49 protein-coding genes and 9 pseudogenes (2 of these 58 cut by a window edge) are annotated in these 57,066 nt (G+C 70.0%); 36 read left to right on the top strand and 22 right to left on the bottom strand.

What is annotated here, in order from left to right; all coding sequences use genetic code 11:
- A protein-coding gene (locus KIV56_RS05940) for a hypothetical protein (protein WP_281535514.1) crosses the window boundary here: on the top strand, positions 1 to 583 show its 3' portion. 290 nt of this gene lie to the left of the window's left edge; only the last 583 of its 873 coding nucleotides appear in the window; its start codon lies beyond the left edge, outside the window; it ends in the stop codon at positions 581 to 583.
- 68 nt (positions 584 to 651) lie between these two features.
- A pseudogene (locus KIV56_RS05935) lies at positions 652 to 2,004 on the top strand (ABC-F family ATP-binding cassette domain-containing protein); the annotation flags it as partial.
- 251 nt (positions 2,005 to 2,255) lie between these two features.
- Here KIV56_RS05935 and KIV56_RS05930 read toward each other — a convergent pair.
- Together KIV56_RS05930 and KIV56_RS05925 are read right to left on the bottom strand one after the other, a co-directional pair.
- Complete coding sequence (locus KIV56_RS05930) at positions 2,256 to 4,382, bottom strand: acyltransferase family protein (protein WP_281535513.1); 2,127 nt, start codon at positions 4,380 to 4,382, stop codon at positions 2,256 to 2,258.
- A gap of 70 nt (positions 4,383 to 4,452) precedes the next feature.
- Positions 4,453 to 6,604: pseudogene (locus tag KIV56_RS05925) on the bottom strand (DEAD/DEAH box helicase).
- 405 nt (positions 6,605 to 7,009) lie between these two features.
- Between KIV56_RS05925 and KIV56_RS05920 the strand changes: the two are divergent.
- Positions 7,010 to 7,387, top strand: coding sequence for a hypothetical protein (locus KIV56_RS05920; RefSeq protein ID WP_281535512.1), 378 nt, complete (start codon positions 7,010 to 7,012; stop codon positions 7,385 to 7,387).
- Between the two features lie 36 nt (positions 7,388 to 7,423).
- Here the strand turns inward: KIV56_RS05920 and KIV56_RS05915 are convergent, their stop codons facing one another.
- The 3 genes and pseudogenes from KIV56_RS05915 to KIV56_RS05910 all read right to left on the bottom strand — a co-directional run bounded on the left by KIV56_RS05915 (position 7,424) and on the right by KIV56_RS05910 (position 10,628).
- On the bottom strand, positions 7,424 to 7,729 hold the full coding sequence (locus KIV56_RS05915) for a hypothetical protein (RefSeq protein ID WP_281535511.1): 306 nt from the start codon (positions 7,727 to 7,729) through the stop codon (positions 7,424 to 7,426).
- A 196-nt stretch (positions 7,730 to 7,925) separates the two neighbouring features.
- Positions 7,926 to 8,057: pseudogene (locus tag KIV56_RS20245) on the bottom strand (DUF2510 domain-containing protein); the annotation flags it as partial.
- 30 nt (positions 8,058 to 8,087) lie between these two features.
- Positions 8,088 to 10,628: a glycoside hydrolase family 65 protein gene (locus tag KIV56_RS05910; RefSeq protein WP_281535510.1), complete on the bottom strand. Its 2,541-nt coding sequence runs from the start codon at positions 10,626 to 10,628 to the stop codon at positions 8,088 to 8,090.
- A gap of 77 nt (positions 10,629 to 10,705) precedes the next feature.
- Between KIV56_RS05910 and KIV56_RS05905 the strand changes: the two genes are divergently transcribed.
- The 3 genes from KIV56_RS05905 (at position 10,706) to KIV56_RS05895 (ending at position 13,850) form a co-directional block, all read left to right on the top strand.
- Positions 10,706 to 12,061, top strand: a complete 1,356-nt coding sequence (locus tag KIV56_RS05905) for a M18 family aminopeptidase (RefSeq protein WP_281535509.1) — start codon at positions 10,706 to 10,708, stop codon at positions 12,059 to 12,061.
- A gap of 191 nt (positions 12,062 to 12,252) precedes the next feature.
- Positions 12,253 to 13,212 carry an NAD-dependent epimerase/dehydratase family protein gene (locus KIV56_RS05900; RefSeq protein WP_281535508.1) on the top strand — a complete coding sequence of 320 codons (960 nt, stop codon included), beginning with the start codon at positions 12,253 to 12,255 and terminating at the stop codon, positions 13,210 to 13,212.
- On the top strand, positions 13,209 to 13,850 hold the full coding sequence (locus tag KIV56_RS05895) for a MerR family transcriptional regulator (RefSeq protein WP_281535507.1): 642 nt from the start codon (positions 13,209 to 13,211) through the stop codon (positions 13,848 to 13,850). Before KIV56_RS05900 ends, KIV56_RS05895 begins: the two co-directional genes overlap by 4 nt.
- A gap of 329 nt (positions 13,851 to 14,179) precedes the next feature.
- Here the strand turns inward: KIV56_RS05895 and KIV56_RS05890 are convergent, their stop codons facing one another.
- The 3 genes from KIV56_RS05890 to KIV56_RS05880 all read right to left on the bottom strand — a co-directional run bounded on the left by KIV56_RS05890 (position 14,180) and on the right by KIV56_RS05880 (position 15,749).
- Positions 14,180 to 14,434 carry a hypothetical protein gene (locus tag KIV56_RS05890; protein ID WP_281535506.1) on the bottom strand — a complete coding sequence of 85 codons (255 nt, stop codon included), beginning with the start codon at positions 14,432 to 14,434 and terminating at the stop codon, positions 14,180 to 14,182.
- Positions 14,435 to 14,456: 22 nt separating this feature from the next.
- Positions 14,457 to 14,669 carry a hypothetical protein gene (locus KIV56_RS05885; protein WP_281535505.1) on the bottom strand — a complete coding sequence of 71 codons (213 nt, stop codon included), beginning with the start codon at positions 14,667 to 14,669 and terminating at the stop codon, positions 14,457 to 14,459.
- 318 nt (positions 14,670 to 14,987) lie between these two features.
- Positions 14,988 to 15,749 carry an oxygenase MpaB family protein gene (locus KIV56_RS05880; protein ID WP_348648543.1) on the bottom strand — a complete coding sequence of 254 codons (762 nt, stop codon included), beginning with the start codon at positions 15,747 to 15,749 and terminating at the stop codon, positions 14,988 to 14,990.
- 546 nt (positions 15,750 to 16,295) lie between these two features.
- Between KIV56_RS05880 and KIV56_RS05875 the strand changes: the two genes are divergently transcribed.
- From KIV56_RS05875 to KIV56_RS05855, 5 genes are all read left to right on the top strand, one after another.
- Positions 16,296 to 17,492 carry a cryptochrome/photolyase family protein gene (locus KIV56_RS05875; RefSeq protein ID WP_281535503.1) on the top strand — a complete coding sequence of 399 codons (1,197 nt, stop codon included), beginning with the start codon at positions 16,296 to 16,298 and terminating at the stop codon, positions 17,490 to 17,492.
- A 76-nt stretch (positions 17,493 to 17,568) separates the two neighbouring features.
- On the top strand, positions 17,569 to 18,678 hold the full coding sequence (menC, locus tag KIV56_RS05870; RefSeq protein ID WP_281535502.1) for an o-succinylbenzoate synthase: 1,110 nt from the start codon (positions 17,569 to 17,571) through the stop codon (positions 18,676 to 18,678).
- Positions 18,679 to 18,769: 91 nt separating this feature from the next.
- Positions 18,770 to 19,126 (top strand): hypothetical protein, encoded by a 357-nt coding sequence (locus KIV56_RS05865; protein WP_281535501.1) that lies wholly within the window; start codon positions 18,770 to 18,772, stop codon positions 19,124 to 19,126.
- Complete coding sequence (locus tag KIV56_RS05860; protein WP_281536085.1) at positions 19,029 to 19,697, top strand: hypothetical protein; 669 nt, start codon at positions 19,029 to 19,031, stop codon at positions 19,695 to 19,697. Before KIV56_RS05865 ends, KIV56_RS05860 begins: the two co-directional genes overlap by 98 nt.
- Positions 19,698 to 19,739: 42 nt before the next feature.
- Positions 19,740 to 20,009, top strand: a complete 270-nt coding sequence (locus KIV56_RS05855) for a hypothetical protein (protein ID WP_281535500.1) — start codon at positions 19,740 to 19,742, stop codon at positions 20,007 to 20,009.
- A 9-nt stretch (positions 20,010 to 20,018) separates the two neighbouring features.
- On the opposite strand, the gene KIV56_RS05850 is transcribed toward KIV56_RS05855, so the two are convergent.
- The 4 genes and pseudogenes from KIV56_RS05850 to KIV56_RS05835 all read right to left on the bottom strand — a co-directional run.
- Complete coding sequence (locus tag KIV56_RS05850) at positions 20,019 to 20,186, bottom strand: hypothetical protein (protein WP_281536269.1); 168 nt, start codon at positions 20,184 to 20,186, stop codon at positions 20,019 to 20,021.
- Positions 20,170 to 20,764, bottom strand: a pseudogene (locus tag KIV56_RS05845) (RNase H family protein); the annotation flags it as partial. The gene KIV56_RS05850 and the pseudogene KIV56_RS05845, both read right to left, overlap by 17 nt.
- 70 nt (positions 20,765 to 20,834) lie before the next feature.
- Complete coding sequence (locus KIV56_RS05840) at positions 20,835 to 21,533, bottom strand: trypsin-like peptidase domain-containing protein (RefSeq protein WP_281535499.1); 699 nt, start codon at positions 21,531 to 21,533, stop codon at positions 20,835 to 20,837.
- 97 nt (positions 21,534 to 21,630) lie between these two features.
- A pseudogene (locus tag KIV56_RS05835) lies at positions 21,631 to 22,017 on the bottom strand (CvpA family protein); the annotation flags it as partial.
- Positions 22,018 to 22,198: 181 nt separating this feature from the next.
- On the opposite strand from KIV56_RS05835, the pseudogene KIV56_RS05830 reads away from it, so the two are divergent.
- Both KIV56_RS05830 and KIV56_RS19500 read left to right on the top strand, forming a co-directional pair.
- Positions 22,199 to 22,867 (top strand): annotated as a pseudogene (locus tag KIV56_RS05830) (DUF4192 family protein); the annotation flags it as partial.
- A 6-nt stretch (positions 22,868 to 22,873) separates the two neighbouring features.
- Entirely contained in the window at positions 22,874 to 23,326 is a 453-nt protein-coding gene (locus tag KIV56_RS19500) for a DUF4192 family protein (RefSeq protein ID WP_348648542.1), read from the top strand.
- A 14-nt stretch (positions 23,327 to 23,340) separates the two neighbouring features.
- On the opposite strand, the gene KIV56_RS05820 is transcribed toward KIV56_RS19500, so the two are convergent.
- The 3 genes from KIV56_RS05820 to KIV56_RS05810 all read right to left on the bottom strand — a co-directional run bounded on the left by KIV56_RS05820 (position 23,341) and on the right by KIV56_RS05810 (position 26,663).
- On the bottom strand, positions 23,341 to 24,549 hold the full coding sequence (locus KIV56_RS05820) for a low temperature requirement protein A (protein ID WP_281535498.1): 1,209 nt from the start codon (positions 24,547 to 24,549) through the stop codon (positions 23,341 to 23,343).
- A gap of 123 nt (positions 24,550 to 24,672) precedes the next feature.
- Positions 24,673 to 26,175, bottom strand: coding sequence for an aspartate aminotransferase family protein (locus tag KIV56_RS05815; RefSeq protein WP_281535497.1), 1,503 nt, complete (start codon positions 26,173 to 26,175; stop codon positions 24,673 to 24,675).
- 5 nt (positions 26,176 to 26,180) lie between these two features.
- Positions 26,181 to 26,663: an Lrp/AsnC family transcriptional regulator gene (locus KIV56_RS05810; protein WP_281535496.1), complete on the bottom strand. Its 483-nt coding sequence runs from the start codon at positions 26,661 to 26,663 to the stop codon at positions 26,181 to 26,183.
- A gap of 177 nt (positions 26,664 to 26,840) precedes the next feature.
- Between KIV56_RS05810 and KIV56_RS05805 the strand changes: the two genes are divergently transcribed.
- The 5 genes from KIV56_RS05805 to KIV56_RS05790 all read left to right on the top strand — a co-directional run bounded on the left by KIV56_RS05805 (position 26,841) and on the right by KIV56_RS05790 (position 30,518).
- Positions 26,841 to 27,941 (top strand): FHA domain-containing protein, encoded by a 1,101-nt coding sequence (locus KIV56_RS05805; RefSeq protein ID WP_281535495.1) that lies wholly within the window; start codon positions 26,841 to 26,843, stop codon positions 27,939 to 27,941.
- Positions 27,938 to 28,561 (top strand): PP2C family protein-serine/threonine phosphatase, encoded by a 624-nt coding sequence (locus KIV56_RS19495; protein ID WP_348648478.1) that lies wholly within the window; start codon positions 27,938 to 27,940, stop codon positions 28,559 to 28,561. Before KIV56_RS05805 ends, KIV56_RS19495 begins: the two co-directional genes overlap by 4 nt.
- On the top strand, positions 28,539 to 28,811 hold the full coding sequence (locus KIV56_RS19490; RefSeq protein ID WP_348648477.1) for a PP2C family protein-serine/threonine phosphatase: 273 nt from the start codon (positions 28,539 to 28,541) through the stop codon (positions 28,809 to 28,811). The genes KIV56_RS19495 and KIV56_RS19490 overlap by 23 nt, the downstream gene beginning before the upstream one ends.
- 166 nt (positions 28,812 to 28,977) lie before the next feature.
- Entirely contained in the window at positions 28,978 to 29,847 is an 870-nt protein-coding gene (locus KIV56_RS05795; RefSeq protein ID WP_281535494.1) for a serine/threonine-protein kinase, read from the top strand.
- Positions 29,848 to 29,915: 68 nt separating this feature from the next.
- Entirely contained in the window at positions 29,916 to 30,518 is a 603-nt protein-coding gene (locus KIV56_RS05790) for a hypothetical protein (protein WP_281535493.1), read from the top strand.
- Positions 30,519 to 30,630: 112 nt separating this feature from the next.
- Here KIV56_RS05790 and KIV56_RS05785 read toward each other — a convergent pair whose 3' ends face one another.
- Both KIV56_RS05785 and KIV56_RS05780 read right to left on the bottom strand, forming a co-directional pair.
- On the bottom strand, positions 30,631 to 31,050 hold the full coding sequence (locus KIV56_RS05785) for a hypothetical protein (RefSeq protein WP_281535492.1): 420 nt from the start codon (positions 31,048 to 31,050) through the stop codon (positions 30,631 to 30,633).
- Positions 31,051 to 31,410: 360 nt separating this feature from the next.
- The gene (locus tag KIV56_RS05780; RefSeq protein ID WP_281535491.1) at positions 31,411 to 31,713 is read right to left on the bottom strand and encodes a hypothetical protein; all 303 of its coding nucleotides are present in this window, start codon (positions 31,711 to 31,713) and stop codon (positions 31,411 to 31,413) included.
- Here KIV56_RS05780 and KIV56_RS20240 point away from each other — a divergent pair.
- A pseudogene (locus KIV56_RS20240) lies at positions 31,622 to 32,227 on the top strand (Ig-like domain-containing protein); the annotation flags it as partial. The gene KIV56_RS05780 and the pseudogene KIV56_RS20240 sit on opposite strands and share 92 nt — an antisense overlap.
- A gap of 158 nt (positions 32,228 to 32,385) precedes the next feature.
- Here the strand turns inward: KIV56_RS20240 and KIV56_RS05775 are convergent.
- The gene (locus KIV56_RS05775; protein ID WP_281535490.1) at positions 32,386 to 32,949 is read right to left on the bottom strand and encodes a hypothetical protein; all 564 of its coding nucleotides are present in this window, start codon (positions 32,947 to 32,949) and stop codon (positions 32,386 to 32,388) included.
- On the opposite strand from KIV56_RS05775, the pseudogene KIV56_RS20235 reads away from it, so the two are divergent.
- The 14 genes and pseudogenes from KIV56_RS20235 to KIV56_RS05705 all read left to right on the top strand — a co-directional run.
- A pseudogene (locus tag KIV56_RS20235) lies at positions 32,855 to 33,391 on the top strand (Ig-like domain-containing protein); the annotation flags it as partial. The gene KIV56_RS05775 and the pseudogene KIV56_RS20235 overlap by 95 nt on opposite strands.
- Positions 33,392 to 33,512: 121 nt before the next feature.
- On the top strand, positions 33,513 to 36,518 hold the full coding sequence (locus KIV56_RS05765; RefSeq protein ID WP_281535488.1) for a fibronectin type III domain-containing protein: 3,006 nt from the start codon (positions 33,513 to 33,515) through the stop codon (positions 36,516 to 36,518).
- A 69-nt stretch (positions 36,519 to 36,587) separates the two neighbouring features.
- Complete coding sequence (locus KIV56_RS05760; RefSeq protein ID WP_281535487.1) at positions 36,588 to 37,598, top strand: AAA family ATPase; 1,011 nt, start codon at positions 36,588 to 36,590, stop codon at positions 37,596 to 37,598.
- Between the two features lie 440 nt (positions 37,599 to 38,038).
- A pseudogene (locus tag KIV56_RS19485) lies at positions 38,039 to 38,476 on the top strand (DUF58 domain-containing protein); the annotation flags it as partial.
- 493 nt (positions 38,477 to 38,969) lie between these two features.
- A complete protein-coding gene (locus KIV56_RS05750; protein ID WP_281536083.1) occupies positions 38,970 to 40,349 on the top strand; it encodes a transglutaminaseTgpA domain-containing protein in 1,380 nt (459 codons plus the stop codon).
- Complete coding sequence (locus KIV56_RS05745; protein ID WP_281536082.1) at positions 40,331 to 41,359, top strand: transglutaminase-like domain-containing protein; 1,029 nt, start codon at positions 40,331 to 40,333, stop codon at positions 41,357 to 41,359. Before KIV56_RS05750 ends, KIV56_RS05745 begins: the two co-directional genes overlap by 19 nt.
- Positions 41,356 to 42,093: an FHA domain-containing protein gene (locus KIV56_RS05740; protein ID WP_281535486.1), complete on the top strand. Its 738-nt coding sequence runs from the start codon at positions 41,356 to 41,358 to the stop codon at positions 42,091 to 42,093. The genes KIV56_RS05745 and KIV56_RS05740 overlap by 4 nt, the downstream gene beginning before the upstream one ends.
- 143 nt (positions 42,094 to 42,236) lie before the next feature.
- The gene (locus tag KIV56_RS05735; RefSeq protein WP_281535485.1) at positions 42,237 to 42,638 is read left to right on the top strand and encodes a hypothetical protein; all 402 of its coding nucleotides are present in this window, start codon (positions 42,237 to 42,239) and stop codon (positions 42,636 to 42,638) included.
- A 150-nt stretch (positions 42,639 to 42,788) separates the two neighbouring features.
- The gene (locus tag KIV56_RS05730) at positions 42,789 to 45,008 is read left to right on the top strand and encodes an FtsK/SpoIIIE domain-containing protein (RefSeq protein ID WP_281535484.1); all 2,220 of its coding nucleotides are present in this window, start codon (positions 42,789 to 42,791) and stop codon (positions 45,006 to 45,008) included.
- Between the two features lie 168 nt (positions 45,009 to 45,176).
- A complete protein-coding gene (locus KIV56_RS05725) occupies positions 45,177 to 45,485 on the top strand; it encodes a hypothetical protein (protein ID WP_281535483.1) in 309 nt (102 codons plus the stop codon).
- Positions 45,486 to 45,711: 226 nt separating this feature from the next.
- Positions 45,712 to 46,923, top strand: a complete 1,212-nt coding sequence (locus tag KIV56_RS05720) for an ABC transporter substrate-binding protein (protein WP_281535482.1) — start codon at positions 45,712 to 45,714, stop codon at positions 46,921 to 46,923.
- A 1-nt stretch (position 46,924) separates the two neighbouring features.
- Positions 46,925 to 48,133 carry an ABC transporter ATP-binding protein gene (locus KIV56_RS05715; protein ID WP_281535481.1) on the top strand — a complete coding sequence of 403 codons (1,209 nt, stop codon included), beginning with the start codon at positions 46,925 to 46,927 and terminating at the stop codon, positions 48,131 to 48,133.
- Complete coding sequence (locus KIV56_RS05710; protein ID WP_281535480.1) at positions 48,133 to 49,047, top strand: ABC transporter permease; 915 nt, start codon at positions 48,133 to 48,135, stop codon at positions 49,045 to 49,047. The genes KIV56_RS05715 and KIV56_RS05710 overlap by 1 nt, the downstream gene beginning before the upstream one ends.
- Positions 49,044 to 49,850, top strand: coding sequence for an ABC transporter permease (locus KIV56_RS05705; protein WP_281535479.1), 807 nt, complete (start codon positions 49,044 to 49,046; stop codon positions 49,848 to 49,850). The genes KIV56_RS05710 and KIV56_RS05705 overlap by 4 nt, the downstream gene beginning before the upstream one ends.
- A gap of 110 nt (positions 49,851 to 49,960) precedes the next feature.
- On the opposite strand, the gene KIV56_RS05700 is transcribed toward KIV56_RS05705, so the two are convergent.
- A complete protein-coding gene (locus tag KIV56_RS05700) occupies positions 49,961 to 50,995 on the bottom strand; it encodes an asparaginase (protein ID WP_281535478.1) in 1,035 nt (344 codons plus the stop codon).
- Positions 50,995 to 52,365 (bottom strand): 4-aminobutyrate--2-oxoglutarate transaminase, encoded by a 1,371-nt coding sequence (gabT, locus tag KIV56_RS05695; RefSeq protein ID WP_281535477.1) that lies wholly within the window; start codon positions 52,363 to 52,365, stop codon positions 50,995 to 50,997. Before gabT ends, KIV56_RS05700 begins: the two co-directional genes overlap by 1 nt.
- 62 nt (positions 52,366 to 52,427) lie before the next feature.
- Here gabT and KIV56_RS05690 point away from each other — a divergent pair, with 62 nt between their 5' ends.
- Entirely contained in the window at positions 52,428 to 52,901 is a 474-nt protein-coding gene (locus KIV56_RS05690; protein ID WP_281535476.1) for an OsmC family protein, read from the top strand.
- A 100-nt stretch (positions 52,902 to 53,001) separates the two neighbouring features.
- Here the strand turns inward: KIV56_RS05690 and KIV56_RS05685 are convergent, their stop codons facing one another.
- Together KIV56_RS05685 and KIV56_RS05680 are read right to left on the bottom strand one after the other, a co-directional pair.
- A complete protein-coding gene (locus KIV56_RS05685) occupies positions 53,002 to 54,339 on the bottom strand; it encodes an aminotransferase class III-fold pyridoxal phosphate-dependent enzyme (protein WP_281535475.1) in 1,338 nt (445 codons plus the stop codon).
- A gap of 64 nt (positions 54,340 to 54,403) precedes the next feature.
- Entirely contained in the window at positions 54,404 to 55,210 is an 807-nt protein-coding gene (locus KIV56_RS05680; protein ID WP_432432607.1) for a lysophospholipid acyltransferase family protein, read from the bottom strand.
- Positions 55,211 to 55,262: 52 nt separating this feature from the next.
- Here KIV56_RS05680 and KIV56_RS05675 point away from each other — a divergent pair, with 52 nt between their 5' ends.
- Both KIV56_RS05675 and KIV56_RS05670 read left to right on the top strand, forming a co-directional pair.
- Complete coding sequence (locus tag KIV56_RS05675; RefSeq protein WP_281535474.1) at positions 55,263 to 56,345, top strand: 1-deoxy-D-xylulose-5-phosphate reductoisomerase; 1,083 nt, start codon at positions 55,263 to 55,265, stop codon at positions 56,343 to 56,345.
- 91 nt (positions 56,346 to 56,436) lie between these two features.
- On the top strand, positions 56,437 to 57,066 hold the 5' portion of the coding sequence (locus KIV56_RS05670) for a hypothetical protein (protein ID WP_281535473.1). 102 nt of this gene lie beyond the right edge of the window; 630 of the gene's 732 nt are visible here — the first part of the coding sequence; the start codon lies at positions 56,437 to 56,439; its stop codon lies off the right edge, out of view.

The following is a 57,066-nucleotide window of genomic DNA, read 5'->3' as shown; positions in this document are numbered from 1 at the left end:
GGCGCTCGCCGAAGCCGCACGGCTGGTGTGTTCCGGGCGCGGCACCGCACTCACCGACTCCGAGCGCAGCGACCCCTCCACCGATCGAGGTGCCGGCGATGCGGCTGTTCTCTTCGGGCTCTCGCTTCGCGTGGCCGTCCTCGAGGGCCGCCTCGATGCCCTGGCCGGACTCGCGGCCCTGCCGACCGAGGTGCGGGCGATCTGGGAGGCCCAGCTCACCGCGGCCGGGCAGGGCCGGGCGGTCGACGTGCGGCGGAGGGGCACGGTCGGTGGGCTCCTGCAGGGAGCGTGGGCGATCCTCGGCGACGAGGGTGCAGCGGATGCCTCCCGCGTCGAACGGGTGATCTCCCGCGCTGCGCAAAGCGGCGCGGATCCCGCGAGCGTGGCCGCCGCCGGTGCCCTGCTCGCCGGCCGGTGGGGACTCGAGGCCGTGCCGGTCGCCTGGCGCCGTCTTCTGCATGGTCGCCTGCACGGACGGCCGGACCTGGTCGGCGTCGACCTCGTGCGTCTCGGAATGCTGTCCGCCCGGAGCGGGGTGCCGCACGATCCCGACGACCCGGCCCGGATGGACGTGCTGCGCTGAGGGTTTTGTAGACTCGACTGGGCTCCGCTCGCCGAATTCCCTGGGCGTCCCTCGAGAGGACAGCAGCAATGAGCCTGATCAGGCTGAACGACGTCAGTGTTCGATTCGAGAAGACGCAGATCCTGCGCGACGCCTTCTTCCGGCTGGAGCCGGGCGACCGGGTGGGCCTGATCGGGAAGAACGGGTCCGGGAAGACCACGATTCTCAAGCTCATCCTCGACCACGTGGCGCCGGACTCCGGCACCGTCACGCTCGAGAGCGGCGTCTCGATCGGATACTTCTCGCAGTTCTCCGAACTGGACGGCTCCTCGACCATCACCGAGGTCCTGCACGGCCTCTTCGCCCCGATCAAGGCGATCGAAGCCGAACTCGCATCGATCGACGCGGCCATCGCCGTAGCCACGGACTTCGACGCACTCCTGCACCGCCAGGCCGAACTCTTCGAGGACATGGACCGTCTCGGCGGCTGGGACTACCCGCGCCGGATCGACACGGCACTCAGCACCCTCGGCTTCAACGAGGCCCACCGCATCTGCGCGATCGACGAACTCTCCGGCGGCTGGCGCAACCGGGCCGCGCTCGCCAAGATCCTGCTCGAGGACCCCGACGTCCTGCTCCTCGACGAGCCCACCAACTACCTCGACGTCGCCGGCGTCGAGTGGCTCGAGGCCTGGTTCCGCGACTTCCACGGTGCGGCGATCATCGTCTCGCACGACCGGAAGTTCCTCGACGCCGTCGTCACCCGGATCATCGAGGTCGAGAACTTCCACCTGCACGAGTACCCCGGCAACTTCGGCGAGTACGTCATCCAGAAGCAGTTCCGGCTCAAGACGCTCGAGCAGCAGTTCGTGCACGAATCCGAACTCCTCGCGTTCGAGTCAGAGGGGATCTCCGACCGCAGGGAGGCGGCGAAGGCCGCGAGCCGCACCCTCGACGGCCAGCTGGCCCAGATCAAGAAGGCGCGGGCTCCGCGCCCGGTCGACCAGATCATCACCGAGATCTACCGCGGCCTGCACGTCAAGGACGTGCTCTGCCGGGTCGAGGGCCTGAGCAAGTCCTACGGCGACAAGGCCCTGTTCTCCGACCTGAGCTTCGAGGTCCGGCGCGGGAACCGCATCGTGGTGCTCGGCGCCAACGGCAGCGGCAAGACGACCCTGCTCCGGGTCCTCGACGGCGAGGAGAAGGCCGACTCCGGGTCCGTGACCTGGGCGGGCGGCATCGCACCGGTCTCCTACAACGAGGTCCTCGCCGAACTCGACGAGAAGGACACGGTCACCCACGCGGTCAACGCCATGCCCGGCAGCCTCGCGTTCACCGCGACGCGCAAGTCGGTGAACCGGTTCCTCGCGATGTTCCAGTTCTCCGAGGCCGACCTCAAGCAGACGATCGGCAACCTGTCCGGCGGTCAGAAGGCGCGCGTCGCCATGGCGCAGTGCCTGCTCTCCGGGGCCTCCGTGCTGCTGCTCGACGAACCGACCAACCACCTCGACCTGTCGAGCACCCAGGTGATGGAGCGCGCCCTCGTGCACTTCCCCGGAGCCTGTCGTCGTGGTCAGCCACGACCGGTTCTTCACCGACAAGATCGCCAACCGGTTCCTGGTCTTCGGCAGCGAGGCCGCCGAACCGGGGGAGATCGAGGTCAGAGTCGCCTGACCCCGCCGGAACGAGTCGCCTACATCAGGCCGAGCGCCCCGAGGGCGAAGCGGATGGCCGGCGCGATGTGGGCCGAATACGCTGCGGTCATGTGCACGGTGTCGTACTTGGTCGGGATCGTTCCTGCGAAAGCGGGGCAGGCGCCGTTGTAGCAGCTGAACGGCAGCGAGGACACGAAGAAGCTGCCGGTACCGTTCAGCGCGGCGGTCGCCGCCGCGAAGTCCTGCCAGGCCTGGTCGATGCCGGCGTTGCAGTTCTGCGGGCTCGACACCGGTGAATAGCACTGGCCGAGGTTCGCCCCGAGGGGCGGCGGTGCGAGGTAAACGATCCGGCCGGCGGCGTTGTACGTTGCCGCCTCCGCGGCCGTCGAGGCGACCAGGGTCTCGGCGGAGAGGGCGGTGCGGTCGGGCGTCTTGCCGAGGGCGTATGCGTTCGAGATCACGACGAGCCGGGTGTTGTCTGCCACGATGCGCTGAGCCACGTCCTGCTTGCGTTGCGGGCAGGCATCCATCACGCCGGCACCGTCGTTCTGCACGGGCACGGCGGTGAAGCGGCAGCCGTACAGGCCGATCGTGGTGATCTTCCACTGCCCGTTGCTGCCCTCCGCGATCGCCTTGAACGCGGGGGCATAGGCCAGGGCCGTCGAGTCGCCCACGAGGTACATGTGATTCGGGGCGTCCGAGTTGCCCCAGGTGCAGCCGTCGAAGCTCGGCGTGCTTCCGACCTCGAAGCAACCCCTGGCCGGGTTGTTGTTCGACGTCGTCGCGATCGCGTCGTCGAGGGAGGGTGAGAGGTTGCCCGGCCACTCGGTCGAGGAGGCAGCCGCGCCGAGGTCGGCCTGCAGCTGCGCCGTCGGGTCCTCCACCGGGCCGGGCGCCGCGATCGGCGCGGCCGGGGAGCTCGTGCCGTGCAGGGTGACCTGGGCGCTGACGCCGATCACGGTCGCGATGACGAACAGGCTCAGCCCGGCGAGGATGAACTGCGAGCCGAACTTCTCCCGCCAGGTGCGCCAGGCGAGGCGGCTGGATTCCGCGGAGCCGCCGAACGGGTGCAGCCACGGCGACCGGTGGACGGGCTGTTCGATGAGGTAGTACGACACGGTCGAGAGCGCGAGGATCATCCCGAGGACGACCTGGACGCTGAGCGTGGGGTCTGCCATCAGCAGGAATACCATCACCGGGAAGTGCCAGAGGTACAGCGAGTACGAGATATCGCCGATCCAGACGCTGAGCGGGTTCGTGAGCGGGAACAGGTAGTGCTGCGGGCCGGTGATGCCGCTGATGATCACGAGCGCGGTCGCCGCGACGGGGGCGGCCGCCCAGGGACCGGGAAACGCCAGGCTGTCGTCGATCAGGAAGAAGCCGGCCAGGATTCCGAGCAGGCCCGCCCAGCCGAGGAGCCCGCGCAGCACGACAGGGATCCTCGGGAAGAGTGGGGCGGCTGCGGCGAGGAGGGCGCCGACGCCGAGCTCCCAGACCCGGGAGAACGTGGACAGGTAGGCGGTGGCGGGCGTGGTCGCGCTCTCACCGAGGGCATAGAAGAAAGACGCGACGATGACGACGACCGCCACCAGGCCGAGGACTGCCCTGCCGCGGCGGGCGCTGCGCAGGTGTTTCGCGCCCACGGAGAGCACGAGGAGGACCGCGACCGGCCAGACGAGATAGAACTGCTCCTCCACGGAGAGCGACCAGTACGGCTGCAGCGGCGAGGCCGGGTCCGTCGCGTGGAAGTAGTCGGTGCCGATGGCCGTGAAGTGCCAGTTCGCCGCGAAGACGAAGGACCAGGCGGCGTCCCAGAGGGTGGAGAGCGCCCGCGTGGTGTTGAACAGGAAGTGGGCGAGGACCGCCGTGACGACCAGCACGGTCACCGCGGCCGGTGCGATGCGCCGGATGCGCCTGGCGTAGAAGCGCCGGAGCGAAATGGTCCCCGTGGACTCGTGGTCGCGGAGCAGGATCCCGGTGATCAGGAACCCCGAGATGACGAAGAAGATGTCGACGCCGATGAAACCGCCGGTCGGCCACAAGATCACGTGGTTGAGGACGACAGCGACGATGGCGACGGCCCGTAGTCCCTGGATGTCCCGCCGCACGGCGGTTTCGCGCGGCGGTGCCGGAGCAGGTCGCTCGGTCTTGAGTGTCGATGTCACGGGTCTCCCAGGTTCTGAATGCCCGGAGAGCTTATCGGAACGACGTGCCGTCGAGGTTTCGCTCGCGGTGTCAGGAGCGCAGGGCCAGGGCGAACGGGAGCACAGCCGAGGTGCCCGCCCGGCGCAGCAGCCGCCCGGCGACGGTGAGGGTCCACCGGCTGTCGGCGAGGTCGTCGATCAGCAGGACCGGCTTTCCGGCGAAGGGTGCCAATGACGCGGCGAGTTCCGGCCCGACCGCGAAGCGGTTCCAGACCGCGGCGAGGCGGTAGGCGCTGTTGCCGCCGCTGCTTCCGTCTGGGCCGCCTCCGACCAGGTCGAGGGAGCCGAGCCAGGGCAGGCGCCCTGCTTCCGAGAGGGCGCGGGCGACCGAGGCCACGAGAAGCGGATGCCGCCGCGACGGCATGCTGAGCACCGCGGCCGGTCGTTCGTCCCAGTTCCAGTCGGCGAGCACCCGCACGCAGGCGCTCGTCATCGCGGCGCTCGCCGGGGCATCCGCCGTCTGGACCGCGAACGTGTCGCGGAGGGCTCCGCCCCAGCCGAGGTCGGTGAGCCGGGCGAGGGCACGACCCGCGGCGAGGCGCTCGCCCACCGGGATGTTGCCGCGGACGTCGACCCCGAGGCTCGCGACCCCGGTCGGCCACTGCGCGCGGGGTTCGAGCTCGACGCCGACCCTGTCCAGTGAGGCCGCGGCTGCCGAGGCCGCCGCCACCGCGACGTCGGACGGGTACCAGGCCGCCGTGCAGTTGTCGCAACGGCCGCAGGGCACCGCCGTGTCGTCGTCGAGGGCGCGCTGCAGGAACTCCATCCGGCAGCCGGTCGTCCGTTCGTAGTCGATCATCGACTGCTGTTCGGCGAGCCGGGCTGCCGCGATGCGCTCGTAGCGCACCTGGTCGTAGACCCAGGGCTGCCCGGTCGACACCCAGCCGCCGGTGACCCTGCGCACGGCGCCGTCGACGTCGAGGACCTTGAGCAGCAGGCTCGAGGGGGGACCGCTTGAGGTCGACGCGCGCCTCGAGCGCCGGCGTCGAGAGCGGGCGACCGCCCGCGTCGCCGAGGGCGCCGAGCACGGCCTCGGCCTTGTGCTCGCTCGGCATCGACGAGGTCGCGAAATACTGCCAGATCGCCTCGTCCTCGATGCCGGGGAGGAGGAGCACGTCGGCGTTCTCGGTCGCGCGCCCGGCGCGGCCGACCTGCTGGTAGTACGCGACGGGGGAGGAGGGGGCGCCCAGGTGCAGCACGAAGCCGAGGTCCGGCTTGTCGAAGCCCATGCCGAGGGCGCTCGTGGCGACGAGGGCCTTGACCTCGTTGCGCTTGAGCATGCCCTCCGACTCCTCGCGTTCCGCGGTGTCGGTCTGGCCGGTGTACGCGCGCACGGCATGGCCGGCCTCGCGCAGCAGGCGTGCGGTGTCCTCGGCCGCCGAGACGGTGAGGGTGTAGATGATGCCGCTGCCGGGCAGCTCGTCGATGTGGCTGAGCAGCCAGGCGAGCCGGGCGCGCGAGTCGGGCAGTCGCAGCACGCCGAGCCGCAGGGAGGCGCGGGCGAGCGGACCACGGATGGTGACGACGCCGGGCCCCGCTGCCTGACCTGGTGCCGCCACCGCCGGCGCGAGCTGCTCCGCGACATCCGTCACGACGCGGCTGTTCGCCGTCGCGGTCGTCGCGAGCACCGGTACTCCGGCAGGCATCGTCGCGATGAGGTCGCGCAGCCGGCGGTAGTCCGGGCGGAAGTCGTGGCCCCAGTCGGAAATGCAGTGCGCTTCGTCGACGACGAGCAGGCCGACGCGACTGATGAGCGCGGGCAACTGCTCGTCGCGGAACGACGGGTTGTTCAGCCGTTCGGGGGAGACCAGGAGCACGTCGACCTCATCCCTCCGCAACTGCTCGAGCACACCGGCCCACTCGTGCGCGTTCGAGGAGTTGATCGACACCGCACGCACGCCCGCGCGCGCCGCCGCGGCGACCTGGTCGCGCATCAGGGCGAGCAACGGCGAGACGAGGATGGTGGGACCCGCGCCCTGGCGGCGCAACAGCAGGGTCGCGACGAAGTACACGGCCGACTTCCCCCAGCCGGTGCGCTGCACGACGAGCGCGCGGCGGCGGTCGTCGACGAGGGTGGAGATGGCCTCGAACTGCCCATCGTGGAAGTCGGCGTCGTCACGACCCACGAGGGTGCGCAGAATCTCACGGGCGGATGCGCGGGTGTCGGTCCGGGTGTCGGTCATCGTCCCAGCTTCGCAGGTACCGCTGACAGTTCTGCAGGGACGCTCGGTAGGCTCGCAGCGTGAAGGTCACCCAGGAACTCGAATCCCGCATGCACCCCGACGCGATCGCCGGCTTCCGGCTCGTGCTCGCCGAGGCGCGTGTCAACGACACGATCCTGCTTCCCGAGCGGGCGATGCACCGGATGGTGGGACACGTTCAGTGGATCCTGCGCCGGGTCGGTGCCGACGGCATCCGCCTCACCGATGCCGGTTATCTGCCGCCTGTCGATGTGCTCGCGGCGACGACCGAGCTCGACTGGGGCTGGCCCGTGACGGTCAACCGTGAGGTCAACATGCTTCCGCTGCAGGAGCCTGCGCGACCACCTCCGCCGGGTCGGGTTGCTGCGGGTGAGCAAGGGACGGCTCATGCTCACGAGCAGGGGTCGCGCCCTCGCCGAAAACCCGCGCGAGCTGTGGTGGCACCTCGCGCGGACCATCCGCACGAGTCGCTCGCCCGTCGAGGCGGACGCCACCAGCCTTCTCCTGGTGCTCATCGCCCGGCGGGGGTTCACCGAGGCCGCCCTGTTCCAGCAGGCTCTCGCGCTCGGCCTCGAGACCGTCGGCTGGGGGCAGAAGAACGGCGAGCGTTTGTCGCCGGGTGCGGCGTCTCAGATCGTCCTCGTCAAGTGGCGCCTGTTGAACCACCTCGGCGTGTTCAACACCACCATCCGGGATCACCTGAACTGGACGATCACCCCCGGCGGGGCCGCGTTCGCCCGCGCCGCACTGCAGAGCGAGGTCTAGGCGCGCTCGAGCCATTCCGCGCTCGCCGGCTGCCGCTCAGGCCGCGATGCCCGAGCCGATCGTCGTGAGGAAGAGCGGCACGAGGGCCGCGAACTTGGCGAAGGTGACCAGCGTCGTGAGGACGACGATGCCGGTCCAGACCCAGATCGGGGTCAGGCCGCGGCCCGCCTGGTTGCGAACGACGATCGAGCGGCCGATCACGTAGACACCGGAGGAGAGGAAGGTCCAGGCCCAGTGGAACGGGCGGGTGAACCCGTCGGCGAGCAGCCGGCGCCGGTCGAAGTAGGCGAGGGTGACCGATGCCGCGTAGAAGGCGATGCTGAGGAGCCTGGCTGAGGACATCCGTCGCCGACGTCGTCGTGCCGGTGGAGCCCTCCGACAGCCCCCGGTTGAAGTCCGCGGTGAGGTCGGTCGACGCCACGTTGATGAGCGACAGGAGCGGCAGCAGCGTGATGATCCAGATGGCCGCGGTGTAGGCGGGCGTGTCGGGTGCGAGGACCCTGGTCGGAGCGAGGCGCCCGTAGACGGGAGGCTCGGGATAGTGCAGGTCCATGGTCCAGGCCGCGCCGTTCCACCAGCGCTGGCGAGGGGAGCCTGCGGGGTCCGGATACCAGCCCGCCGCGGGAGCCGCCGCAGGCAGCGGAAAGTAATTGCCTGATCCGTCGGTCATTGTGCCCCCACCTAGTCGATTGCGGTCAGTCTAGGGCCTCTGCTCCGGGACCAGTGGGAAATCGCGGACCTGGCCCGGGGAGAGCCAGGCGTCCTGGCCATCCACCCGTACCCGGATCGGCGGGGCACCGCCGGTGCTGAGTGTCACGCGCAGGTTCGTCGGCGTGAGCTCGAGCCGGATCGGGTGGTCCCGGTAGTTGATGCTGAAGGAGAACGCACCGAGCTCCGCGGGGAGCACGGGGTGCAGCCAGAGGATGTCGTCGCGGATCTCGAGGCCGCTGTAACACCGCACCATCATGTCCACGGACCCCGCCATCGCGCCGAGGTGGATGCCCTCGTGGGTGGTGCCGCCCTGAATGTCGGCGAGGTCGCTGTCCAGGGCCCTGGTCAGGAACTGCCAGGAGCGCTCCCGGTCGCGACGGGCCTCCACCCAGGAATGCACGACGTTGCTCAGGGTCGACCCGTGCGTGGACCGGGACCCGTAGAAGTCCACCGTGGCGACGACGGCCTCCGGCGGCAGCGGGTACCCCAGCCCGTGCAGCAGCCTCCGCAGTTCCTCGGCCGAGAACAGGTAGAGCAGCATCAGCACGTCGGCCTGCTTGGACACCCGGTAGTTGTTCGTGCTGTCGCCCTCCGCGTTGAGGATCAGGTCGAGTCGGCCGAGGTCGCCGTAGCGGGCGCGATACCCCGCCCAGTCGAACTCGGGGAGTGCCTCGTATCCGTCGAACTGGCTGGGCACCCCTCCGGGCAGGAACGACAGCCGGAGCCGGCTGCCGATGTGCCGCCAGCGGTCGACCTCGCCCGGGCGCAGGCCGAGCCGGTTCCAGAGCGGCCGGCAGCTGCGCCCGTTCAGCACGGCGACCGTGTCGACGGCCCGCGCCATCAGCCAGGCGGTCATCACGTTGGTATAGGTGTTGTTGCGCAGCCCCGTTCCCGGCGCTCCGGGGGCTCCATCGTGGAATTCGTCCGGTCCCATGACGCCACTGATGTCGAAGCGATCGGCGCTCTCGTCGTACGTGGCCAGGGCCGCGAAGAACCGCGTGACCTCCAGCAGCAGTTCGGCACCCTGGTGGATGAGGAAGTCGACGTCCCCCGTGGCCTGGTAGTACGTCCACACGCTGTACGCGACGGCCAGCCCGACGTGGCGCTGGTTGTGGGAATGATCGGGCATCCACTCATTGGTGCGCGGGTTGAACAGTTCGGCCGGGGTCACTTCCCGCCCGTCGATGCCGCTCTGCCAGGGGAACATCGCGCCCTCGAGGCCGGCGGCCGTCGCGGCCGCCCTGGCCTGGGCGAGGCGCCGGTACCGGTAGCCGATGAGCGCCCGGCTCAGGTCGGGGCGGCGCAGGGTGAGCACCGGGTAGACGAAGACTTCGTCCCAGAACACGTGCCCCCGGTAGCCCTCCCCGGTGAGCCCACGGGCGGGGACGCCGGCGTCGAGGTCGGCGTCGACGCCGGCGAGGGTCTGCAAGACATGGAAGGTGTTGAGGTTGAGCGCGAGGGACTGGTGCTCGTTGTCGTCGAGGTTCACCGCGAACTCGTCCCAGAGCCCGCGCCATTCACGCTCGTGCGCGACGAGAAGGTCCGCCGGGTCGGCGACCCGGCGCATCCACGCGGTCACGGCGAACGGCGCCGACACGACGGCGCGGTCCCTCGATGTGCCGACGATGACGGTCTTCTCCACCCGGACCGGTCGCCCAGGCTCGAGGAGCAGCTCGAACTCGTGCGCGACGAAGCCGGGTTCGCTCAGGAATCGCCGGGCCACCGTGATCTCGCGGGGTGGGCCTGGCCGATCCGCGCCCGCAGGGTCGGCCTCGAAGACCCGGGTGCGCGCGGCCATCGCGATGTGCACTCCCGAGACGGTGGTTTCCATTTCGAGGAGCACGGTGCGGTCGTCGACCTCGGTGCGGGTGCGTGGCATCAGGTGCCTGTTCGTGAGCGCGGCATCGGCCGCCACATTGCGGTTCGCGACGCGGCCGTCGACGGCCGAGCGCACCGTCACCGGGCCCGACCAGCCCTGAGCCTCAAAGGTCGTCTCGAGCACGGCGACGTGCGGGTCGGATTGGGACACGAAACGCCGCGAGGTGACCGTTGTCGTGTGCCGGTCGGCGTCCCGAAAGCGGATGACCCTGGTCAGCAGGCCGCGCCGGAGGTCGAGTTCCTGCCGGTAGTCCAGGACTCCGGGGTCCTCTGGCCGGAACCAGTCCGCGGTGCCGATGCGGAACGACAGGGCGAGCCAATTGGGGGCATTGACCATGTGTTCATCGTCGCGGGAATGGCTGCCGAGCTCGGTGTGCACCGGGTTGTAGACGCCGGCGAGGTAGGTGCCCGGGTAGTGCACGGCATCCGCCGACGCCTCTGGGGAAGCGCCCCGGGTGCCCCAGTATCCGTTGCCGAGGGCGCAGAGCGCTTCGCGGACGCCTTCGGTGGCCGGGTCGAAGCCCTCGAAGCGCAGCACCCAGGCGTCGGCAGCCGCGTCGTCGCCCGCGACGGCATCCGCGACGGTGCTCGGCGGGCGCCTCGGAACGGTGCTCGCACCGGCGGTGTTGCTCGGCCGGACGGTCGGGACCATGGCACACCCTTCTGCGGTCATCCGTCCGGCGAAAGCCCTCGTGCATGCCCGTCGCCGGCCGGTGCTTGGATAGGGGGATGACCTTCGCACCGGATTCGCACCCAGAGTACATCGACGACCTCGCCGGCTTCATCGCAGCGTCGCCGTCCTCGTACCACGCCGCCGCGGAACTCGCGCGCCGGCTCGAGGCCGGTGGATTCACCCGGCTCGACGAACGCGATGAGTGGCCGGGCAGCGCGGTCGGCAGCGGCACGGACAGCGGCGCGGGCGTGGCCAGGCGGCACTTCATCGTGCGCGACGGCGCGGTCGTGGCCTGGGTGCAGCCGGCCGGTGTCGGCCCGGCGTCGCCGTTCCGCATCCTCGGAGCGCACACAGACTCGCCCGGCTTCAAGCTCAAGCCGAAGCCGACCATCGGCAGCAGAGGCTGGCTGCAGGCCGGCGTCGAGGTCTACGGTGGCCCGCTGCTCAACTCCTGGCTCGACCGCGAGCTCGAACTCGCCGGACGCCTCGTCACCCGCGACGGCACGGAGCACCTCGTGCGCACCGGCCCGTTCCTGCGCATCCCGCAGCTCGCCATCCACCTCGACCGTGACGCCAACAACGGCCTCACCCTCGACCGGCAGCGCCACCTGAACCCGGTCTACGGGGTCGGCGACCTCGCCGCTGCCGACCTGCTCGCCCACCTCGCCGGCCTGGCCGGGCTCGAAGCGGCGGATGTGGCCGGTTACGACCTCCTGACCGCCGACACCGCGGCCCCCGCACGTTTCGGCCTCGACAACGCGCTTTTCGCCGCCGGACGCCTCGACAACCTGTCGTCGGTGCACGCGGGCCTGGTCGCGCTCCTCGCCGTGGCGGACGACGGCACAGCCGGTGTCGATGCCGCCGCCGGAGTGGTCCAGGGCACGAGTGTCCTTGCCGCCTTCGACCACGAGGAACTCGGTTCCCAGACCCGGTCGGGGGCGAGCGGACCGCTTCTCGACGATGTCCTGACCCGGATCGGGTCCGGACTCGGGGCATCCGCCTCCGACAAGCTGCGCGCATACGCCGGCTCGTGGTGCCTCTCGGCCGACGCCGGGCACCTCGTGCACCCGAACTACCCCGAGAAGCACGACCCGGCGAACCTGCCGGTGCCGGGGGCCGGCCCGCTGCTCAAGATCAACGCGACGCAGCGCTACGCCACGGATGCCGCCGGTGCCGCCCTCTGGGCCCGCACCTGCGCGCAGGCCGGCGTGGCCTACCAGGAGTTCGTCTCGAACAACACGGTCCCGTGCGGCTCGACGATCGGCCCGCTCACCGCGACCCGGCTCGGCATCCACACGGTCGACGTCGGCATCGGGCTCCTGTCGATGCACTCGGCCCGCGAACTCTGCCACGTGGCCGACCCGGTCGCGCTCAGTGCGGCGATCGGCGCCTTCTTCGCCCCCGAGGCGTAGCCGCCGCTGAGGTTCCGCGAGGTGTCGCGAATCGAGGTTCCGTCGGCTCAGGAAGGTCGATGTGCGACACCTCAGCGACGTTGGCCGGGCACATCTGGATAGTGCCACTATCGGATAGCGTTTGTATCAGCTACTCTGAGCATCAGATAGTTCAGGTATCTGAAGGGGCGAGCCCCACTCAAGGAGGACTCATGACTGACCAACTCGTTGTCGGCGCCGGGTACATCGGCAGGGCGCTCGCCGCAGCGCTTGTCGAACGTGGTGACAGCGTCACCCTGGGCACCCGCAGCGGCACGGTCGTCCCCGGCGCCCGTGCCCTCGTCGTCGACGCCTCGGACGTGGACGCCCTCGCTGCGGCTGCCGAGGGCGCCGCCACGATCTTCCTCGTCACCGGCCCCAGCCAGTACCACCGCTGGCCAGAACTCTGGCCGCCAATGTTCCGGGCCGCGATCGAGACCGCCCGCCGGTCCGGGGCCCGGCTCGTGCTGATGGGCAACCTCTACGGGTACGGAGAGGGCAGCCCGATGCCGATGACCGAGGCGACTCCGCAGCATCCGACAGAGCCGAAGGGCCGGGTGCGCACCGAGGGCTGGGAACTCGCCCTCGCCGCCGCCAAGCGCGGCGAAATCCAGGTCGTGGAGGTGCGCGCGAGCGACTACTTCGGCCCCGGAGCCGGCAAGACCTCCCAGCTCGGGAGCGCCTTCTTCGGTCCGCTTGTCGCCGGAAAGACCGCGCGCGTCTTCGGGAGCCCCGACGCGCCGCACAGCTGGTGCTACCTGGCCGACATCGTCGCGACCCTCCTCGCGGCGGCGGACCACCGCGGACCATGGGGTCGCGTCTGGCACGTGCCGGCGGCCGAACCGCTCTCCCGCACCGAGCTCGCAGCCCGGGTCGACGCGCTCACGGGCAAGCGGGGGAGCCTGGCCAGGCTCAGCCCCGCCCTGCTGCGCGTGCTCGGGATGTTCGTCCCGTTCATCCGTGCCGCCAACGACTCCGCCTACCAGTTCACCGCCCCCTTCGTCGTCGACGCCGCCGAGACCGAACGACTGCTCGGTGTGTCGGCGACCCCCTGGGAGCAGTCCCTTCCCGAGGTCATCGCGAGCTACCGTGCCCTCGAGGTTGCCGGCCTGCCGGCCCAGGACAAGCGATGAGAATGGCAGAACTGAGCACCCGGAGCGGGACCCCCGTTGCGACGATCAAGTACTACCAGCGGGAGACCCTCCTCGCCGGCGGGGAGCGCTCCGGGCCGAACCAGGCGCTGTACGCGGAGTCGCACCTCGAGCGCATCCGACTGATCCGCGGCCTCACCGAGGTCGGCGGGCTGAGCGTCGCGGCCGTCCGGCGGGTACTCGAGGCCATCGACTCCGAGCGGTCGCTTCCGGAGACGTTCGAGATCGCCCAGCACTCGGTGTCTGCCACGATCGACGAGTCCACGGTGAGCGCGGAAGCGCTGGCCAGGGTGGACGCCCTCACCGCCGGCTGGCATGTCTCGGCGGCGAACCCCGGTCGACTGGCCGCGGCGCGGGTCGTCGACACCTTCGCCGAGGTCGGCCAGATCGACGTCCGCGGCTGGTTCGACCGGTACGCCGCCGCCGCCCTGCTGGCCGCGGAGGCCGACATCGACGAGCTGGATGCCCGGGTCGACCGGGCAGCGAAGGGCGAGACCGTCGTCGTCGGCACCGTTCTCGGCGACAAGCTCTTCTCCGGACTCCGCCGCGCTGCACAGGAACACATCGCCGCCCTCCGCTACGGACAGCCGCCCGAGGCGGCACCCGACCATACCCCCTGAACATCGCACGACAGCACGACAGCACGACCTACCGCACCGCCACCACTCGACCGACAGAACAGGGAGCGACCCATGAACACCCCCGAGTTTCCAGAGCGCCCGGCGTCCGGCCGCGCGACATCGCCGGCATCCGTCGACGCCGGCCAACGACCGGCCACCGACTGGCCCGCCCTGCGCACACTCGCCTGGCATCGACCGCTGCTCGCGGCCTCAGCCGCCATGGCGGTGCTCGTGGTGGTCTGCCTGGTCGGGCTGCTGGTCGACCAGCGCAGCCTCACCGGCGCGCCGGTCTGGGCCAAGCCGCTCAAGTTCTCGCTCAGCGTGCTCATCTACGCCGCGAGCCTCGCCTGGCTGCTCGGCATCCTCTCCGCGCGTCGTCGTCGACTGGCCTGGTGGATCGGCACGGTGTCGACGATCGGGCTCGTCATCGAAATGGTGATCATCGTCGGTGCAGCCTCCCTCGGCGTCACGAGCCACTTCAATGTGTCCACCCCGATGTCGGCGACGCTGTGGTCGGTGATGGCCGTCTCCATCGTGGTCGTCTGGATGGCCGCCCTCCTCACGGCGGTGCTGTTGTTCCGCACGGACCTCGGCGATCCCGCCAGGTCACTCGCGATCCGGGCCGGCAGCGTGATCGCCGTGATCGGGATGGGCCTCGCGTTCCTGATGACCGGGCCGACCGCCGCACAACTCGACGCCTTCCAGGGCATCGTCGGTGCGCACACCGTCGGCGTCCCTGACGGCGGCCCGGGGCTCCCGCTCCTCGGCTGGAGCACCGTCGCCGGCGACCTGCGGATTCCGCACTTCGTCGGAATGCACGCCCTCCAGGTGATCCCGCTCACGGCCCTGCTGCTCGAGGTGCTCGCTTCCCGGCTGGTCATGCTGCGTGCACCGGTGGTGCGGTTGCGGCTGGTCCGGCTCGTGATCGGGCTCTATCTCGGTGTCCTCGCGATCCTCACCGGGCAGGCGCTCGCCGGACAGTCGATCGTGCGCCCGGACGCGCTCGTGACGACCCTCTCCATCGCGCTCATCGCTGTCGGCGCGGTGGCGGCGACGCTCGTGCTGGCCGCAGCCTCCCGCGCCGCCCTGTCACCGACGGATGCTGCGGCAGGCTCCGTGAAGTGTCGCAGATCGACGTTAAGTCGGCTCGGGAACGTCGATCTGCGACACCTCAGCGTCGGGCTCGGGCGCGAGGCGGGCACGGGCGATGCGGGCGATGCGGGTCCGGGCGGCGTCCTCGGACGTCGAGGAGGCGCCGAGCAGCATCCGCACGATGCGGAGAACGGCCCCGGTCGCCCAGACGACCGGGAACATCGAGCGGCGCAGGCCGAGCAGCTGTCGATACTGGCGCGGGAGCGAGGCGACCGCCCCGGCGAACATCACCCGGTAGAACGGCAGCATCCCGCGTCGCAGCGGCGGATTGCGGATGAAGCGCACCGCCTCGGCGACGCGCTCGTCGCTCTTCAGCGTCCCGGTTTCGGTGAAGGCGGCGAGTTGGGCGGCGAGCTCCGCCGCCGACCGCGGCGGGTCCTGCACTCCCACCAGTTCGCCGGCCTTCGCCCATTCGCGCACGTAACCGTCGGCGCCGCCCGGGATGCCGCCGCCCCAGAGCTTGTGCGACTCGAGGAAGGCATCCGTGAAGACGATGTGCACCCAGGAGAGCAGTTCGGGGTCCCCGGCGGCGTAGGGTCGCGAGACTCCCGCCGCATCGAGGTAGGTGCCCGTCACCCGGTCGTGGAAGCGGCCGACCCGCGTCGATTCCTCGGTCGCGACGGTCGTGTCGGCGAAGGTCACGGTCACGAGCCACTGGATCGTCCCGGAGAGGCGCCCGAGCGGATCCTCCTTGTATCGCGACCAGTCGTGCACCCCGGCCATCGCGCCCGGGTGCAGGGTCTGCATCAACAACGCGCGGATCCCGGCGACCATCGTCGCCATCCCGCCGTGCACCGCCCACGCGGCCGATTCGGGCCCGAAGAATCCGGCGTCGTCGCCGCGTTCCATCTTCTCCACCCACGAGGGCCGTCCCTCGGAGTTTCCGGACAGCGTCGAGAGAAGATGCGATCGCCAGCTGTCCGTGAACCTGCCCATACCCGAGGTTAACCGGTGGCCGCTGGGCATCCGCCCCGAACAGCACGACCGGCGGAATCTGATGCGCGTGCCCGGCTCTAGACTCACGACCATGCCGGTGCCCCGATTCCTGTTCGCCGACCAGCTCGGACCGCATTTCGACGACGGCGGACCGATCGTCCTGGTCGAGGCCGTCGGGGTCCTGGGCCGCAGGCCGTACCACCGGGCGAAGGCGCACCTGATCCTCAGCGCGCTGCGGCACCGGGCGCGGGAACTCGGCGATCGGGTGGAATTCCTGCGCACGGAGCACTATCGCGACGTGCTCTCCGGCCGTCCGCTCGAGGTGATCGATCCCACCAGCTGGGGGCGCGGGCGCTCGTGGCCGAACTCGGCGCCGACGTGCTGCCCAGCCGGGGTTTCGTCACGAGCGAGGCCGACTTCGCGCACTGGGCGGCGGGCCGACCGGCCTCCCGGCTGGTGCTCGAGCAGTTCTACCGTTCGGTGCGCGCCCGGACCGGCGTCCTGATGCGCGGACCAGACCCCGAGGGCGGCCGGTTCAACTTCGACCACGACAACCGCCGCCCGCCACCCCGTGGGGCCGTCGGCCTCGGCCTGCCCGACCCGTGGACCCCGGTCGAAGACGACATCGACGCCGAGGTGCGCCGCGACCTCGACCGGCTGCAGGCGGATGGCCGGATCACCCTGATCGGCCGCGACGGGCCGCGACGCTTCGCCGCGACCCGGGCCGAAGCCCTGGCCGCCCTCGACGACTTCATCGAGACCCGCCTGAACGACTTCGGCCCCTTCGAGGACGCGTCGCTGCGCGGAGACGATGCAATGGCGCACTCCCGGTTGAGCGTTCCGCTGAACCTGGGGCTGTTGCACCCGCGCGAGGTGATCGATGCGGTCGTCGCCGCCCACGCGAGCGGAGCGGCGCCGCTGCAGAGCGTCGAGGCCGTCGTCCGCCAGCTGATGGGCTGGCGGGACTGGGTGTGGCACCTCTACTGGCACCTCGGCCCCGACTATGTCGGCAGCAGCAACTTCCTGGGCGCCCACGAGCCACTGCCCAGGTCCTTCCGTGAGCTCGACGGCTCCGGCGTGCGCGCCGCCTGCGTCAGCCACGTGCTGAACGCCGTCGCCGACACGGGCTGGGCCCACCACATCCAGCGCCTGATGATCCTGGGCAACCAGGCCCTCCAGCGCGGCTATCACCCGGGCGAGCTGAACGACTGGTTCATCGCGGCGTTCGTGGACGGCACGCCGTGGGTGATGCCGGCCAACGTCGTCGGGATGTCCCAGCATGCCGACGGCGGCATCGTCGCGACCAAGCCATACACGTCGGGCGGCGCATACATCTCGACGATGAGCGATTTCTGCGGCGGCTGCCCGTTCAACCCGAAGAAACGACTCGGCGAGGACGCCTGCCCCTTCACCGCCGGCTACTGGGCCTTCCTCGACCGGGTCGAGCCGCGCATCCGCGGCAACCACCGGATGAGCCAGCCGCTGGCCGGACTGGGTCGTCTCGCCGACCGTGAGGCCGTCGTCGCGCAGGAGCGCTCTCGCACGGTGTGGTGAGCTCCCTGGTTCTTTCGACGCGTTAGATTCGGGGAGAGGGCGCTCGTGGCCGGGGCGCGAGACGGAGGAAACCGGGATGAAGATCGAGAACGTCGAACTGCGCCGGGTGCGCCTGCCGCTCGTCAGCCCGTTCCGCACCTCCTTCGGCTCGGTGTCCGAGCGGGAGGCGCTCCTCGTGCACGTGACCACTGCGGATGCCGAGGGCTGGGCCGAGTGCGCCGCAGAGGCCGAACCCCTCTACAGTTCCGAGTTCCTCGACGGCTGCGAACTCGTGATCCGCGACCACCTGACCCCGCGGCTCGCCGCCGCCGGCAACCGGCTCACCGCTGAGCGGGTCGAGCCGGCGCTCGCCGCGGTCAAGGGGCACCGGATGTCCAAGGCCGCCCTCGAGACCGCGATCCTCGACGCCCAGCTCCGCGCCTCCGGAGTCTCGTTCGGGGGCTACCTCGGAGCGGTGAACGACCTCGTCCCCGCGGGCGTCTCGGTCGGAATCATGGACTCGATCGACCGGCTCCTCGCCGCCGTCGAGGGATACCTCGATGAGGGCTACCTCCGGATCAAGCTCAAGATCGAGCCGGGCTGGGACCTCGGCCCCGTGCGCGCCGTGCGCGAGCGCTTCGGGCCGGACGTGCTGCTGCAGGTCGACGCGAACACCGCGTACACCCTCGCCGATGCCCGCCACCTCGCCCGCCTCGACCCCTTCGACCTGCTCCTGATCGAACAGCCGCTCCCAGAGGACGACATGCTCGGGCACGCCGCCCTCGCCAAGCTCATCCAGACCCCGGTCTGCCTCGACGAATCGATCGAGTCCGCGCGGGACGCCGCCGCCGCGATCACCCTCGGAGCGTGCAGCATCATCAACGTCAAGCCCTCCCGGGTCGGCGGGTACCTCGAGGCCAGGCGGATCCACGACGTCGCGGCCGCCCACGGTGTTCCGGTGTGGTGCGGTGGCATGCTCGAGACCGGCATCGGCCGGGCGGCGAACGTCGCGCTCGCCGGGCTGCCCGACTTCGTGCTGCCGGGGGACACCTCCGCCTCGAGCCGCTATTACGCCCAGGACCTGACGGAGCCGTTCGTGCTCGAGGACGGCCATCTCCGGGTTCCGACCGGTCCGGGCATCGGCGTGGAGGTGCTGCCCGACGTGCTGCACGAGCTCACCGTGTCGAGGTCGGACATCCGGTTCTGATCCGGCCGGCACGAGAAGTCCTCGACCTGCGCGGTCAGGCGGAGTAGCGTGAAATCGGTGGCGGGTTCCTGCCCCAGAAGACGGAGTCGCCATGTCGTCGCTCTCGAACTACGGGCAGGTGATCGCGGCCACCACTGTGGCGCTCCAGTCGATGCTCGCCGGGTCGCCCTTCGGCCTGAACGTGACGGCGCGCAGCCTCGACGTCGCACGCACCGGGGTCACCGGGTCGTCGATCAACCTGTTCCTCTACAGCGACAGCCTGATCAGCTATCGCGAGGCGAGCACCCAGCACGGGCCCAGCCGGGTCATCGCGGAGCCTGCGCTACCTCGTAAGCGCCTTCGCGGCCGACATCGAGGACACCGACGCGGCGAGCCACCGCGACTTCGGCACCGCCCAGGCCGCGATCGAGCGGCACCCGGTACTCACGGTTCCCGTGACGTCGAGTGAAAAACTCCAGGTCTGGCTCACCCCCTCGCCGCTCACGACCGAGGTGCTCACCTCGCTCTGGCAGGCATCCGCCGCCCCCCTGCGCGTCTCGTTCGCAGTGATGGCGTCATTCACCCTCGACACGACGGAACGGGTCACGAAGCTCGGAACGATCCGCGACGTCGTGAAGCTCGCGGGCGCCGGGGCGATCGCCGTGTTCAGCGGCACGGATGCCGGTGCGAAGGCGGCTGCGGCAGCGTCCGCTGCGAAAGAGCTCGGCAAGGCCCTCGTCACCGTCGGGCTGGACAGCGTCGTCGCGTCGTCCCCCGAGGAGACCGATGCGACGCTCGACCGGCTGTTCGAGCGGGTGAAAGACGTGGGCGCTGTACTCCTGGTCGACGCCGCCGATGCCGTCTTCGGAGTGCGCCCCGAGGAACTCGACCCCGACGACCCATACGCCGCGATCGACGTGGGAGCCGTGCTCGACCGGCTCGGGAACGCCCCGAGCGTCGTGATCATCGCGCTCACGGGCGTCTCCGGCGACGAGCTCGCAGATCGCGCCCGGGTCGAGGTGCGGTTCCCCGCCAGCTGACCCCCCGCATACGCTGGAGGAATGCCCTCGTTCCGGATCACCATGACCATCGGCAGCCTGCAACCCGGGGTCGCCCCCGACTCGGTCCTGCCGGCTGCTGCGGCCGCGGCGGCCGAGCTCACGACCGTCGAGGCGTCCGACCTCGCCGTCGTGGCGGGTTCGGCGCGCGCGACCGTGCGCTTCACCGCGGACGATGTGGCCTCAGCGGTCCGGATCGGCGCCCACACCCTCGCGGGCACCCGCATCCGTGCCGGAGTGATCACGTGGCAAGTCACCGAGCGCGTCCACGGCCGCTGGCTGCCCGTCCACTGATCCCGTCCGTCAGATCAGGGCGCGGAGCGCGTCCTCCACGCTGACGCCCAGGCGGGTGGCCCGCTCGCTCAGGCGGGCGTGCTGTTCGGCAGACAGCATGAGGGAGACCTCGTGCACGGCCGGGTCGGCGGCGTCGGCGGCGTCGTCGAACGAGAACAGGCTCCGGATGCGCCGCACGGGCGGGCGGAGCGGCGACGGCCCGGCGCACGGCCGGTTTCTGCTCTCGCGAGGTGGCACCGGCAGCCGGAGCAGCCGGGGCAGCCGGGGCCGCCGGAGCAGCCGGGGTGCCCGCGCGCACGAACCCGGGACCCTTCGGAATCGACCCGCCGCGCTGGTAGGCCTCGGAGACAGCCCGCGCCCGGGCATCCGCCGCCTCATTGAGCGGGTGGTTCGCGTGCCCCTTGACCCATTCGAAGCGGTAGCGACGGCCGGCGAGAGCCGCGTCGATCTCCTGGAGCAGGCTCGAGGTTCAGCACCGGCTTGCCGTCTGCCTTGCGCCAACCCTTGGCCTTCCAGCCGCGCATCCACTTGGTCACCGAGTTGATCACGTACTGGCTGTCGCACAGCACGAGCAGGTCCTCGTCGAGGTGCGCGGTCGCGCGGAACAGCTCGAGCACGGCCTTGAGTTCGCCCTGGTTGTTGGTGGCGTGCTTCCAGCCGCCGGCGTCCCAGCAGGAGTCGTCGACGTACCAGGCCCAGCCGGCCGGTCCCGGGTTGCCGAGGGCCGAACCGTCGGCGGCAGCGGTGATGGTCATGGTGGCCTCTCCTCGGGGAACGGTCGCGCGCCCCGGTGTTCTTTCCTATTTTCGCATCGACCGGGCGGGGCTAGCCGACGACGCAGTGCCCGGGCTCGACGGAGTCTGTGAGCGACGCCGCCTCGGCGGCGACGGGGGTGACCGACTCCATCGCGAGGGCGTAGCCGATGTTGGCAGTGACGGTCGACTTCGCAAAAACGACGCCGACGACTTTGCCGTCCTGGTTCAGGAGCGGACCGCCGGACTCGCCGTGCTGGATGTCCGCCGCGAGCGTGTAGATCGACCGGGAGGTCGGATTGTCGCCGTAGATGTCGCCGACGACGGCCGGCGCGACCGCGACGACCTCCGCGGGTCCCGTCTCGAACGGGCCGCCGTACGGGTAGCCGTCGCTCACGGCGAGGCTTCCCGTTGCGAGGTCGGCACCGAGGCCGAGGGGTACGGCATCGAGCCCGGGGACGGCGATGACGGCGAGGTCGCCCGCCGGGTCGAAGTAGACGACGGTTCCCGAGCGGGCCGTGCCGTCCGCGGATTCGACGACGGGTTCTGAGACGCCCGCGACGACGTGCGCATTGGTCAGAACCCGGTCCGGCGCGATCACGAAGCCACTCCCGGACTGGTTCTGACCGCAGGCGTACGCCGTCCCGACGATCTTGAGCACGGAATCCTGCGCGGCGAGCAGTTCCGCGCTCGTCGCCGTGACGAGGGGGACCGTGGGGACCGGCCCGTTGAAGGCCTCGATGACCCGCGGGATGCCCTCGGTGACGACCATCGCCCGGAGCCTGGGCGAGGAAGCCCTTGACCGGATCGGGCGTGAGTGAGTCGATCGACCGCACGACCGTCGAGGAGGCGATCGCGGGCGACAGGACCGGTACCCCGAGGGACCCGATGCTGAACGCGAGCATCGACACGATGCTCGCCGCGACGACGACGGCGACGCCGGCGCCGAACACCCGGTCGACGACGAGCAGCCGCTTTCGGGCCGCCCGGGGACGGAGCACCCTGCCGAGGGTCCCGCCGATCGACAGGCCGCCGAGCAGGAGGACGGCTGCGGTCGCGAGGGTCGCCGCGGTGCGCCATTCCGCTGCGGGGACCCAGGCTCCGACGAGCGGAACGAGGAAGTAGGCGGCGATGCCGCCGGCGACGAGGCCGGCGATGCCGCTCAGGCTTCCGATCAGGCCGCTCCGGTAGCCGGAGACGACATAGCCCAGCAGGAGCACGACGAGGAGGACGTCCACGATGGTCGAAATGGGCATAGCTCCAAGACTACGGGGGAGTTATGCACAGAGCCGTTCCTTGCGCGAGTTATGCACCGATCCCCAGCGAGCGCACCCGGGGAGGGAGCGCGCGGGAAGAGTGTCCGCATGACACCGACCATTGTGAAGACCAGGGAAGCCCACGACTTCCTCGCCCTCGTGCCGCAGGCTCGCCGGGTTCCAGCCCGAGCGCAGCGTGGTGCTCGTCGCCTTCCGTGGCAACCGCACCTGCGGCGCCCTGCGGTTCAACCTGCCGGAGCCCGACCTCGCACGCACGGTCCTCCGTCGTCTCGCGACGACCCTGATCGGCACGCTGTGCAAGATCGAGGGGGTGGATGCCGTCGTGCCCGTCCTCTACACCGACGAACGTTTCGCCGACGTTCCGGGCATACCCGGTGAGCGATTCGCCGAGATCCTCGGTCGCCGGGCCGAACTGTCCGGCTTCCTGGTGCGGGATTCCCTGTGCGTCGCCGCCGACGGCTGGGGTTCGTACCTCGACCCCGCCTGCCCGGCGAGCGGGCGGCCGCTGTCGGAGATCGCGGAGTCCCCGGTGAACCGCGACCTGCCGCCGGAGGCCCAGCGTGAGCTCGGGCGGCTCCTGAGCCGGGCCGACCTGCCCCAGGTCGACCTCGCGCTCCGGGAGCAGTGCGCCAGGCGGCTGGCCAGGTACGAGGACCTCGGATCCCGGGTGCCGGACGCACCCAACCTGCCCGAACTCGTGGCCATGGTCGGGGACATTCTCGACCCGGTGGCGACCACGGAGGCCGCGCTCACCCTCGACGCATCTGCACTCGGGGCCGAAGAGGCCGCGACCCTGCTGTTCCTGGTGAAAAGCCCGGCCCGGCGCGACCAGGTCATGCTGCAGATCGCGTTCGGGGAGGAGATCGGGCGGGTGACGCACGAACTGAACCAGCGCTATGCCGCCATCCAGCGCGAGACCGGCCGCAGCATGGACGACATCGTCGCCGAGGAGCAGGCCAGGTCAGGCGACAAGCGCGACCTCGCCCAGACCGGTGACCTCATGCTCGGATCCGTCTCCCGGCGCCCGGACCCCGAACGGATCGAACGCGGCATCACTCTCCTGAAGATGCTCGTCGCGGTCGCCCCGAAACGGGTGCGCCCCGCGCCGCTGTGCATGCTTGCCTGGCTGTCGTGGGCGCTCGGACGCAGTTCGGTTGCCGGGATCTTCATCGACCAGGCGCTGGCGATCGACCCGGGGTACGGCATGGCCAGGCTGCTGCTGACCGTCGTATCTGCCGGGCACCTGCCCGAGTGGGCGTTCGCCGTACCGCACTCCGACGCCGACTGAGAGAGCCGGGACGGTCATCCGTGCGACGGCTGGGCGCGACGCCACGCGACCTCGTCGCCGACCACGACGAGCAGTAAAACGGCGTTGGCCGCCCAGGCGAGCACCAGTGCCGGGACGAGCGGAGAGGCGGCGGTGAGGAGCCCGAAGGCGAGGATGCCGAGGAAATGACCCGCCAGCCACCGGCCACCGGCTGCGCGGCGGAACAAGGCATTTCCCAGCACATAGACCGCCGATGACCCGCAGACGAGTCCGGCCGTCCAGAGGCTGCCCGCCTCGAGCGGGTCAGCCAGCACGAGGCCGTCGGCGACCGCAGCCAGGACGACGCCGAGCACCATCAGCGCGGGGACGTACGTGTATGCGGTTCGGGCGATCGGTCCGGGGTCGGCGGCGTTGACGATGTAGTCGCTGCCTCCGCGTTCGCTGTGGCTGAAGTAGAGCAGCCACAGCAGTACCGTTCCGAGGAATGACGACAGGAATGCGATGACGTTCGTCCAGTCGAGTGGTCCTTCGCTGAAGCTCGTCCCTGAGACGATGATCGACTCGCCGAGCACGATGATGAGGAAGAGGCTGACCCGCTCCGCCATATGGCCGCCTGCCACATTCCAGGTCGTGATGTCCGAGCGTCCGAGAAAGGGCACCCAGTACAGAAGGTACGGAGCCCCGTAGTCGACGAGCAGGGCCAGCAACCAGATCCAGGGACGCAGGGCGTCTGGTACGAGGGCGCCCGCGATCCAGAACGCCGCCGCGAACGCGTTCCAGAGTGAAATGCGCAGGAAGTTGAGCCCCAGTTCCGGACGCTGCCGGGCGAGCGCCAACAACGTGAAAGCGCTGCGACCGACCTGCATCGCCGCAAGTGCGCCGGCGAACAGGAGGTCCTTGTCGCCGAAGGCTTCGGGAATGGCGCTCGCCATGAGCAGACCGAGCAGCATCATGACGATGAGCATTGCCCGCACCGGGCCGCGCTCAGGGTTGAGCCAGGTGAAGGCCCAGGTCGTGTATATCCACACCCACCAGACGACGGCCGTGAGCACGAGGGTATGCAGGAACTCCTCAGGACCCGGATGCGCCAGCAAGAGGTGCGAGATCTGAGTGACGGCGAAGACGAAGACGAGGTCGAAGAACAGCTCGATGTACGTGACGCGGTGTTCGGCCCCGTCCGTGTCCGGTCGGAGGAGGTTGCGGGAAAAGCCGGGGCTCGCCATGCCGGTCAGGGTAGCGCGCACGCCCCACCAATTCGACGGAGCCTGTGCCGAAAACCCACACGGGGACGCCGGACAGGCGTTTTTCTCACAGATGGTCCGTCGAATTGGGCGAGGCTGGGCGTGCCGCGGCGGGGTGGGGCGGGACTACAGGTACTTCGGGGCCTCCGCGAGCACGCCGTAGAGGATGTCGCCGATCTCGCGGAACTCGGACGGTCCGATGGTCAGCGGGGGAGCGAGCTGTACCACGGGGTCGCCGCGGTCGTCGGCGCGGCAGTACAGCCCGGCGGAGTAGAGCGCCTTGGACAGGTAGCCGCGCAGCAGGCGCTCGGATTCCTCGTCGCTGAACGTCTCCTTCGTGCCCTTGTCCTTGACGAGTTCGATCCCGAAGAAGTAGCCCTCGCCGCGCACGTCGCCCACGATCGGCAGCGCGAGCAGTTTTTCGAGCTCGGCACGGAAGATCGGCGAGTTCGTGCGCACGTTCTCATTGAGTCCTTCCTCCTCGAAGATGTCGAGGTTCGCGAGCGCGACCGCGGAGGAGACCGGGTGGCCGCCGAAGGTGTAGCCGTGGTAGAACGTCGTGTCGCCGTGCTTGAACGGTTCGTAGATGCGGTCGGAGACGATCGTCGCTCCGATCGGCGAGTAGCCGCTCGTCATGCCCTTCGCGCACGTGATCATGTCCGGTTCGATTCCGAAGGTCGTCGAGGCGAACATATTCCCGATGCGGCCGAACGCCGTGATGACCTCGTCGGCGACGAGGAGCACGTCGTACTTGTCGCAGATCTCGCGCACGCGCTTGAAGTAGCCGGGCGGCGGCGGGAAGCAGCCGCCGGAGTTCTGCACGGGCTCGAGGAAGACGGCCGCGACCGTCTCCGGCCCCTCGAACTGGATCATCTCTTCGATCCGGTTCGCCGCCCAGAGGCCGAACTTCTCGATGTCGTCGCCGAAGCCGGAGCCCATCTCGTCTGCCCGGTAGAAGTTCGTGTTGGGCACCCGGAGGCCTCCGGGGGTGACCGGTTCGAACATTTCCTTCATCGCGGGGATGCCCGTGATCGCGAGGGCCCCCTGCGGGGTGCCGTGATAGGCGACGTTGCGCGAGATCACCTTGTGCTTGGTCGGGCGACCCTGCAGCTTCCAGTAGTACTTGGCGAGCTTGAACGCGGTCTCGACGGCCTCGCCGCCACCGGTCGAATAGAAGACGCGGTTGAGGTCGCCGGGAGCGTATGACGCGAGCCGGTCGGCCAGTTCGATCGCGTTCGGGTGCGCGTACGACCAGATCGGGAAGAACGCGAGTTCCTCAGCCTGCTTGGCCGCTGCTTGGGCGAGCCGCTTGCGGCCGTGCCCGGCATTGACCGTGAAGAGGCCGCTCAGGCCGTCGATGTACTTCTTCCCGTTCGAGTCCCAGATGTGATGCCCGAGGCCCTTCGTGATGATCGGCACGCCCGCGCCGGATTCCACGACGGACTGGCGGGAGAAATGCATCCAGAGGTGGTCCTTGGCCTTTTGCTGCATGGCAGCGTTCTCGGCCTCCGTGTAGACGGTGGGCCCGGCATCCTCCGGCGTCGCCTCGGCGGCCGCACCGGCTGCGTCGGCATTGACGACAGCGGGCGAGGCAGGAACGGACTCGAGCAAGGGTTCTGAGAGTGTCATTGTATTTACCGTGTTCCCCAGTTGTAGAACTGTTTGTGGAGTTTGAGATAGACGAACGTTTCAGTGGATCTGACCCCGTCGAGAGAGCGGATCTGGGTGTTGAGCAGTTCGAGCAGTTCGTCGTCGTCTTCGCAGACGACCTCGGCGAGGATGTCGAACGAGCCTGCCGTGAGCACGACGTAGTCGACGGCCGGCATCGCGGCGAGCAGTTCCGCCAGTACCCGGGTGTCTCCCGAGGCACGGATGCCGATCATGGCCTGGCGGAAGAAACCGAGCTGCATCGGGTCGGTGACGGCAACGACCTGCATGACCCCGCCATCCGTGAGCTTCTGCACCCGCTGGCGCACGGCGGCCTCGCTGAGACCGACGGCCTTGCCGATCTCCGCGTACGACCGGCGCCCGTCGACCTGCAACTGCTCGATGATCTTCTTCGAGACGTCATCGAGGGGTACCGGCTTGCCCGGCGTGGTACGTCCGTTTGCGACCATCCAGCGATTATGCCAGCGAGACCCTGCCTCGGCAAGCGATTCCGCAGCTTTTCACGGCAAACGCTGCGGAATCCATATCTCTGAAGGGTTTGACGGTGCGTGGCGCCTCCCCGCGCCGCACGGCGGATCGGCGTACTCGGGATACGGTGAAGACCCTACGACGACGAAGGGAGTCCCATGGACCCAGAGTGGATGTTCGTGGCCGGCCGCTCCTTTGTCGCCGCGGTACCGGCCGATGCACCGGACGACCTGGTCAGGGCGCTCTCGAGCCTGGTCGACGACGCGGGTGTCTCGGCAGAGGGGCTCGTCGGACTCTTGCCGCTCGGCGGCACGGACGCGATCGAGTCCTTCGCTCTCGTGATCCGGGCAGCGGAGGATGAGTCCGCCGTGACCGTCGTCGTGCGCGGGCCGATCGTCGTCGACGTGTTCTCGGTCGGCGGCTCGCGGCGCTTCGCCGACCAGGGCATCCGTCCCTGGAACCTCGCCGACTTTTCCGCCGTGACCGGAGTCGTGATCGGTTCCCCCGACTCGACGGCGCTCGCCGCAGTGCCCTCCGGAACGCGAACCGGGAACGAACGGGGCACGGTCGTCGGTCGCACGGTGCACTGGTCGCCCGCCGGCCCGCCTCCCGCCGGCCCGCCTCCCGCCGCCGACGACACTGTGATCCGCAGGCCGGACGATACTGTGATCCGCAGGCCGGACGATACCGTGATCCGCAGGCCGGACGATACCGTGATCCGCCCCCTCGACGACACCATACTCACGACCGGCCGCCGGAACGGGGTCGCGACACCCGACGTCGACGGTGACGACGAGCGGGAGGCCGTGGCCCGCGACGACACCGACGACACCGACGCCGCAACGAACGCGCCCGTGTTCCTTCCTGCGTTCGCCCGGTTCCGGCTGCCAGACGGCCGGGAGTTCCCGCTCGACCGTCCGTACCGGCTGGGCCGGCGCCCTGCGCCGCCGCGGATCCCCGGCGTACAGCTCATCACTCTCGTGGCGGTCGCCTCTCCCGGCTCCCTCGTGTCCGCGACCCACCTCGACATTCGGCAGGTGGCGGACGTCATCGTCGTCACCGACACCGGGTCCCGGAACGGCACCGTCGTGGTCTCCGCGGACGGTCGGCGGGAACGGCTCCGTCCCGGCGATTCCCGAACTGTGCCTCCGGGTACGAGAATAGACATCGGGGACGATAACATCATCGAGATCATCCCGGCGAGCGACACCGAGTCGGCTCCGTATTTCCCAGCACATCGTGGAAGGCACCACCCGTGACCCAGATTGGTCAAGGCTCAGGCGGATTCGAAGTCGCTTTCCCCTCGGTGAACAAGACGGTCTCCCTCGCGTGGGCCGCACTCACCGACACCGGGCATCGCCGCGAAGTCAATGAAGACAGCCTGATCTCCGTGCCGCCCATCTTCGCGGTCGCAGACGGCATGGGCGGGCATTCCGCGGGCGACGTCGCGAGCGCGGCCGTCGTGAACCGGCTCGCCGAGCTCGCTGGACGGGACTCGCCCCAGAACGCGGCCATCAACACGGCCCTCGGCCTCGCCGTCACCGACATGGCGTCCGGCGTCGGCGTGACCGACCTCGGCACAGGGACCACCGTGACGGGAGCCCTGCTTGCGATCGTGTCCGGCGCTCCGCACTGGGTCGTCTTCAACATCGGCGACTCCCGGGTCTACCTGCTCACCTCGGGCGTGCTCGAACAGATCACCGTCGACCATTCGGTCGTGCAGGAGGCTCGTGGACGCCGGCCGGATCACCCGCGACGAAGCGGATGTCCACCCGCACGGCAATATCATCACCCGCGCCGTCGGGTTCCACGAGGCTCCGGTCCCCGACTACCGCGTCCTGCCCGTGAACCCGGGAATGCGTCTCCTGATCTGCTCTGACGGGTTGACCAAGGAACTCACCGCCTACGGCATCCGACATTTCCTGATCTCGAACCCGGACCCGGAAGACGCAGCGAAGGCACTCGTCGAGGCCGCGCTCGAGAACGGCGGCCGGGACAACGTCACGGTGATCGTCCTCGACGTCCTCGATATCGAGGACAGCGAAGAGACCTCGGGCACCGGCGAGACGTCCACGCAGCAGGACGCAGACACCGGCCCGCTCGACGTCGTCCATCTCGACGCGCACTGAACTCGACACGCACCGAACTCGACACCCCCTGAGTTGGGGTATCGGCATCCCGGACACCCGCGGGGCAACTGCCTAAACTTGAGTGACGCCAGTCGTGATACCCGTTCGATGCGCGTTCACGGACCAGTTCAGGGACCATAGGCGAGAACCAGACGGGGAGGCCGCGATGCAGCGACGATTGCCGTCGACGCCCCCGAACCTGCCGGGATTCTCCTATCTGCGTGTCCTCGGCTCCGGCGGCTTCGCCGACGTGTTCCTCTACCAACAGGATCTCCCGCGCCGCCAGGTGGCGGTCAAAGTCCTCCTCGCCGAGGTCGTCAACGACCAGGTCCGGCAGCTGTTCCAGGCCGAGGCCAACCTGATGGCGTCGCTGAGCTCGCACCCGTCGATCCTGACCGTGTTCCAGGCCGGCGTCTCGGCCGACGGACGCCCGTACCTCGTGATGGAACAGTGCTCTCCCGCGCTCAGCCAGCGCTACCGCACAGAGCCGCTCGGCGTCCCTGAGGTGCTCAGGATCGGCATCACCATCGCGAACGCCGTCCAGGCCGCACACCAGGCCGGCATGCTGCACCGAGACCTCAAGCCGTCGAACATCCTCGTCACCCGGTACGGGCACGCCGTCCTCGGCGACTTCGGCATCGCGGCGACGGTGAGCGACGCCCGAAACGTCGATGCGATCGGGCTGTCCATCCCCTGGTCGGCTCCGGAGGTCCTGCTCGACGAGGTCTCGGGCTCCGTCGCATCCGAGGTCTGGTCCCTCGGAGCCACGCTCTACTCCTTCCTCGCCGGTCATTCACCGTTCGAGATTCCCGGTGCCGAGAACAGCTCAGCCCAACTCATCTCCCGGATCAACAAGGCACGGGTCCCTGCGCTCGGCCGGGCGGATGTCCCTGGCAGGCTCGAACTCATCCTCCAGCGCTCGATGTCACGGCGTCCGGAGCTACGCCAGGGCAGCGTGCTCGAACTCATCCGGGAGCCTGCAGTCCGTGGAGGCCGAACTGGGCCTGCTTCCCACCCGGCTCGAGGTCGCCGATGAGGACTGGGCCGGGGAGAACGGCGTCGACGACGATGACCGCACCCGCATCTCGGCCGTGAATTCGATCAATGCCTACCAGGAACCGCGGCGCCGTCGCGTTCAACCGGCTCGACGCGGGCGCCGCTCCGCTGCCGGCGCCCTTGCAGACACCTCCGGCGCGCGCAGCCCGGCCGGTTCCGACGGTTCCGCGGGTTCGGCGGCCACCGGGGCGCGCCTCCCGGGGCGCGGGCACAGGCTCCGTGCCGGGGGGCTGGCGGCGTTCGGCGCTCGTCTGGGCGCTCGTTGCGGCATCCGTCGTCATCGTCGTTCTGGCCGTCGTGACGGCGTCGGCGCTCTCGCACCAGGCGGCGCCGGGGTTGCCGACGGTGAGCAACGTGTCAGGGGAAGTGCGGGACGGCATGGTGGTGTTCGCCTGGGCGGACCCGGGCATCACCCAGGGGGACAGCTACGTGATCACCCTGCGCACCGGCGAGAGCAGTATCCAGAAGGGTGCCGAATTCAGCGTCGACCCGCACGGACAGGCCAGGGTCTGCGCGAGCGTCGCGGTCAACCGCGACGGGCGCACCGGGGGCACGAGCGGCGAGAAGTGCGTCGACACCGGCGGGTCAGTGACGGGAAGCGCACCCGGAGACGTGAGCAGCTTCGTGACCGGCGTCGGAGCCGCTTCGTGATCCGTCGGTGGGTCTCCCGCCAGCTCGCCTCGCACCGCTCGGCGTGGGCGACGATCCTCGGCGGGACGCTCGTCCTCGCCCTCGTCGTGACGACCGCCGTCGTGTCCGGCGGCTACACCGCCCAGCGGCTCGACCTCGGCGATGCGGCGGTCTGGGTGACGAATGAGACCCGCCAGGCCATCGGCCGGGCGAACACGGCGGTGATGGAGCTCAACACCGTTGTGACGAGCGAGAGCTCCAACCTCAACGTGCTCCAGGCCGGCGCGACGGTCCTCGTTCTCGACACCGTCAACAGCTCCCTCGAGATCCTCGACCCGGCCACGGCGACGATCGTGAAGAGTGTCGCACTGCCGCCCCGGGCGCCTGCCGTGTTCCTCGCGGGAGCCCGCACCCTGATCGCCTCCAACGGCGAGGTTTGGGAGACCCCGACGAGCCGGCTCGCGAGCTTCGACGCAGCGGCCGCGCCGACGCTCTCCCTCGGCGCCGGCTCCGTCGTGAGCGTCGACGACACCGGTGCCCTGTTCTCGTTCACACCGGCGACCGGCACCCTTGCGCAGGCACCGTCCGGAAGCGGAACCGTCACCGCGAGCCAGACCCTCGACGCCGGATCCCCGGGCGACGACTACCAGCTGACGAGCGTGCACGGCAGCTGGGCGCTGCTCAATGCGACCACCCGGCACCTGTTCCTCGACGGCCGCGATGTCGACCTGTCCGGGACGATCGTCGACGGCGCCGCCCCCGCCCTGCAGCAGCCGGGTCTCACCGGCACCCGGGTGCTGATCGCCCACGAGCAGGGCCTCGTCGCCGTCCCCCTCTCCGGCGGCGCCCCGACCGTACTCGTCAGCGCCCGGAACGGTACCGCGGCGGCCCCGGACACCGCCGGGCCGTGCGCCTATGCGGCCTGGGCGGACGGCACGGCCTGGCGTGACTGCGGCAGCGCGGGGCCAGGCGGCTCGGCCTCCGGTGCCTCGGGAGGCTCCGGAGGAACGCAGTCCGGCACGACGTCGGCCCTCGCCGGGCTCGACGACAACGCCCGCCTGGCCTTCCGGCACAATGGCACCGGGCTCGTACTGAACGACGCGCACAACGGTTCGACCTGGGCGGTGCAGCGCGACAACCAGCTGATCGACAACTGGGCCGACCTGATCGACACGTCCCCGGACACCCAGCGCATCGAGACCACCGGCGACGACACTCCTCCGGTCTACGACAAGGTGCAGGCCCCGCCCGTCGCCGTCGACGACTCCTTCGGCGCCCGAGCGGGCCGGATCGTGACGCTCCCCGTTCTCCTCAACGACTCCGATCCGAACGGGGATGTGCTCGTGATCGAGTCGGTCACGCCGATCGACGCGGCCGACGGCCGGCTCGACCTCGTCGGCAACAACCAGCAGGTGCAGCTGACCCTCACGGAGGCGGCCACCGGCCAGATCCGGTTCGGCTACACGATCAACGACGGCCGCGGCGGGAGCGCATCCGCAACGGTCACCGTCACGCTCAAGGCGCCGGGGGAGAACTCCGCGCCCGTCCAGGTGCGCACCACCCACGCGACCGTGAGGGCGGGCGGCCGGGTGACCAGCCAGGTCCTCGGCGACTGGGTCGACCCCGACGGCGACCCGGTCTACCTCGCAGCGGCATCCGCCGCCGGCCCGGACCTGGTGAGCTTCACCCCGGCAGGCGCCGTCGTCTTCACGGATGCCGGCACGAACGCCGACGACAAACGGGTCGGCCTGAGCGTCTCCGACGGCCGCCTGACCGGCACCGGATCGCTCGCCGTCTCCGTGCGCGCGAGTGGAGCCGTGCCGATCGTGGCCGACTCCTTCGTTGTGCTCGCGACCGCGGGGGCCGAGGTTTCGGTGTCCCCGCTCGATCATGCCCGCGGCGGGTCGGCGCCGCTGCGGCTGTCGAGCGTCCCCGCCAAGCCGGACGTCACGATCACCCCGGACTTCGCCTCCGGTGCGTTCCGCTTCCTGAGCAGCACTCCGGGGGTCCACGAAATCGAGTACTCCGTCACGGACGGGCAGCTCACCGCGACCGGCAGGGTGCGCGTGGACGTCGCCCCCGCCGCCAACGCCAACAGCAGTCCCGTGACCGTGCCGCACACGGCCTTCATCCGCGGACAACAGGCCACCCTCGTCGACGTGCTCGCGACCGACTTCGACCCGGCGAACGGGGTGCTGCTGATCACCGGGACGATGAACGTGCCCGCATCGAGCGGCATGCGGATCGAGATTCTCGACCAGCGGATCCTCAGGGTCACGCTGACCCGCCCGCTGCCGGACGGCGGGCTCAGCTTCGGGTACCGGATCAGCAACGGACTCGCCGACGCCGACGGCACCGTGACCGTCGTCGAAATCCCCGCACTCGGGCAGAAGCAGGCCCCGATCGCTGTCGCAGACACCGCGACCGTCCGCGTCGGCGACGCGATCGACATCCCGGTCCTCGCGAACGACGAACAACCGGACGGTGATTCGCTGACCCTGGATCCCGTTCTCGCCTCCGGCCTGCCCGCCGGCGCCGGCCTGCTCTTCGCCGCGGGCACCGTGCTGCGTTACCTCGCGCCGACCACCCCCGGCACATACACCGCGGTGTACCGGGTGAACGCCCCCGACGGCCAGTACTCCAACGCCGAGGTGCGCATCTCGGTGCGCGAAGCAGATCCGAGCACCAACAACCCGCCCGTCCCGAAGACGGTGACCGCGCGGGTGCTCTCCGGCGGCACCGTCGAGGTGGCGATCCCGTTGACCGGGATCGATCCGGACGGCGACTCCGTCCAGCTCGTCGGCCTGGAGACCAACCCGGAGAAGGGCTCCGTCACGGCGGACGGGACGGACACGTTCCGGTACCAGGCCGGGGAGTACTCCGCAGGAACGGACACCTTCAGCTATGCCGTCGTCGACGCCCTCGGCGCCCGGGCGATCGGCACCGTGCGGATCGGGATCAGCCCGCGCCTCGACGGCGCCCGCAACCCGGTCGCAGGCTCCCGACGACGTCGTCGTGCGCCCGGGAAGCACGGTCTCCGTGCACGTGCTCGCCAACGACTCGGACCCCGACGGCGGCCGGCTCACGATCAACGCCGTGGAACCGAGCGGCACCCCGGCCGATCTCGCGGCCGAGCACGGCACGGCCATGATCGCCGGGGACGCCATCGCGGTCACCGCTCCGGCGACACCGGGCCGATTCGGATTCATCTACGAGATCAGCAACGAGCGTGGCGGCACCAGTTCGACCTTTCTCACCGTCGTCGTGCGCGCGGACGCCCCGCGTGCCCGGCCGGAGGCCGGCGACACCCACCTGACCCTCTCCGACGTGCTCGCCGGCGGCACCGTCGACGTCGACGTGCTCGCCAACGTGACCTTCGCCGACGGGCCGGCCCGCGGCCTCGCGCTGAGCGTCCCCGCGTCGTGGGCCGACTCCGCGCGGGTGACGGACGCCAAGCGCGTGCGGGTGACCGTGCACGCCACGAGCCAGATCATCCCGTTCCAGGTGGCGAACCCCGACGACGCGAACATCACCGCCCTCGCCTTCATCTGGGTGCCCGGGTACACCGACGCCCTGCCGCAACTGCGGAAGGGTGTCGCAGCGCTCACCGTGGCGAGCGGCGCGACCCTCACCATCCCGATCAACGACTACGTCGTCGCCGTCGGTGGAAAGCAGGTGCGCCTGACCGACAGGAGTCTCGTGCACGCCACCCGGTCCAACGGTGCAGACCTCGCCACCTCCGACACGAGCATCGCCTTCACGAGCGCCGACCAGTACTACGGTCCGGCCTCCGTGTCCTTCGTCGTCACCGACGGCACCGGAGCGGGAGACCCGGCGGGCCGCACGGCCACGATCGTGCTGCCGATCACGGTGACGCCGCAGGCCAACCAGCCGCCCGCCTTCGACGGCGCCGTACTCGACTTCGAACCCGACCAGACCAAGGTCATCGACCTGTCCAAGCTGACGTCCTATCCGTACCCGAACGACCAGGCCTCCCTCGTGTACTCGGTGCTCGACCCGAAACCGGTCGGATTCGACTACTCCCTCGACGGCCAGCAGCTCACCCTGCACGCCAGGACGACGACGCTCCCGGCATCGGGCGCGCAGGGCGGCCACGGCTCCATCACGATCGGCGTCGCGGCCGGTGGCACGCCGGGCAGGGCCGGCCGCATCGACATGACCGTCGTCGCGTCCACCCGCCCGCTCGCCATCCCGGCGGCGGATGTCGCAATCGCCCCCCGCGGCCAGACGACCGTCGTCGACGTGCTCGCCAACGACGGCGCCGCCAACCCGTTCCCGCAGGTCCCGCTGCGGGTCGTCGCCGTGCGCGGACTCGGCGGCGCCGGTGTTCCCGCCGGGGTCAGGATCACCCCGAGCGCCGACAACAGCACCCTCAGCGTGCAGGTCGCCGCGAACGCCGCCGCAACGGACACCAACCTCGAGTACGAGGTCGCCGATGCGACGAACGACCCGGACCGCTACACCTGGGGCACCGTGCGGATCTCCGTGCAGGACCGGCCGGACCCGGTCACGAGCCTCTCCGTCACCGGCTTCGCGGATTCCCGCGTCGCGGTCGCCTTCAACCCAGGCGCCGCCAACAACTCCGCCGTCACCGGCTACGACATCACCCTCGTCAGTGCCGCGACCGGAGCCTTGATCAGCACCACGACCTGCCAGGCGACCGCGTGCACGGTCCCGACCGGCGGCAACGGCCGGGCCAACGCGGTCCGGGTGGCTGTCGCGGCGCGCAACGGCCTCGGCCTCGGTGCGTCGACCGCGCTCCCGGACACGGTGTGGTCCGATGTCGTCCCTGCGGCCCCCGGGAACCTCGCGGCCGCACCGCTTCCCGGCGGCCTCACGATCAGCTGGGCACCTGTGCCGAACGGCGCGGGTTCCCCGGTCGCAGACTACCTGGTCACCGTCAACGGCACGGCCCAGCCCGCCGTGAGCGCCACGGGTCCGGCCTGCGGGGCGACCCGGTGCTCGCTCACGGTGAACGGCCTCCCCAACGGCACCGACGTCCCGGTGAGCGTGAGCGCCCGGAACGAGTCATACCCCGCCCTCTCGGCCTGGACATCCGCCTCGACGCAGGGCACGCCCTTCGGGGCGCCGACGGCCGGCGCCGTCTCCGCGTCGGCCGGTGCCGCTGGCACCGTCCACGTCGGATGGGAGGCCTTCTCCGGCTCCGGCGACCCCATCGGCGGGTACTACGTGCAGCGCCTCACCAACGGAACGGTGCCAACGGGCAACCAGGCGTGCACGGTTTCGTCCCCTGCCCCCGGCACCGTCGTCGTCCCGCACACCGGCGCGAACGTCGCCGAGCTCAAGACCCTCGGAGCGGGCACCACAGGTGTCGACTTCACCGGGCTCACCTCCGACACCGCCTCATACTCCTTCGTGGTCTGGGGATACAACCGGGCCGGCTGCACCAACAGCCAGGTCACCACGGTGCAGGTGCAGGCGACGCCCGGCGCAGTCACCGACCCGGGAGCCTCGATGGGGATGCACGACACGGCATACGACCTGCAGATCACGCCGGTGAGCCCGGGCGCCGGCATCACGAGCTATGAAGTCCGGGCAGTGGACCCCGCGACGGGGACCCCGGGCGCGAGCGCAGCCTTCACCGGGACCGCACTGCCGCGCCAACTGCTGAGCCCGACGGTCTTCGGGGTGCCGTTCAGGTATCAGGTGCGGGGGTGCGACACCGCGGCCACCTGGGGCACCTGCGGAGCGTGGTCGGCGACGATGACGGCACCTGCGGCATCCGTCAGTCTCGCCGTGACCGGCCTCGCCTACGACCCGGCGACCGGCGTGTTCGGCTGGACGAACGGCCCGGGCAACGGCAGCTACGCCACGGGCTACAGCTGCTCGGTGCCGACGGACCCGGGCGCCGCACCCGTGCAGGGCGGCCCCACCAGCTGCACCCTCGCCGCTCCCGCTGCGGCGGGCACGGCCCGACTCAGCGTCACGGTCGACCTCGGGCTCGGCGCGGGCAACCCCGTGTACAACTACGACCGTTGAGACTGACACCGAGACTGTTCCGATGAAGACCCGAAAGACACCGAGATGACTATTCCAAGGACCGGACCGATGAACGCCCTGACGACCCCGACCGACCAGGCGGCGCCCGCGACGATGACGGCCGGGCAGGCCGAGCAGTTCGCCGAGGTCTTCGAACGGCTCGTCTCCGGGGTCGAACGGGTGCTGCTCGGCAAACACCACGTGATCAGGATGGCTTTCACCGCGCTGCTCAGCGGCGGCCACCTGTTGCTCGAAGACGTGCCAGGCACCGGCAAGACGAGCCTCGCCCGGGCGATCGCGCAGAGTGTCCAGGGCGCCAGCAACCGGATCCAGTTCACGCCGGACCTTCTCCCGGGGGACATCACCGGCGTCAGCATCTACGACCAGCGGAGCGGCGCCTTCGAATTCCACCGCGGACCGGTGTTCGCGAACATCGTCCTCGCCGACGAGATCAACCGCGCGAGCCCGAAGACCCAGGCGGCGCTGCTCGAGGTGATGGAGGAGGAACAGATCACCGCGGACGGGGTGACGCACCCCGTCGCCGAACCGTTCATGGTGATCGCCACGCAGAACCCCGTCGAGCAGGCGGGCACCTACCGGCTGCCGGAGGCCCAGCTCGACCGCTTCCTCATGAAAGCGTCGATCGGCTATCCTGACCATGCCTCGACGATCCGGATCCTCGAGGGCGCCGGACGTCGCGCACACGCGGTCGTCATCCCGGCCGTCGTCTCCGCCGCGACGGTCGTCGAACTGGCCGCGCTCGCCCGGACGGTCCACGTCGACCCCTCCATCAACGACTACGTCTCCCGCCTGGTCGACGCGACGCGCACGAGTACCGCGGTTCGTCTCGGTGCGAGCGTGCGCGGGGCCCTCGCCCTCATCCGCACCGCGAAGACCCTCGCCGCGGCCAACGGGCGGCACTACGTCATTCCGGACGACGTGAAACAGCTCGCGGAGCCCGTCCTCGCGCACCGGCTCCTGCTCGATCCGGAGGCCGAATTCGACGGCGTCACACCCTCGAGCATCATCGCCCGCATCCTGATCGAGACCCCTCCGCCGGGGGACCGGCAGGCCGCGTGAGCGATCTGGGCGGCGCAGATTCGAACGGCCTCGGCGAGGACACCGCCGACGGCCGTCTCGCCGCGCTGCTCGTGCACTCGGTCCGTGCCGTCCGGGCGACCGTCGCAGTGTCGGCGAGGACCTGGCGGCTCGCCACTGCCGTCGTCACGGTCCTCGGTTGGAGTGTGCTCGCATCCGCCGCCCTCGCCCTGGGGGCCGGCTACCTGCTCGGCTGGACCGAACTCGCGGTGCTCGGCTGGGCGGGACTCGCACTCGTGCTGGCCTCATTCGGCTTTCTCTTCGGGCGCAACGCGTACCAGATCCGGCTCAGGGTCCCGGTGGACCGGGTCGTCGTGGGGGAGAGAGTTCCCGGTGAACTGGTCGTGCTCAACCCGAGCGGCCGCCGGCTGCCGGGCGTCGGGGTCGAGGTTCCCGTCGGCCTCGGCCTCGCCGAGTTCGCGATGCCCGGGCTCGCCAGGGGCGCACGCTTCGAGGACGTCTTCATCGTCCCGACCCTGCGGCGCGGGATCATCCCGATCGGTCCGGTGCGGACGGTGCGCGCCGACCCGGTCGGCCTCGTGCGCCGTGAACTCGTCTGGGCCGAACGGGTCGACCTCTTCGTGCACCCGCGCACCCTCCCGATTCCGAGCATGAGCACCGGGTTCATCCGGGACCTCGAGGGGCACCCCACCCGTGACCTCACCAACCTCGACATGTCGTTCCACGCCCTGCGCGAATACGTGCCGGGGGATGAACGACGCAGCATCCACTGGAAGAGCACGGCGAAGACCGGCCGCCTCATGGTGCGCCAGTACGAGGAGTCCCGGCGCAGTCACCTCCTGGTCGCCCTGAGCCTCGCCGCGGACGACTTCGCCGACGACGAGGAGTTCGAGCTCGCCGTGAGCGCGGCGGGTTCGCTCGGGGTACGGGCGATCCGCGACGCGCGCACGGTGTCCGTGTTCACGAGCGCCGCTGCACCCGGTGCCGGCCGCCCGGGCGCAGCCCGCGAAGGCCAGGGGCCGCACCGGCCGGGCCGTGGCGGCGCCAGGCGGCGCCCGGCGGCCGAACGGCTCAGCACCCTGACGAGCACGCGCCTGCTCGACGACCTCTGCCGGGTGGACCGCACCGCCGACGCGCTGCCCCTCGGCGCACTCGCGCAGTCCGCAGCGGATGCCGTCGCCGGCATTTCCGTCGCCTTCCTCGTGTACGGCTCCACCGTGAGCCTCGCCGAGCTGCGCGCAGCCGCCACCCACTTCCCCGGCGGGGTCGAAGTCGTGGCCGTCATCTGCGCGACAGAGTCCGTTCCGAGCCTCCGGCGGGTCGCCGACCTCACCGTGCTCACCATCGGCTTCCTCGAAGACCTGCAGCACAGCCTCGCCAGGGGGTCGCCGCATGACCGGGAAAGCGGCACCCGGCCGGCCGCGCGTATCCGCCGTCTCCATCGCCGGCAATACGACCGCCCTGCTGCTCGCGACACTGGTCGCGGCCGTGCCGCTCTGGCCGGTCTACGCGAATCGCGAATTCGTGGTGCTCGTCGTCGTCGCCGCGGCGCTCGGTTCGGGCATTGCGATCCTCGGCACGGTGTTCCGCTGGCGGGCGTGGCTCGTCTCGCTCGTCACGGTCGCGGTGTACTTCCTCGTCGGCGTGCCGCTCGCAATCCCCGGAGAGGCGACGCAGGGCGTGGTGCCGAGCTTTGCCGGGCTCGGCGACCTCGCCGCGGCGACTGCGCTGAGCTGGAAAGAGCTCGTCACGATTGTGCTCCCGGTCGGGTCATACCAGGCATTGCTGGTACCCGCCCTCATCCTCGTGCTGTCGAGCACCGTCGTCGGGCTCTCGATCGCCCTCCGGGCACGGATCGGCGAGCTCGGCGCCCTCGGACCGATCGCGCTCTACCTCGCCGGGATCGGTCTCGGACCGACCGTGGGATTCGCGCCGATCGAAACCGGTCTCGCTCTCTTCGTCGTGCTGCTGTTCTGGCTGCTCTGGCAGCGCGCGGCACGTCGGCGGGCCCTGCTCGGTCTTTCCGGTGCCCGGCAGTCCGCGCGGACCCGAGAGACGGGAGCGGCACGCCGGCTCAACGCGGCCCGCGGAGCGCTGTCCGCGGCGCTGATCACCGCGCTCGCGATCGGGGTCGGCACCGCGGCTGCCGTTGCCTTCCCGGTGCAGGTACCCCGGGACGTCGTCCGGGCGCGCGTGCAGCAGCCCTTCGACCCGAACGACTATCCGAGCCCGCTGAGCGAATTCCGCAGTTACCTGCAGCCGGGGCAGGCCGACTCCGTGATGCTGTCGGTGACCGGCCTACCGGACGGGGGACGGCTGCGGCTCGCCGCCCTCGATTCGTACAACGGAATCGTCTACTCCCTCGACGGTGCGGCGAACGCCTTCACCCGCCTGCCCGACCGGCTCGACCAGAGTGGGGTCGCCGGGGACCCGTCGTCGATCGCCGTGACCATCGACGGGTACGCGGGAGTCTGGGTCCCGGGGACCGGGCAGCTCGAACGCATCCGCTTCGCCGGGAAGACCGGCACGGCCAGGGCCGACGCGTTCTACTACAACGACGGAACGGGAACCGCCGCCGTTCTCGGGGGCTCAACGCCGGCGACTCCTACACGGCCACCGCGGTCGTGCCACGGGCGCCCGGATCGCTCGCGACGCTCACGCCCGGCACGGCTGCGCTTCCCGCTCTCGAGGCCCTGCCCGACTCCGTCGAAGAGGCGCTTGCGGGATATGTTCGCGCGGGGGACCCGCCCGGCGTGCAATTGCAGGCCATGATCGACGGGTTGCGGGCGGACGGATATGTGAGCCACGGTATCGGTGTGGACGAGCCGGTGAGCCGGTCGGGCCACGGCCTGGACCGGATCAGCCAACTGTTCACCGACGAGCCCATGCTCGGAGACGCCGAACAATACTCCGTCGCGGCCGCGCTGCTGGCGCGGCGGCTGGGTTTCCCGGCCAGGGTGGTCATGGGGTTCGCCCCTCAGCAGCGCGGAGGCGCCGAAGAGGGGGCGTCGCCGGTGGTGGTGCGTGGGGCCGATGTGTCCGCGTGGATCGAGGTCCAGACGGCGTCGGACGGCTGGGTGACGATCGACCCCACTCCCGCCGTGCGGGATGTGCCCGAGAAGCAGCCGGACCGGCCCCAGATCGTGTCGCGACCGCAGACCGTGGTACCGCCGCTCGTTCCGAGCGTCACGGCACAGCGCGACCCCGCTACTCCGGAGAATGCCGTGGAAACGCCACCGGCCCCGCTTTCCCCGCTGATGGCGCTGCTCGTCACCGTGCTGACCATCACCGGCTGGACGCTTCTCGCCGCCCTCGTGGTCACCGGCCCGTTCCTGGTCGTGATCCTCGCGAAGGCACGTCGGCGCAGGCTCCGCCGTGGCAGGGGCGGGGCGCTCGACCGGGTGCGCGGCGGCTGGCGAGAATTCGCGGACACCGCTGCGGACTTCGGCATCGATGTGCCCGTCGGAGCGACCCGCCTCGAACTGGCCGAGGCGGTCGGCGGAGAGCCGCCCGTCGCGGCGGCGGTCGCGGTCGACCGGGCGGTTTTCGCGCCGGGGCGACCGAGCGACGCCGTCGCAGACCAGATCTGGAGAATGGTCGGAGACCTGCGGTCCGCGCTTGCCGCCGGGCGCACCCGCAGGGACCGGCTCAGAGCCCTCATTTCGCTGCGGTCGTTCGCTCGCTACGCTGGGAGGGCATCCGTTCCACCTGCGAATCGGGGCACGCCGAGCGGGCACCGGGTTTCCCGCCCCGACCGGCCGAAGGAAGGAGCCGTTTCGTGAATTGCCTGATCTGCGGGGCGCCGCTGAGTGTGGGTGCCATGTTCTGCGGTGAGTGCGGCAGTTCGACGAAGGCCACCCCGAAGACGCGCAAGCGCCACGATCCGCGTCCGAACGACACGACGATCATCCAGCCGCTGCGACCCCGGCCGACCGTTGTCTCGATTCCGGTGAGCACCGCTGCGGCCGCTCCCGGAATTCCCGATAAGCCAGGGGCGTCCGTCCCGGCCCGTGCCGTGACGTCGCCCGAAGCCGAAGCCGAAGCCGAAGCCGAGGCCGAGGTCGAATGGTCGTCACCGTTCGCACCCGGGCGTCGCCTCCACCCCGTGAACCCCGCGCCCCCGTCGCGTCAGGGCGCGCACGCGCACGGATCCCACGTCGCCCTCACCGGTGGCGACACCGCAACGGCAGGAAGCGCCTTCGTGCTGCAGTTCAGCACCGGGGAGGACCTCGAAGTGCGCGGCACCGGACTGATCGGACGCCGGCCGATGCCCCAGCCGAGCGAGCACTTCGACCGTCTGGTGCAGATCGTCGATCCCGGGATGTCGGTGTCGAAGACCCACCTCGAGTTCGGCCAACACGACGGCGAACTCTGGGTCAACGACCGTTTCTCGGGCAACGGCACCGTCATCCGCCGCCCCGACGCGACGATGGTGCGCTGTGAGCCCGGCCGCCGCTACCTCGTGCCGCGCGGATCGCGTGTCGAGATCGGCGACCAGTACTTCCAGGTCAGCTGAGGATCTCGCGTGCAGGCGAGCGACATTCCGTCTGCCGGGTCGCCAGGAGGGCGATCCTCCTCACCAGCCAGGCCGCCCCGCTCCCCGTGCACGGATGCGATCGGTCGCCCGTGTGAGTGCTCATCCGGTGTTCTTCTGGCCGGGTGACCCCCACCTTCCTCGCTGACGAACCGCTGTCGTTGCCCGCCTCGCCGACGGAACCCGCTCCCGCCGCGTTCCCGGTGATCGCCTCCCTTGCGCCCCTCGTGGCGGCCGGCGTGATCTGGTTCGTGACCGGTTCGCCGTTCGTGCTGTTGTTCGCCGTGCTCGGCCCCGTGATCGCCGTCGCGAGCATGGTCGACGGACGCCGGGCCGCCCGCCGTACCCGCCGCCGCGATGCCGCCGCGCACGCCGTTGCACTCGCCCGGCTGCGGACCGCGGTCACCGAGCGGCAGTCCGAGGTGCGGCGGCGCCGCCGGCGGGAGACCCCGTCGGCATCCCAACTTCTCGAAACGCCGGACCGGGCATCCCGCTGGAGGTCTCGGACCGCGGGGGAATACCCGTAGTGCTGGGATCGGGCAGCGCGCCGAGCGGTATCCGTCTCGAGGGAACCGGCTCGGAGCGGGAGCCTGCGGGCCTGGGCCGCCACACTCACCGATGCACCCATCACAGCGGATGCCTCCGGCGGCGTCGCCCTCGTCGGGCCCGCCGCCCTCGTGCGCGCGTTCGCCCGGGCGCTGCTCGTTCAGCTTGCCTTCACCCTGGCGCCCGACCGATTCGCCCTCGAACCGGTCGCTGCGGATCGGCCGGACGACGACTGGGCGTGGACAGGGGCCCTGCCGCACACGACCCGTGCGGGCGGCGTAGCGCACTCGGATCCCGTGACGGCCGCTGGGCCCGGTGACCGCAGAAGCACCGGGGAGGCAGCCCGGAAGGTTGTCCTGCTTCGGTTCACCGGCATCCCGGTTGCAGGCAACCACGCTCCCACCGTCGAACCGCCACAGGGACACCCGCGGGTGCCCTGGCTGCTGCTGGCCGCGGACCTTGTCGACGTGCCGCCCGGCTGCGCGACGGTCGTGCGTGTGCGCAGTGCGACCCGGGCCGAGGTGCTCTTCCTGGCAGAATCCGAGCACCCGGAAAGCCCAGGGAACCCCGCGGATCATGGGTCTCGACGGGGGTCGGGCCAGCTCCCGGACTTTCGGCCGGAGTTCGTCACGAGGGAACAGGCGATCGGCTTCGCCCGGCTGCTCCGAGACCGGGCTGCGACGGCGGGGCTTCTCGGCGGGCATCGTGCATTACCATCGCGGGTGACGCGCGCCGACCTGGCCGTGCTCGCCCGGCATCCGCTCGCCGCGGTGCGGGAAGCGGCCGGCCGGGACGGACTGGCCTGCGCGATCGGTGTCGGCACCCACGGGCCGGTGACGCTCGACCTGGTCGGCCAGGGGCCGCACGCCGTCGTCGGCGGTACGACGGGGAGCGGCAAGAGCGAGCTGCTCGTGGGCTGGGTCTGCCAGATGGCCGAGGAGCGGTCGCCCGACGAGGTCGCGTTCCTGCTCATCGACTTCAAGGGCGGTGCCGCGTTCCGGCCGCTCGCGGCGTTGCCGCACTGTGTCGGGCTGGTCACCGACCTCGACGGGCGGCAGGCGGAGCGTGCCCTCGCGAGCCTCGCCGCGGAGCTTCGTCACCGCGAGCGCGTGCTCGCTGCGGCGGGAGCGCGGGACCTGGCCGAACTGCGTGCCCTCGGCGGGCCGGGGTCGCCTCGACAGGAGCCAGGAAAGAACGCACTGCCGCGGCTCGTGATCATCGTCGACGAGTTCGCGACCATGCTCGCGTCGTTTCCGGGACTCCACGCCCTCTTCGTCGATATTGCGGCCAGGGGCCGATCGCTCGGAGTGCACCTGGTGCTCTGCACGCAGCGCCCCGCCGGAGTCGTGCGGGACGCCCTGCTCGCCAATTGCACCCTGCGGATCTCGCTGCGGGTCAACAATGCGGCGGACAGTCAGGCCGTGATCGGGACGGACTCAGCCGCCGCCATTCCGGCCGCCGCTCCCGGTCGGTCCCTGATCTCGTGGGGAGACGGCGGTCCGGAGCCTTGCCAGGTCGTCGTCACCTCGGCCGCGGAGATCGAAGCCCTGGCCGCGGCAGCCGGGACAGCCGGTGACGGAGGGGCTGTGCGGCCCCTGCCCCCTCGCCGGCCCTGGCTCGACCCGCTTCCCGCCCGGGTGAACCTCGCCGACCTCGACGGGCTCCCTGACCTCGGCAGGCCCGATTCGGAGACGAATGCGCCGGACCGGACCCCGGCCGCGGAACATGGATTCCGCTTCGGACTGATCGACGAGCCGGACCGGCAACGGTACAGCGTGGCCAGGTACGGCCCAGGGGACGGCAACGTGTTCGTCCTCGGGGAGCACGGAGCGGCAAGACCTCGGTGCTCGCCGTCTTCGCGTCCCAGGCACGCGCCGCGCACGAGCGGGTCGGCTGGCCGCCTCCCGACGTCGAAGCGGTCTGGGACGCCCTCACCGAGGCGCGCGGCTGGATCGACCGGGAGAGGCGCCGGCCGGGTTCGCACCGATCGGACCGGCGAAGGCCGGGACCGCCGCGCCGGCCCGGCGAGGCTCCTGTTGCTCGACGATCTTGATTCGGTCTGTGCCCGCTGGGAGCCCGACCACCGGCAGGCGGCCCTCGAGTGCCTCGCGAGCCTGCTCCGCGACGGACTGCCGCTCGGACTGCACGTCCTGATCACGGCGCAACGCCTCAACGGGCCGCTCCAGAACCTGGCGGCGCTGTGCCAGGACCATCTGCTGCTTCGCCTTCCCGATCGCGCCGAACACCTCGCGGCCGGCGGGCAGGCAGCCCAGTATGACCCCGCCCTTCCCCCGGCGGCGGACAGTGGCGCGGCCGGCGTATCCAGGTGCTCGCCCCGGAGCGTGCGGTGACGGGCAGTGCGGTACCGGACGGCGCATCGCAGGTCGGCGCTGTCGGGGACCGTGCGGTGACCGGCCCCGATTCGCGCGCGACCGCGACCGTTCTGAGTCTCACGGCGGGCGATTCGATCATCCTCGTCAGCGGGTCCCCGGCCCGGGCGGCCGCAGATCTCCGAGCGGATGCCGCGCGCCCTGACATCGTGGAGCCTGACGGCTCGAGCCGCTGCCGTCGACACCGAGGCAGCCCTGGCCCGGCCGGGCGCGGCGACCGTCTTCATCGGGGACGCCGAGACGTGGCAGGCCAACTGGTCGCTCCTGGCCGCGCTCCGGGTGCGCGCACCCCTCGTCTTCGACGGGTGCACCCTCGCCGACTACCGCATGCTGACCCGCCGGCGAGATCTCCCGCCTCCCGTGGCACCCGGCCGCGGGCATCTCTGGTCCCTGTCGCCCGAAGGCGACCTCACCCGGGTGGCCTTCGGCCGAACGTGAGCGGCTGTCCGTCCGGGGGCATCCGCTCACCCCGGCCGAGTCCCGTCCAAGCGCCCTTTTCGAGTGCCAAATGACCCCGATACTGCTGATTTCGTGACAACTGCGTTACGTAATTGACGATTTGGACACTCAGCCGTGACTAACCGGCCGCGCTGTGTCAGTATCTAGCAACTCACCCGTCGCCGTGTGGGTGTTCGCTCGCCGAAACCGCAAGGAGACCCCAGACATGATGCCGAGGCCGTTGCCCGCCGACCCGATGATTCGCCAGCTCGTCCGCCAGGCCCAGCAGGCCACCCTGGGCCGTCGCACGTTGCTCGCGGGGGCCGGCGCCGGAGCCGCGGCCCTCGCCCTCGCCGCGTGCTCCACCGGCGGGGCCGCCAAGCCCTCCGCGGCCGCCGATGTCTCCGATTCGGACAAGACCATCCGCTGGGACAACTGGGCGCTCTACATCGACGTAGACGACGCCGGCAGCTACCCCACGCTCGAGGCGTTCACCGCGGAAACCGGCATCAAGGTCGCGTACACCGAAGCCGTCGACGACAACAACACGTACTACGGCAAGGTCAAGGACCAGCTCGCCCTCGGCAAGGACATCGGCGCCGATGTCGCGTGCCTCACCGACTGGATGGTCGGTCGGCTGATCCGCTTCGGCTACACCCAGGGTCTCGACCACGCGAACATCCCCAACCTCAGCAACCTGGTCCCCTCCCTCAAGGACGTCGACTTCGACCCCGGCCGCTCGATGAGCGTGCCCTGGCAGGGCGGCTTCGCCGGGATCGCCTGGAACAAGGAGAAGCTCCCCAACGGCTTCACGTCGGTCTCCGAGCTGTGGGACCCGAGCCTGAAGGGCCGGGTCGGCGTCCTCTCGGAGATGCGCGACACGATGGGCCTGATCATGCTCGACCAGGGCGTCGACATCTCCGGAAAGTGGGGCGACTCCGAATTCGGCGCCGCGATCGACGAGTTCAAGAAGCAGGTCGCCAACGGCCAGGTCCGCAATATCAAGGGCAACGCCTACAAGGAGGACCTCGTCAACGAGGACACCCTCGCCGCCATCGTCTGGTCGGGTGACATCGTGCAGCTCAACGCTGAGAACGGCGACAAATGGGGCTTCGCCGTACCCGAGAAGGGCGGAACGCTCTGGAACGACAACTTCATCGTGCCGATCGGATCCCCGCGCAAGAAGAACGTCGAAAAGCTCATCAACTACTACTACGAGCCAGCGGTCGCGGCCGAGGTCGCCGCATACGTGAACTACATCACCCCGGTCGCCGGCGCGAAGGAGGCCGCAATGGCGATCGACCCGGAGCTCGCGAACAACCAGCTGATCTTCCCCGACGACGCGACGCTCGCGAAGGCGCACGTGTTCCGCACCCTCGACGGGACAGAGGAACAGAAGTACGGCGCCGACTTCCAGTCGATCCTGCTGGGAGCCTAGGGTGGCATCCGGCGCATTCGCCGAAGCGGGCGCCGACCTCGAACTGGTCGGCATCCAGAAGCGCTTCCCCGGCTTCACCGCCATCGAGCACCTCGACCTCTCGATCCCGGCCGGGTCCTTCTTCGCCCTGCTCGGCCCCTCCGGCTGCGGCAAGACGACGACGCTCCGGCTCGTCGCCGGTCTCGAGGAGCCGACGGCGGGCAGCATCCTGATCGGCGGGGCTGATGTCACGCAGCAGAAAGCCTTCCAGCGACCGGTCAACACGGTGTTCCAGAGTTACGCGCTCTTCCCGCACATGACGGTGCTCGAGAATGTCGCCTTCGGACTCCGCCGCCGCAAGATCGCCGACCCGGTCGGCAAGGCCCACGAGGCGCTCCGGCTCGTGGAGCTCGACCACCTCGCCGCGCGCAAGCCCCAGCAGCTGTCCGGTGGACAGCAGCAGCGGGTCGCCCTCGCCAGGGCGATCGTGAACAAGCCGGCACTCCTGCTGCTCGACGAACCGCTCGGCGCCCTCGACCTCAAGCTGCGCCGCCAGATGCAGCTCGAACTCAAAACCATCCAGGAAGAAGTCGGCCTCACCTTCCTGCACGTCACCCACGACCAGGAGGAGGCCATGACCATGGCCGACACCATCGCGGTGATGAACAAGGGGCGCATCGAGCAGATGGGCGCGCCCGAGCCTGCTCTACGAGAGCTGCCGAAGACGGCGTTCGTCGCCAACTTCCTCGGCCAGTCGAACCTCTTCACCGGGCCCGTCGTCGGCAGCACGAGCACCTCGATCACGGTCGACATCGCCGGCCACCGGGTACTGGTCCCCGCCGACCGGGCGCACCGCCACGCCGGCGAGGTCACGATCGGCGTCCGGCCGGAGAAGATGTGGCTGCATCGCAAGGCGCCGGTCGAGGCCGCCGACCGCAACGTCATGGGCCCCGGCCGGGTGATCGACGTGTCGTTCAGCGGCGTGAGCACCCAGTACCTCGTCGCCGTGCCGTACATCGGCACGCTGATCGTCTTCGCGCAGAACATGGCCTTCGGCCCGGTGGCGGATGTCGGCGACGAGGTGTGGCTGGACTGGCACGTCGAGCACGGCTTCGGCCTCGAAGACGAACCGGTTCCGGGAGCCGGACCGCGGTTCGCCGCGGACACCGACACCCGGAGCATCGCGGCGCAGCGTCGCGAGTCCCTCGTCACGGAGCTCGAGGAGGCCTAGTGGCGTTCGCGGCCTTCTCCTCCACGACTGCGCAGGCAGACCCGGCCCCGCGGCGACGCAGCCGGGTCGCCCTCCTGTTGCTGTTGCCCGGCATCCTCTACCTCGTCCTGTTCTTCCTGACGCCGCTCGTCTCGCTCCTGATCACCTCGTTCCAGGCTCCCGCCGAATTCGGGGACATCGGCCAGTACACCTACGCGTTCAATTGGCAGAACTACGTCGACGTCGTCACCGACTACTGGCCGCACATCGTGCGTTCCTTCGTGTTCGCCCTCGCCGCGACGGTGCTCGCCCTCCTGTTCAGCTACCCGCTCGCGTATTTCATTGGCGTGACCGCCCGGCGCTGGCCGTTGCTGCAGAGCCTGATGCTCGTGCTCGTGATCGCCCCGTTCTTCATCAGCTTCCTGCTGCGCACCCTGGCGTGGAAGCAGCTGCTCTCCGACGAGTCCTTCGTCGTGACGAGCCTGAAGGCCGTCTCGCTGCTCGCACCGGATGCCCACCTCACCGGGACCCCGATCGCCGTGATCTTCGGGTTGACCTACAACTTCATCCCCTTCATGACGCTTCCGCTCTACACGACACTCGAGCGGCTCGACCTGCGCTACCTCGAGGCCGCGAGCGACCTGTACGCGCACCCGTTCGAGGTGTTCCGCAAGGTGACGATTCCATTGTCGATGCCCGGGATCGTCGCGGGGACCCTGCTGACCTTCATCCCCGCCGCCGGCGACTACGTCAACGCGAGTCGCGACTTCCTCGGCGGGCCGGACAGCCAGATGATCGGTAACGTGATCGAGGCCAACTTCCTGGTCCTGTTGAACTACCCGGCGGCCGCGGCGCTCTCGATCATCCTGATGAGCGTGATCCTCGTGATCGTCGGAATCTACGTCAAGCGCGCGGGCACGGAGGAACTGCTGTGAAAATCTCCCTCGGCAGATGGCTGCTGCCGGTCTACTCCGCCCTCGCCCTGCTGTTCCTGATGGTTCCGATCGCGTACACGTTCGTGTTCTCGTTCAACGATTCGCTCAAGTCGAACATCACCTGGCGCGGGTTCACCTTCGACAAGTGGCTCAACGTGTGCGCCGTGCAGAACGGTGCGGTCTGCGAGGCGTTCGGCAACAGCCTCGTGATCGGCTCTGTCGCGACCGTGCTCGCGACCGTGATGGGCACGATGATCGCGATCGCGATCGTGCGCTACCGGTTCCGGTTCCGTTCGGCGACGAGCCTCCTGCTGTTCCTGCCGATGGCCACTCCGGAGGTCGTGCTCGGCGCGGGACTCGCCGCCCAGTTCCTGTCGCTCGGCGTCGCGAAGGACATGACCACGATCATCCTCGCGCACACGATGTTCTGCATCAGCTTCGTCGTCGTGACCGTCAAGGCCCGCGTCGCGAGCCTCGACCCCGCACTCGAGGAGGCCGGGCGGGACCTCTACGGGTCATCGACCCAGGTCTTCCTCCGGGTGACGCTCCCGCTGCTCGTCCCCGGCATCCTCGCCGCCGCCCTGCTGTCGTTCGCGCTGAGCTTCGACGACTTCATCATCACGAACTTCAACTCGGGCGCCGTGACGACGTTCCCGAAGTACATCTACATCTCGGCGGCCCGCGGCATCCCCGCCGAGGCGAACGTGATCGCATCCGCCGTCTTCATCTTCGCGCTCGTCGTCGTCGTGACAGCGCAGGTGTCCTCGGCCGCCCGGGCGAAACGGCTCGCCAGGGAGGGGTAGCGCGCGCTGACTGTTGCCGATACGGACAATCGCGCCCGGTGCGCGGGCCGCACTCGTCCGCATCGGCAACAGCTGGATCGGGAACAGGTGTTACGGGGGCCGAGCTCGACCTAGCGGTAGCTCGCGTGAATCCGTCCGACGGCGTGGCCGCCGCCGTACACGGCGAGGCCGAGGTCGGGGAGCAGCGCTTCGACATCCGTGTGCGCGATCGCGCCGGCATCGGCGAGCAGGTTGAGCGCGACGAGCGTCGCCGCCCGCAGGCTGCCGTCCAGGATCTTGAGGGCGACCGTCGTTCCGTTCGGGGCGGCCGCAACCATGATGCCCTCCGCGCCACCCTTCACGAACAGGCCGAGCCGGTCGATCACGAGGGTGTCCGGCTTGCCGGGGCCCGCGACGACCCAGCCGTTCTGGCGAACGGCCTCGGAGAGGAACCCGGCCTCGCGGTAGATCGCGAACGGCGAGTTCGATTTCGACGAGGCGATCCGGCCGATGCCGCGCGCGAGCCCGGCGAGGGAGAGCGCGTGCACGGGAGCACCGCAGCCGTCGACACCCGAGGCGGCCGGGCGTTCCCCGGTGAAGCGTTCGACGACGTCGAGAATGCGCTTCTGCAGCGGATGCTCCGGCTCGAGATACCCGGTCAGCGGCCACTCGTTCTGCACGCACGCCACGAGCATCGCCGCATGCTTGCCCGAGCATTCCATGTAGATGGGGGCCTGGCCGGCGCCGAGGCGCACGAGAGCGTCGCGGGTCGCGTGGTCGATCGGCCACGCCGGCGGGCAGGCGAGCGCGGTTTCCGGGATTCCGGCGCGGGAGAGCAGGCCGCGCACGAGGTCGGCGTGCCGCTGGGTTCCGGTGTGACTCGCGGTCGCGATGGCGGCGTCCTCACCGCGCAGCGTGACGCCGCTCGCCATCACGGCGACGGCCTGGAACGGCTTCATCGACGAGCGCGGGAACACCGGGCTCGTCACGTCGCCGAGGGAGCGCAGCACGGCGCCCTCTCCCGTCAGCACGACGGCGGAACCGGCATGCCTCGATTCGACGAAGCCGCTGCGTTCGACGACGGCGAGTTCGACGGCATCCGTCACGGCGAAGGTCTGCACGGGGTGCGGGAGCTGGGTGTGTCCGATTGTGTCCGCGAACGACACTAGAGCGCGGCGATCGCGTCGTCGATGACCGAGAGGGCATCGAGGAGCAGTGCGTCGGTGACGGCGAGGCTCGGCAGGAAGCGGAGCACGTTGCCGTAGGTGCCCGCGGTCAGCAGCAGCACGCCGTGCTGGGCGGCGTATGCCGCGATCGCGTTGACCGCGGCGGCGTTGGCGACCTTGGTGGTCTCCCCGGTGCCCGGCTGCACGAGCTCGATCGCGATCATCGCGCCACGACCACGGATGTCCCCGATGATGTCGTACTTGTCCCGCAGCTTCCCGAGACCGGCGCGCAGGGTCTTCTCGATCCGCTGCCCCTCCGCAAGCAGGTTGTTCGCCTCGATCGCCTCGAACACGGCGATCGCCGCGGCGCAGGAGACCGGGTTGCCGCCGAAGGTGCCGCCGAGGCCGCCGGTCTGGGAGGCGTCCATGATCTCGGCGCGTCCCGTGACCGCCGCGAGCGGGAAGCCGCCGGCGATGCCCTTGGCCGTCAGCACGAGGTCGGGGACCCAGCCGAAGTGCTCGCTCGCATAGTATGCGCCGGTGCGGGCCATGCCGCTCTGGATCTCGTCCGCGATCATGACGACGCCGTTCGCGGTGCACCACTCCTGCAGGGCAGTGAAGTACCCCTCAGCGGCGACCATGAAGCCGCCCTCGCCCTGGATCGGCTCGACGACGAGGCAGGCCAGGTCGGTCGCGCCGATGACCTTGTCGAGGTAGGCGATCGTGCGTGCCGCGGCATCCGCCCCGCTGAGGCCGTCGTGATAGGGGTAGGAGCTCGGCACGTGGTAGACGTCGCTCGCGAGCGGGCCGTAGCCGGTCGCGTACGGCATGGCCTTGTAGTTCATCGCCATGGTGAGCACGGTGCGGCCGTGGTAGGCGTGGTCGAGCACGGCGACGGCACGTCGACCGGTGAACTTGCGGGCGATCTTCACCCCGTTCTCCACGGCCTCGGCTCCCGAGTTGATCAGCACCGACTTCTTCGCGAAATCGCCGGGGGTGTGCTCGGCGAGGAGCTCGCAGACACGCACGTATTCCTCGTACGGCGTGACCGTGAAGAGGGTGTGGATGAAGTCCTCAGCCTGCCCGACAGCGGCAGCGACGACGCTCGCCTCGGTGTGGCCGATCGTCGTCACCCCGATGCCGGCGCCGAGGTCGATGAACTGGTTGCCGTCGACGTCGACGACGATCGCGCCGTGGGCTTTCACGATGTACACCGGGAGCGCGGAGCCGACGCCGCCGGACACCGTCGCCAGCCGGCGCTTCTGCAGGTCGACGGAGCGCGGGCCGGGAATGGCCGTGACGATGCGTCGCTCCTGCGTGACCGAGGAAGCAGTGGACGTTGGGGTCGAGGGCGTCAGCGTGTCAGTCATGATGCGTCCAGTTTACCCAGTGTCGTTTCCGGGTTGGGGTAGCCGCCTGAGAGAATCGGGGAATGAAAATCGAGCATCACTACGACGTGCGGGTGGCCTGGACCGGCAACCGCGGCACGGGCACGAGCGACTACCGGGCGTACGGCCGCGACCATGTCGTCTCGGCGGCGGGCAAGCATCCGCTCGAGGGTTCGTCAGACCGCACGTTCCACGGCGATGCGGACCGCTGGAACCCGGAGGAACTGTTGCTCACGGCCCTGAGCCAGTGCCACATGCTGTCGTACCTGCACGTGGCCGCGCGGAACGGAGTCGTCGTCGTGGGATACACCGACGACGCGACGGGCACGATGGTGCAGACGAAGGAGGGCGGCGGTCACTTCACCGAGGCACGGCTGCGCCCCCGGGTCACCGTCGCAGATCCGAGCCAGGTCGAGCTCGCACAGTCGCTGCATGCCGAGGCCGCCCGCGAGTGCTTCATCGCCGCCTCCGTCAACTTCCCGGTGCGGCACGAGCCCGAAACCGTCGCCGTTCCCTAACCAATTCGACGGAGTTTTTGAGTTGTGAACACGTAAAAGCGCGGTTTAAGCGCTTTCCGGGCAAAATCTCCGTCGAATTGGTCAGGGGTTATGGCGCGGGTCAGACTCCGGAGAGGGCGCGGAGGGTCTCTTCGATGACGGATGCCGCGTCGTCGATGAGCTCCTCGGAGATGACGACGGAGGGCATGATCCGCAGCACGGAGTCCCAGCTACCGGCATCGAGCACGATCACGCCGTGCGAGGTCGCGTGCTTGAGGATCGCGGTGAGGGCCTCGGGGTACGGCGTGGTCGTTCCGGGGTGCACGAGCTCGACGCCGAACATGGCGCCCTTGCCGCGAACCTCGCCGACGACGGAGAATTTGTCTGCCCAGTCGCCGATGCGTGCCCAGAGGGCCTTTTCGACGCGCTTGGCCTCGCCGAGCAGGTCGTCGCGTTCGATGATCTCGAGCACCTTGAGCGCTGCCGCGGTCGAAACCGGGTTGCCGCCGAAGGTTCCGCCGATGCCACCGGGCTGCACGGCATCCATGATGTCGGCGCGGCCGGTGACGGCGGCGAGCGGGAAACCGCCCGCGATGCCCTTGGCCGTGGTGACGAGGTCAGGGACGACGCCGTGGTGTTCGATCGCGTACCAGACGCCGGTGCGGGCGATGCCGGCCTGGATCTCGTCTGAGACGAAGACGATGCCGTTCTCGGTGCAGAACTCGCTGATCCGCTTGAAGTAGCCGGGGGCGGGGATGACGATGCCGCCGTCGCCCTGGATCGGCTCGACGAAGAACGCCGCGATCTCGGTGGCGCCGATGTGGGTCGTGATGTAGTCGATCGTCTTCTCGGCGGCTTCCTCGCCGGTCAGGCCGTCGCGGTACGGGTAGCTCGTCGGGACGCTGTAGATCTCGCCGGGGAACGGGCCCATGCCGGCGCGTTCCGGCCAGGGCCGGTACGTCATCGTCATGGTCAGGTTGGTACGGCCGTGGAAGGCGTGGTCGAGCGCGACGATGGCGCGGCGACCGGTGAACTTGCGGGCGATCTTGACGGCGTTCTCGACGGCCTCTGCGCCGGTGTTGACCAGGATCGACTTCTTGGGGAAGTCACCGGGGGTGATCTCGGCGAGCTTCTCGGCGACGGCGACGTAGTTCTCATACGGCGTGACGGTGAAGAGGGTGTGGGTCAGCTTCGCGGCCTGCGCGGCTGCGGCTTCCGCGACCTCGGCGTTCGCGTGCCCGATCGTGGTGACGCCGATGCCGCAGCCCATGTCGATGATCTGGTTGCCGTCGACGTCGACGAGGATCGCGCCGGCTCCGTGGTCCATGTAGATGTTGACGAGCGTGCCGGCTCCACGGGACACCGAGTTGACCCGGCGTTCCTGCAGTTCAATGGACTTGGGGCCCGGCAGGGCGGTGACGAGTTTGCGTTTTTGGGGGACCGAGTACGAAGCAGACATGGGTCCAGCTTAGTTTGCGACGATTTCCCCGGTGTTTCCGCGCGCCGGTGGCGGCCGAAACCGGTTAGACGCGTTCCCGCGGGAAGACCTTGTCCGCGAGCCCCTGCAGGCCCTGGCGGGGTGATTCGTTGTACCGCCCGGCGAGTTCCTGGCCGGAGAGCCGGTGGATGGCGGCCATGATCTCGTCGGTGGCCTGGCGCCGTGCCCGGCCGGAGGTCGCGGGTCCGTGCCGGCTCACGTCGATCGGCTCGCCGAAGTTCACGGTGATCTTCCGCACCCGGGGAACCCGGGTGCCGACGGGCTGGATCTCCTGGGTGCCGATCAGGCCGACCGGCACCACGACGGCGCCCGTCGTGAGCGCGAGCCAGGCGACGCCGGTGCGGCCCTTGTACAGGCGTCCGTCGAGGGAGCGGGTGCCCTCCGGGTAGATGGCGAAGGCACTGTCCGCCTCGAGGATGCTGCGCCCCGCGTCGAGCGCATCCTGGGCGGCCTGGCCGGCGCCGCGTTCGATCCCGACAGCACCGATGGACTCGAACCAGGTGCGGGTGAGGTACCCCTTGATTCCCGTCCCGGTGAAGTACGTCGACTTCGCGAGGTACTGCACGCGGCGCGGCGTCACGAGCGGGATGACCATGCTGTCGATGAAGGAAAGATGGTTGCTCGCGATGATGACCCGGCCAGAGCGGGGGATGTTCTCCGTGCCCGTGATGATCGGACGGAAGATGATCCGGGCGATCGGCGCCATGATGCCGTAACTCAGGTAGTAGACGAAGCCGGGGCGACGGGTTGCGGGGAGATCCGAGGCGGTCTCCGCGGCCTCATCGGGCTCCTGGATAAGGGGTTCCTGGGGTTCGTCCTTGGCTCCGGTCACTGCTCGACCCTACCGCCGTGACACCCGGTACCACGAAAGCTAGTCTGAGGGAATGCGCAGACGAGTAGTAATTCTCGGGTCCACCGGCTCGATCGGAACCCAGGCCCTCGATGTGATCCGGGCGAATCCCACCCGGTTCGAAGTGGTCGGGCTCTCTGCCGGAACGAACCGGGTGCTTCTCGACCAGCAGGCCGAGGAATTCCAGGTCGACGACACCGCGCTCGGTTCCTACGAGGCCGAACAGCTCGTGACGGATATCGACGCCGACGTCGTGCTCAACGGCATCACGGGGTCTGTCGGTCTCGGCCCGACCCTCGCGGCACTCACCGCCGGCCGCACCCTCGCACTCGCCAACAAGGAATCCCTCATCGTCGGCGGCGACCTGGTCACGGCGCTCGCGGCCCCCGGGCAGATCGTGCCCGTCGACTCCGAACATTCCGCCATCGCGCAGGCGCTCCGGTCCGGGACGGCCGGTGAGGTGTCCCGCCTCGTGCTGACGGCATCCGGTGGCCCGTTCCGGGGCCGCACCCGCGAGGAGATGCGGGCCGTCACCCCCGCCCAGGCGCTCGCGCACCCGACCTGGGACATGGGTCTCGTCGTCACGACGAACTCGTCGACCCTCGTGAACAAGGGACTGGAAATCATCGAGGCGCACCTGCTCTTCGATGTCGCCTATGAGGACATCCACGTCGCCGTGCACCCGCAGTCGATCGTGCACTCGATGGTCGAGTTCATCGACGGTTCGACGATCGCGCAGGCCTCGCCGCCGGACATGCGCCTGCCGATCTCCCTCGGCCTCGACTGGCCGAACCGCGTCGCCGCCGTCGGTGTTCCCCTCGACTGGACGACCCCGCAGACCTGGACCTTCGAACCGCTCGACACCGTGGCGTTCCCCGCCGTCGCGCTCGCGAAGCAGGTCGGCCGTGCCGGTGGCACCTACCCGGCCGTGTTCAACGCGGCCAACGAGCAGGCCGTCGCCGCCTTCCATTCCGGCAGGATCGGCTTCCTCGACATCGTCGACACCATCCAGCGGGTCGTCGACGCCCACGAGCAGGACGGCCCCCTCACCCGCGAGTCCCTCGCCGCGGCCGAGGCCTGGGCCCGCGCCGCCGCAGACAGACTCCTCGCGGCGTAGCCGGCTCCGGCGCCTGGCCAACCCAAAATATCCGGCCAGCGCCCCATTCAGCGGATACAGTGAGATCACAACTGCAACGGGGGACAACGGCGTGGCGATCAAGATCTGTGTGAAACGGGCCGTTCCGGCGGCCGTGCTCTGTGGCATTCTCGCCTTGACGCTGGCCGCGTGCGCCGGTGCGGACGGGGCGAGCCTGCCGGCCGCCGTGCCGTCGGTCTCCCCGTCGACTGCGGCGACGGATGCCGCGACCGCGCCGACCGGGACGCCGACGGCAGACCCGGCGTCCGATCCGACCACCATCGTCGTGCATTCCGACCGGCTCGAGGTCGTCGATGCCGCCGGTGTGCCGCGAGGTTCTGTCGCTTACACGGAACCCGTTGCGAACGCCGTGGCCATCCTCGTCGCAGCGACAGGGACCCAGCCCGTCGTGGCGCCGTCCGCCCACGTTGCTGAGTCGGACCCGGGCACGTCATACGCCTGGGACGGGATCACACTGACCGACCCGGTCACCCCCGTCGAGTCGGCGTGGCAATTCGACTGGTACGCGCAGGTCGACGGGCCGTCTTCCGGGGGTCTCGCGATAGCCACGGCCGCCGGTGTGCGGGTCGGCCAGACCAAGGCCGACGTCGACGCGCGCGCCCCGGGTGTCTTGACGCCCGTCGAGGTCACCGGAGGCACGGCATACGATGGAACTCTCGAGGAACGGACCGTCGCGACGGGC

Source organism: Cryobacterium breve, from assembly GCF_027594785.1.
Lineage (GTDB): Bacteria > Actinomycetota > Actinomycetes > Actinomycetales > Microbacteriaceae > Cryobacterium > Cryobacterium breve_A.
The sequence above is the reverse complement of the archived record's forward strand: the minus strand, read 5'-3'. Positions and strand labels throughout refer to the sequence as shown.

Bases quoted from the DNA above. Each gene is read 5' to 3' on its own strand.
- KIV56_RS05895 (WP_281535507.1), top strand. From the start codon at position 13,209: ATGAGAATGGCAGAACTGAGCACCCGGAGCGGGACCCCCGTTGCGACG.
- KIV56_RS05790 (WP_281535493.1), top strand. From the start codon at position 29,916: ATGCCTACCAGGAACCGCGGCGCCGTCGCGTTCAACCGGCTCGACGCG.
- KIV56_RS05805 (WP_281535495.1), top strand. From the start codon at position 26,841: ATGGACCCAGAGTGGATGTTCGTGGCCGGCCGCTCCTTTGTCGCCGCG.
- KIV56_RS05760 (WP_281535487.1), top strand. From the start codon at position 36,588: ATGAACGCCCTGACGACCCCGACCGACCAGGCGGCGCCCGCGACGATG.
- KIV56_RS05865 (WP_281535501.1), top strand. From the start codon at position 18,770: ATGTCGTCGCTCTCGAACTACGGGCAGGTGATCGCGGCCACCACTGTG.
- KIV56_RS05725 (WP_281535483.1), top strand. From the start codon at position 45,177: ATGCCGCGCGCCCTGACATCGTGGAGCCTGACGGCTCGAGCCGCTGCC.
- KIV56_RS05915 (WP_281535511.1), bottom strand. From the start codon at position 7,729: ATGTCCTCAGCCAGGCTCCTCAGCATCGCCTTCTACGCGGCATCGGTC.
- KIV56_RS19500 (WP_348648542.1), top strand. From the start codon at position 22,874: ATGCTGCAGATCGCGTTCGGGGAGGAGATCGGGCGGGTGACGCACGAA.
- menC (WP_281535502.1), top strand. From the start codon at position 17,569: ATGAAGATCGAGAACGTCGAACTGCGCCGGGTGCGCCTGCCGCTCGTC.
- KIV56_RS05720 (WP_281535482.1), top strand. From the start codon at position 45,712: ATGATGCCGAGGCCGTTGCCCGCCGACCCGATGATTCGCCAGCTCGTC.
- KIV56_RS05905 (WP_281535509.1), top strand. From the start codon at position 10,706: ATGACCTTCGCACCGGATTCGCACCCAGAGTACATCGACGACCTCGCC.
- KIV56_RS05910 (WP_281535510.1), bottom strand. From the start codon at position 10,628: ATGGTCCCGACCGTCCGGCCGAGCAACACCGCCGGTGCGAGCACCGTT.
- KIV56_RS05690 (WP_281535476.1), top strand. From the start codon at position 52,428: ATGAAAATCGAGCATCACTACGACGTGCGGGTGGCCTGGACCGGCAAC.
- KIV56_RS05750 (WP_281536083.1), top strand. From the start codon at position 38,970: ATGACCGGGAAAGCGGCACCCGGCCGGCCGCGCGTATCCGCCGTCTCC.
- gabT (WP_281535477.1), bottom strand. From the start codon at position 52,365: ATGACTGACACGCTGACGCCCTCGACCCCAACGTCCACTGCTTCCTCG.
- KIV56_RS05795 (WP_281535494.1), top strand. From the start codon at position 28,978: ATGCAGCGACGATTGCCGTCGACGCCCCCGAACCTGCCGGGATTCTCC.
- KIV56_RS05810 (WP_281535496.1), bottom strand. From the start codon at position 26,663: ATGGTCGCAAACGGACGTACCACGCCGGGCAAGCCGGTACCCCTCGAT.
- KIV56_RS05920 (WP_281535512.1), top strand. From the start codon at position 7,010: ATGCTCACGAGCAGGGGTCGCGCCCTCGCCGAAAACCCGCGCGAGCTG.
- KIV56_RS05775 (WP_281535490.1), bottom strand. From the start codon at position 32,949: ATGTCGATCGCGTCGCCGACGCGGACGGTCGCGGTGTCTGCGACAGCG.
- KIV56_RS05840 (WP_281535499.1), bottom strand. From the start codon at position 21,533: ATGGTCGTCACCGAGGGCATCCCGCGGGTCATCGAGGCCTTCAACGGG.
- KIV56_RS05855 (WP_281535500.1), top strand. From the start codon at position 19,740: ATGACCATCGGCAGCCTGCAACCCGGGGTCGCCCCCGACTCGGTCCTG.
- KIV56_RS05880 (WP_348648543.1), bottom strand. From the start codon at position 15,749: ATGCAGACCCTGCACCCGGGCGCGATGGCCGGGGTGCACGACTGGTCG.
- KIV56_RS05685 (WP_281535475.1), bottom strand. From the start codon at position 54,339: ATGTCTGCTTCGTACTCGGTCCCCCAAAAACGCAAACTCGTCACCGCC.
- KIV56_RS19490 (WP_348648477.1), top strand. From the start codon at position 28,539: ATGCGTCTCCTGATCTGCTCTGACGGGTTGACCAAGGAACTCACCGCC.
- KIV56_RS05900 (WP_281535508.1), top strand. From the start codon at position 12,253: ATGACTGACCAACTCGTTGTCGGCGCCGGGTACATCGGCAGGGCGCTC.
- KIV56_RS05675 (WP_281535474.1), top strand. From the start codon at position 55,263: ATGCGCAGACGAGTAGTAATTCTCGGGTCCACCGGCTCGATCGGAACC.
- KIV56_RS05815 (WP_281535497.1), bottom strand. From the start codon at position 26,175: ATGACACTCTCAGAACCCTTGCTCGAGTCCGTTCCTGCCTCGCCCGCT.